The sequence below is a fragment of the Enterococcus sp. DIV0712 genome, assembly GCF_050554855.1.
Taxonomy (GTDB): Bacteria; Bacillota; Bacilli; order Lactobacillales; family Enterococcaceae; genus Enterococcus; species Enterococcus faecalis.
The window spans coordinates 1749810-1807480 of the sequence record NZ_CP187333.1; the positions used below are offsets into that span (position 1 = coordinate 1749810).

The window sequence follows — 57671 nt, forward strand, 5'->3', positions numbered from 1 at the left end:
TCTTCGCTTATCAAGCAGCACCTGACGTATTCGGCCCTTATTTGGATAAAGGACGCGCCATTACCTTAGAAGAGGCAGCTGAAGTTGCGGCGCTAGTCAATGACTATCATGGCGTTACAGAAGCACAAGCTTTTGCTAAAAAAGTAACCAACAAAGCAATCACTGATATTCAACAATTGCCTGATGGCACAGCAAAAGAAACCTTACTTTCCTTAACTGAGCTCTTATTACATCGTTCATTTTAAACGTTTTATGGAAGAATTGCCATTAATTGAAATAGAAAAACGACTGATTGTTTGCTTTAATCAACAACCAGTCGTTTTTTTATTCCTCGAAAGAACTAATGCCACGATCAATTCGGTAAAGTTTTTGATAATGCGCATTGGTTGCAAGTAATTCTTCTGGCGTACCACTCATCTCTAATTGGCCATCTTCAATAAAGATCACTTGATCCATCAAAGTTACGCCTTGCAAATGGTGGGTAATCCAGATGACGGTTTTATCTTTTAATGCCTCAAAAAAGGTTTCCAGCAATTGCTGTTCTGTAATTGGATCTAAACCAGTAGTTGGTTCGTCTAATAACACAATCGGTGTATCTTGCAAAAGAATCCGCGCTAGCGCCAAGCGATGTCGTTCGCCACCAGAAAAACGCAAACCTGCTTCATCCACCATTGTTTGTAAACCTTCTGGTAATTGGGCAACCATTTCTTTTAAGCCAACTTTTTCTAAAACCGCCCAAACTTCTGCTTCGCTTGCTTCTTCTCTACCAATCCGAATATTATTTAAAATGGTTGTTCGAAATAGGTACGGTGCTTGATGCATAACCCCAATATATTCAGTCATCGTCTCACCAAATGCCTCAGTTGGGATATTTCCTAAAAGGATTTCTCCCGAAGTAGGCCGTAAATCACCACGAATGAGCGAAGCCAACGTACTCTTTCCGGAACCACTGCGCCCTAAAATCGCTAATTTTTGTTTTTCAGGAATTGTTAACGATAAGTCATTTAATACCTTTTTCGCTTGATTTTCATATGCAAAAGACAAATGTTCTATCGATAAACTGGTGCCATTTGGCTGAACAGGCGCTTCTGTTGAGTCATCTTCCCCTTCAGGAAGCTCATTAAAACGACGAATGGAATCCTTATAAATCGTTGTTTCCTGTGCTGCAGCAGGTAGCGGAGCAAAAGCATCAATTAACGGAAAAACGGTTAAAACAAAGGCACCAATCCAATTGGCTGCGCCCCCATGATTACCTGGAAACCGCACACTAGTCCAAGCTAAGACAGCAATCGCAATCACGCCAAACAGAAGTTGTAAAACAAAGTCTCGGCCACGGTTAAATTGCTTCATTTTTTCATCTAATGCACGAACGTTTGCTTCATCTGTTTCATAACGAGCAACGAATTCAGAGCCACGTTGACTAAATACCCAATCAGACACACCTAGAATATTGTCGGTTAGTGTTTGATATAACTCATTTTTGGCATATTTATGTTTTTCTTGACGCGCACCATTCACTAGAACTGAAACAAGTGGTAATAGAAAAACAACCACTCCTAACATCAGTAACATGCATAAAGCAAACCACCAAGAAAAGAAACCTAACGCAATCACTAAAAAGATATACAAAATCCAAGCAATAACGGTTGGGAAAATCGTTCGTAAATACAAGTTTTGGATATGATTAATATCCTCTGAAAGCAAACCTAAGATATCCCCAGTGCGATATTTTGTCTTAAAGAAAATCGCATCTTTTTCTAGTACATTATAAAGTTTCAAGCGCAGATCAGAGGTCATTTTTAACACCCAGTTATGACTCGTTAGACGCTCCACATAACGAAAAACAGGACGGCCAATCCCGAATGCTCTTGTTAAAACAATGGGAATATAAATTAATAAAATATTCTCTGGTAAGGAAGCCGCACGACTGATTAAGTAACCAGACGTAAACATTAATGCCCCTGCGCTAAAGAACGTCAAGAAGCCTAAAAGTAAGGCAAAATACAAGGTTTTTTTATAGCGTTTTAAGAAAGGACGAACCCATTGATCGTTTTTCCAAACGTCTTTCGTTGTCGGCTGTTTTTCCATCATTGGCGTCCTCCTCTCATTTGCTTCATTAATTGAACATAGTAGCCATCTTTTTCAATCAACTCTGCTAGCGTTCCTTGTTCCACTAATTGACCTTTTTCCATCACTAAAATGTAATCCATTTCTTCCATCCAATGCAGACGATGTGTCGCAAAAAAGACAAGATGATTGTTCATTAATGGCAACATGCGCTCTTTCATTTCAACTTCTGTTTCAATATCCAAATGCGCTGTCGGCTCATCAAACAGCAAGACGTGGCGTTTTTGATCGACAAAGGCGCGGGCCAACGCTACTCGTTGCGCTTGTCCCCCACTTAACATTCGACCACTTTCCCCAATCAAGGTATGAATTCCTTCGGGAAGGTCTTTAACCAGCTCGTCTAAGCCAACTAACTGAATCGCTTGCTGAATCGCCTCATCTGTTGCTTCAGGTGTATAAAAGCGAATATTGTTTGCCAAAGTATCTTGGAAAATATATGGTGCTTGCGGAATATAAAGGATTTGTTTTTGCCAGTCTTTTTGTAAAAAATGTGGAATCGTTTGGCCATTTATCGCCAATTGACTCGTTTCTTCTGTTGGTAATAAAAAGCCGCTTAATAAATTAATTAACGTTGACTTACCAGAACCACTCGCCCCGATAATTCCAATCTTTTTGCGACCATCAACAGAGAATTGCAACGATTGAATCGCTTCTTGCGTTGCATCTTCATAGGAAAAATTTAACGCTGTGACTGACAACTGACTTTCTTGATGCCAATCATCTAACGTGAGCACACCGGTCTGTTCTGCTTCTGGCAATGCTAATACCGCTTGGATCGCTTGAAAAGAGTTTTTTCCATCTAAGGTTGCGTGATAATCACTTGAAAAATCACGAATCGGTAAAAAGAACTCAGGTGCTAAAATTAAAGTAACCAAGGCAGGAAATAATAAAATCGTGCCGTTTAATAAACTTAATCCAAGGAAAACTGCCACAACAGCTACCGATAATGTCGTAAAAAAGTCTAACGCAAAGGTTGATAAAATAGCAATTTTCAATGTACTCATGGTCGCTTTTCTGAATCGTTCACTTGTATGGTAAATACTTCCAGCATATTTTTTGCTCAACCCAAACAGTTTCAGCGTGTCAATTCCTCGCAAGGAATCAATAAAATGATTGGAAAGCATTTGAAACGCCGCATATTGCTTGTCCGCTTTACTTTGTGCTGCATAACCTAACACAATCATAAAAATAATAATAATCGGAAAAACAATCAGCAATGTTACGCCTGAACGAATATCTTGTGTAAAAACAAAGGCCAAAATAATCCAAGGAATAATCATCATATTCATCATTTTTGTCAAAATCAATTGTAAATAATTTTCGGTTTGACTGATGCCTTCTAAAGCCATGGTAACCATATTTCCAGTCCCATTTTTTTGAACAACATTTGGCCCCAAACGGAAAATTTTGGTTAATAATTGTTCGCGTAATTCTTTCGAGCGTTCATAACTAAATGTATCGAGCATTCTCTCACGAAAATACGTAATAACATGTCGACCAAGATAAAAAATAAAAAAGAGTAAAATACTCTGTAGTTGTTGGTTAAGATGCCCGCCACTCCAAAGGCCGACAATGGCTTTTGAAAGAAAAAAAGCTTGCCCAATTATAAAGACTGCTTGCAGGAAAGAAAAACCTGCAAGCAAGACAAGAATTTTTTTGATTTTAGGCATCTGTAAGATGTCTTTATCAATCATAGATTTAATACCCCTCTGGTACGGCTGTCTGTGAAATACGTTTTCTGAAAATATAATAGGACCAAGCAGTATAAGCTAACACGAATGGTAAAATGCTTAAAGAAATCCACGTCATAATTTTTAGTGTATATGGTGTGCTTGTTGCATCTTTAATCAACAAATCAAAACCTTCACTACCAATCATAACACGTGGGAACAAGCCACTGAACAAGAGAGCAACTAGTACAACTAATGTTAAACCACTCGCTAGAAAAGCTAACATCTCTTTGCGTTTAAACACCCCAACATTAGCAATGACCGTTAAGACCACAATTGCTAACGTTAAAATTAAAGTGACCGCAAAGTTCTTTTCATAAAAGTCCGTTTTGAAGTACATCAACACTGCAAAAACAACTAAACCGACATATAAAACGCCGTATAAGATTTCTGCATAATTTCGAGCACGTTCACGAATTGGGCCTTCTGTTTTTAAAGCAATATAGTTCATGCCGTGTAAGTAGCAAAGTAATGTTAAGGCTACTCCACCAACAATTGAAAACAGATTAAAATAATCCGTAAATTGCGCATGCATATTGCCGTTTGCATCTAAAGGCATCCCTTGGACTAAGCTGATAAACAAAATACCAAAGAAGAACGGTACAAGGAAACTACCAATTGATAGTGTCCAGTTCCACATCCGACGACGTTTACCTTCCGGCATGTTATGGCGGAATTCAAAGGAAACTCCGCGAATAATTAAGCCAAATAAAATCGTAAATAGAATTAAATAGTAGCCACTAAATAATGAAGCATACCAATATGGGAAAGAGGCAAACATTGCGCCGCCCGCTGTTAATAGCCAAACTTCGTTTCCGTCCCAGACAGGTCCAATTGTTGCAACGACTTGATCTTTTTCGTCGTCATTGTGTGCCAACGTTTGAACGGCCATTCCAACACCAAAGTCAAATCCTTCTAAGAAGAAGAAACCTGAGAACAAGACGCCGATAAGGACAAACCATAATAATTGTAGTGTACTCATTCGCCAAATACCCCCTTATCAAATGGATCCAACGCTGGTTCATTTTCTTTCGCTAATTTTTTCGCTTCATAGTCTGGTCCTTTACGTAATTCTAAAATAACCAAGTAAACCATGACACTACCTAAACCAGCAAATAATAAGAAATAAATGACATTTGACGTAATTAATGAAGCAACCGATACATTTGGTGAAACACTTTGTTCAATCGTAAATAATCCATAGACAGTCCACGGATAACGACCTAATTCAGTGACTAACCAACCTGTTGTATTGGCAAGGAATGGTGCGAATGTACATAAAGCAACAACCCACAGCATCCATTTCTTCTCGTACAGAGATGGTTTTTTCTTCCTTGTAAAGAATAGTCCTAAGGCAGCAACCAATAACATTAAGGCACCAAAACCAGCCATGATACGGAAGCTCCAGAATAAAGTGTTAACTGGTGGATAATAATTTTTATCATCCCCATATTTTTCTACCAAGCGCTTGTTGACTGTATCCATCCCATCAACCGAACCTGATAATTTGTTATACGATAAAATACTTAGCATATACGGAATATCGATACCAAAAACTTGTTTATGTTCCCGTTCATCTGCCCAAGCAATCAATGTCCAAGCAGCAGGATCATCAGAGTCTTCATAGGCCCCCTCCATCGCCGCAAATTTCATTGGTTGTCCTTCAATTAGAGCTTTCATTTGCAAGTCGCCAGCTAATAAAACGCCGATTGAACCGAACAAAGTAACCCATAAGCCAATGCGCATAGATGCTTTGTGGAATGAAATATCCCGTTTTTTCAACAATTGGAAAGCAGCCATACCAGCTACTGCCATGCCGCCCAATGTAAAGGCGCCCATGATAACGTGTGAAAATTCATACCAAACTTTTGGATTGCTGATGACAGCTACAAAGTCCACCATTTCAGCACGGCCATTATTGATGACATAACCTACTGGATGTTGCATAAAACTATTGGCAACTAAAATCCAGAAAGCAGACATCATTGAACCGAATACGACTAACCAGATAAAGGTTACGTGAACTTTTGGATTCATTTTATCCCAAGTAAAGATCCACAAACCTAAGAATGTTGACTCTAAGAAGAAAGCTAAGAGCGCTTCTACCGCCAACGGTGCCCCAAAAATATCTCCGACGAATCGAGAATAGTCAGACCAGTTCATCCCAAACTGAAATTCTTGAATAATCCCGGTTACAACCCCAACAGCGAAGCTTAATAGGAATATATTTCCCCAAAACTTGGCCATTTTACGATAACGTTCCTCTTTTTTCACAACGTACATTGTTTCCATAATTGCTACAACAAGTGCTAATCCTATTGAAAACGGTACGAAGAAAAAGTGGAAAACTGTTGTCATCGCAAATTGGATTCTCGCCAATGTTACAATATCAAACATATTATTTCCTCCCTGATTTGCCTCCACACAAAGAAACAAGCTTACCTGAATTGTTCATTTCCATTAGCGATGACTCCTTTTATCTACGAAACTAAAAGAAAATTCAAGTGAACTTTTCCAAAAAGTGTGAAAATGCATGTAATATAGAATAATTCCAATCTAAGTATACAACTTTCTGAGGCAGAAACCAAACAATACAGAAGCATTTCTCACAATTTTTTTAGGTGCTACCAAGATTTCTTCCCGTTCTTCTATCAATAAAAAAAGCCCTTCCTAAAAAAAGGAAGAACTAATCTCAATCTATCAACATTTTGACTTATCACTTGATTAGTTTTCGAAAATTGAAGCAGCTCGTCTTTGATGATAAAAATTCTAATCTTGTGATGAAAATTACGGATTGCTTGAGGTGATAGTTTGTTTTTTAACAACATGGCTCTAAAACAGGGGAGAAAAAGCCAAATCAAAAAAGTTTGTTTTGGTACCATTCTAAACAACATGACTCTAAAACTATAACGTAAATCACAGTCTTTTGTAAGTCGTTTTGGTACCATTCTAAACAACATGACTCTAAAACGAAACCTTTTTTTGCGTTTGATATTTCTGTGTTTTGGTACCATTCTAAACAACATGACTCTAAAACATTGAATCTGGCCAGCTGGCGCTAATTGTTGTTTTGGTACCATTCTAAACAACATGACTCTAAAACCTCGGAGAATTATTTTTTCTCCATGATTCCGTAGTCGCATCACTTATCCATAGCTAGATTTCAGTTTAGAAGGTCTAATTTTTTTCTTCACGTTTATTATACCAAACTTTTTCCTTCTTGGCGGAAAAACCCACCATTTTTCAATGGTGGGTTTTCTTTATTTAGTAGCTGTAACAGCGAGCCAGATTTCACTATACTTAGCTTCTGCTGGTCCTTGATATTGCGTAAACGAAATTTCTGGTGCTGCAACGACTTGGTAACCAGATGAAGGCAACCATTCAGAGAATATCCTTGCCCAGGTTTCTTGTAAAGTTTGTGGGAAAGGACCTTCATTTGGAAAAACCGCCCATGTATGAGCAGGTACGCTTAGTTGCTCCAAATCTTCATAGGTATTTTCTTGCAAAGTGGCAAAGCCAATCATGTGTGTCATTTCTCCACCCTCTGTTGTTCGTCCCTCTTGAAAGTCAAAAGAAGCATTTACTACTTGATGAGGATATACATCATCAAATGTATGCATTTCCGCTCGTTGTTGTGGTGTAATGCGCTGTGCTAATTCCATGATTGCTTGATTTTCCCCTTGATACTGCAAGGGAACCTTCTGACTAACTCCGACTATTTGAAACGCTGGTTTTTCAATCAATTTAACATCCATTGATTGTCCTCCTTTAATATCAATATAGAAAGAGAATTTAGGGAACGTTTTTTGGATTTGTGTTTTCATTACTTCAGAAGGGGCTTGTCCTGTCCAATCGCGAAAAGCTCTTGAGAATCCTTCAATACTTTGATAACCATATTTAAAAGCTACATCTGTCACTTTTTCACCAGCAAGTAATGCTAAATTTGCTTCCGCCAAACGTCTCTTTTTAATATATTCAGCCAGACTCATCCCCGCAATAAACGAAAAAGTTCGTTTAAAATGGTAAACAGAAATCCCTGTCTTTTTTGCCAATTCATCGAAGGATACTTCTTCCGTTAAATGTTCTTCAATATAATCCATTGCTTGATTTAAATTTGCGAGCATCCGTGTCCCTCTCTTTCTATTTGAAAGTTTACTAAAGACCAACAAGGATGACTTGATTATTTAGAACCAACATTCGTCAAGTCGCTACTCTTGATTCATAGCGGCTTTTAAGGCCTGCGCTAAAGCACTTTCTTCTGGTTCGTCTGGTTGTGAATATTTTTTCATCAAACGACGTTCTTCATGTTTAGTCATTTTTTGTTTTCGTTCTTTTTTATCGGGAATTTTTTCAGTAATCGAACAGAATTTACATTTGAAAGAACGACCATTTTTTCCTTCTATGATGACCATTTTTTTATGGCATTGTGGGCAACGGTGATTGGATACTTTAGGATCTTTTCGCCGACGATAAGAACATTCTTGGTTTGTACAAACGTAAATCTTCCCATCTTTCGTATTTTTTTCCCGTAAGTTTGAGCCACAATCTGGACATTTTTTTTGCGTAATGGAAAAATCTTGATATTTTTTCTCGCTTTGTTTAATTTCACGGACTAATTTTTTCGTATCCTCTTCAATATCCTTTAAGAAAAGTTGACTCTTTTGTTGACCCGAAGCGATTGCTTCGAGCGACTTTTCCCATTTTTCCGTTAGTTCAGGTGTCACAAGTGATGGATTCACCAAGTCTAATAGTTGCTTTCCTTTGGCAGAGACACTTAAACCGCTATTGGTTCGTTCCATCAATTCTGATTTAATCAGTTTTTCAATGATTTCAGCTCGCGTTGCCGGTGTGCCTAAACTGTGTTTCTCCATTTTTCCTAACAACGTTCCTTCGGTTAATGGTTTTGGCGGCGACGTTAATTCTTTGTTAATGGTAAAGTTTGGCGCAACGGTCATGCCTTTTTGCCATTGGACAGTGGATAGCGGCTGTTCGGCTGTTGTTTTCCAGCCAGCAACAACTACTTTATTTTGATGAAAGACAAATGTTTCTTTTCCAAAAGCGACTGTAACTTTTGTTTGTTTGGTTTGATTTGGCTCAGCAAACAAACCTAAGAATCGTTGAACAATCATTTGATAGATTTTTTGTTCATCATTACTTAGCTTTTCATAACGAGGACGTTGTTCAGTTGGAATCAACCCATGGTGATCCGTGACTTTTGCATTTTGGAAAACTTTTTGTTGTTTAACAACGGCCCCATTTTTAAGGTAGCCTTTCACTTCTGGTGAAAAATCAGCAATGGCTTGAAGTCGTTCTTTCATCGTTCCTTTCATATCCGTTGTTAGATATTTGCTGTCAGTTCGAGGATAGGAAACAATTTTATGGGTTTCGTATAAACTTTGTACAAGAGACAACGTTTTCTTTGCAGAAAATTGGAATCGCTGGTTGGCTTCACGCTGGATTTCGGTTAAATCATATGGTAACGGCGCATTTTCTGTTTTAACTTTTTCTTGGATATCGGTAACTAAGCCCTTTTGTTTTGAGAGTTCTTTGACTAATTGTTCTGCTTCCTGCCGTTCTTTTAAAGCGTATGGATTTTTTTGGGTCATCTTTGCTTTTTCTGATTCAACAGTTAACGAGATAGTAAAATAAGTTTGAGGCTTAAATTGTTCAATCGTTTTTTCTTGTTGGCGTACCATTGCTAAAGTGGGTGTTTGAACACGACCTGCGGATAAGTTATCTTGATATTTCACTGTCAAGGCCCGTGTGACGTTTAGCCCAACTAACCAGTCAGCTTTTGCGCGCGCCAAGGCAGAGTAATACAAATTATCGTAGTCTTTCGCTGGGCCAATTTTCTTAAACCCGTCTTTAATGGCTTTGTCTGTTTGAGATGAAATCCATAAGCGTTTGACTGGTTTGTTAAAACGGACATATTCTAAAATCCAGCGGGCCACTAATTCACCTTCACGACCAGCATCGGTGGCAATCACGGCTTCAGAAACATCTTTACGATTGGCTAATTGTTTAATCGCTTTTAATTGATGTCCCGTTTTCGGTAACGGTTTAATCCCTAAATTCTTAGGAATCATCGGTAAAGTTTCCATTTGCCACGTTTGCCATTCTTTGTTTAAATCTTCTGGCATTTTTAGTCCTAAGAGATGGCCTAAAGCCCAGGTGACAATCACGTTGGGTCCTTCATAATAATTCTTATTTTTTTGATTTGCTCCTAAAACGCGGCTTAAATCTTTTGCTACGCTAGGTTTTTCAGCAATAATTAATTGTTTTGCAACCACTAGTTTCGCTCCTTTTTGAGTGCTATCTTTTCGTATTATACCAAATATTAGCTCGATTTTCTCTAAATTCCGAGAATAGAAAAAGAGTTTAAAGAAAATTCCCTGAGGTTTTTCTTTAAACTCATGCGTTTCAAATAACTTTCCGTTTGCAGAATTTTGTTTTGCCAAAATGATTGGATATTGTGGTAAACTCAGCTTTATTTTCAAAAGTAACCGCATGATGATTTTCTAGTAATGCTAAACCGAAGTATTGTTGTAAATCTTCATCGCATTCTTCACACCAGCGTTCTTCCCCATCATTCCAGAAAGCCGTTAAATAGTTAGGCTTTGTGTTGACGTATGTATAATTCTGAGAAAGTTTTTGCCAAACTTCCACATAATATGTCTCTGCATCGGTCAAGTTATCGAAGGTTTTTTCTTGAACAATGTCCTCTTGCCAATCATCAAAAAACCACCAAGGTTCATTGTCGCCATACATTGTAATTACTTGATACATTGAACCGCTCCTTTTTTTGCTACTGTAGGTATCATAGTCACTTTCTGAAAAAGTTGCAAGGATTTGGTTTCGGACTGAGAAATTTTTGAAATTTATTTTATCCTGCCACTTCTAAAGAAACAATAAAATCTTCAATCATGCGACGATAACTTTCTTCCGGCGTGGCTTCTTCGCGTTGAAAATAACCTAAAAAACGTAAGGTAATATAACCATGGATTAAGCTACGTAATTCTCGACTTTTGTGCAGTCGTTCTTCATTATTAAATGGATAAAAAGCTAAAAGTTGTAAGATAATTTGATTGGTTTCATGGATGCCTTCAATTAATTGTTGGTTTTGCGTTTTCGGCACACTGATAAGTAATTCATAGACTGCAGAATTTTCAAAAGCAAATTGTTGGTACGTTTCAGCATATATCCGAATTGCTTCTGCGCCACTCTTACCCACTAAGGCTCTTCGCAATGCATCATTTAATTCTTGAATTAACAAGTCCACTAGAGCATTTTTTACTTCAGCAATATTTTTAAAGTGATTATAGAGTGAAGGATACTTGATGCCTAAATCAACGGCTAAATTTTGAAAGGTTAATTGTTGAACGCCCAATTCTTCCGCTAGGTTGCGGGCACTTTCAAGGATTTTGGCTTTCGTTAAATTCCGTTTTTTTGCCATCTTTCTGACGCCTCCAATTCTTAAATTTTGGACAATTATTAGTTTATCATATCTATTGACTCTTTTTAAACTATAAATTATAGTTTATAATAATAATTTGTAAACATCATTTTTGAAAGAAGGCTGTTTGGCATGCATATTACCAACCGTTCTCATTTGGCCGATCGTTATGGCAAACGAACCAGTGCAGAATTTTTATTACACGAACGTCCTATTTTATCTTTTCCTATTTCTTTAGCGGCCATTCCTAAAGAAGCCCGTTATTTATCCTGGGAATTAATTGATTATGACACGATTCCTCTAATCGGTTTCCCTTTTATTCATTGGTTAGCTGCCAATGTTCCTGTAACCAATGAGATTCCTGAAGACTTTAGTCGAACAGCACTCAAGCCAACCATTCAAGGAAAAAATAGTCTTGCTTCTCCTTTGGGGAAACAGATGATTCCTGCGCTTGCTACTGAAACGTTACCTGAGTTAACCGAACGTTATCTGGGGTTAAGCCCTCGCTCTGGTGTGCACACCTATACGTTATATGTGTACGCTACAAAAAATCCACTAAATTTAAAAGAAGGCTTTTTTGCGAATGAATTGCATCAAGCATTGAATGATCAACTACTCGCCAAAGCCAAATTTGAATTTCTTTACTAGAAAGTGAGGAAATAGAATGTATGAATTAATTAAAAGTAAAATTTTCCGTCCAAGACAACCTTGGGAAAAAAATCTGCTTGTTTTATGGTTTGGCACATTTATGGCTGGTATTGGCTTTAGCTTAGTGATGCCATTCATGCCTCTTTATATCAACACATTAGGTACTTTTACCCACCAACAATTGAATTTTTGGAGCGGAATCACGTTCTCCTCCACTTTTTTAGTCACGACCATTGTTTCACCTTGGTGGGGCCGTTTAGCCGACCGAAAAGGACGCAAGTTAATGTTATTACGCGCTTCATTAGGGATGGCTATCGCCATTAGTTTAATGGGCGCAGTCACAAGTGTTTATCAATTGATTGGCTTACGCTTATTACAAGGTGTTTTTTCTGGTTATATCAGTAATGCGACTGCGTTAGTTGCTACAGGCACACCTAAGGAAAAAAGCGGTCAAGTGCTTGGTACTTTAGCCACTGGTTCTGTTACCGGCACGTTGCTTGGTCCTCTTTTGGGCGGTGTCACTGCTTCTATTTTCGGTTATCGGCCAACCTTTTTCATTACTGGTACGATTTTATTACTCGTTTTTGTTTTGAGTCTCGTCTTTGTCCATGAAGAGTTTGTGCCAATTGAAAAAAATCAAGCCGCATCTGGGAAACAAATTTTAAAAAAACTAGAACATCCCCACGTGATTCTTGGAATGTTTATTACGACATTAATCATTCAAGCTTCCAATAATTCAATTAGTCCCATCATCAGTTTATATATTCAACAATTGTTGGGTGGTCACGGAAATGTCACCTTAATTAGCGGAGTCATTGCTTCTATTCCAGGGATTGCAACGTTAATAGCCGCCCCTCGTTTCGGCCGGTTAGGCGATCGTATTGGCAGTGAACGCATCTTGACAATTGGCTTAATTTTAGCCATTTTCGTTTACCTACCAATGGCCTTTGTTCAAAATGTCTGGCAGCTTGCCATGCTTCGTTTCTTAGTTGGGATTTCCGATGCCTGTTTACTACCAGCTGTTCAAACGTTGATCACTCGTTATTCCCCAAGTGACGCTGCAGGTCGTATTTTCAGTTACAATCAATCTTTCCAAGCGACAGGAAATGTGATTGGTCCTATGATTGGTTCAAGCGTATCTGCCGCTTTCGGTTATCGTGGGGTCTTTATTTCCACTTCTTGTCTGGTTCTCATTAACCTTCTATGGGTTCGTCGAAGCACCGCCGAATTAAAAAAAGAGAAAAATGATGACTAAGTTATACACAGAAAAGTTATCCACAATTTGAATTTTTAATTTTTCTCTTTTTCTTATTTTAAAAAAAATAGGCATATAAAACAAAAAAGAAAAGCGGATATTTACTGGTTTTATAACCAGCATATCCGCTTTTCTTTTGGTTAACTCCATCCTTTTTGTTTCACAACTCGTGAAACTTTTTAGACGTATTGTAGCTCTTTTTCATCTTGGTAGGCGCGATCAATTAAGCCGCCCCCTAAGCATTCCATCCCATCATAAAAAACAACAGCTTGACCTGGAGTGACTGCGCGCGCTGGTTCCTTAAACGTAACGGTTGCTTTTGTGCCATCTTCAGATAAGGAAACATGCACTGGAATATCTGCTTGACGATAACGGAATTTAGCCGTACAGTCAAACTCTTTTGGCATTGGTGTATCAACAGTAAAATGAACCTCACTAGCTTCTAAATGTGTTGCATATAGTTTTTCATGGTGAAATCCTTGTCCCACATATAATGTATTGGTAGTTAAATCTTTCCCAATCACAAACCATGGTTCTTGTGTTTTACCGCCGCCACCAATTCCTAAGCCTTGGCGTTGACCGATAGTATAATACATCAGACCATCATGTTGTCCTTTGATTTCGCCATCTTCTGTCACCATGTTGCCTTTTTTAGCTGGTAAATAATTACTCAAAAATTCTTTGAAATTCTTTTCACCAATAAAACAAACGCCCGTTGAGTCTTTTTTCTTGGCTGTGGCTAATCCAGCACGTTCAGCAATTGCACGAACTTCTGACTTTTCCATGCCACCCAACGGAAACATTGTTTTTGCCAATTGGGCTTGTGATAATTGGCTTAAAAAATAGGTTTGGTCTTTATTATTGTCAATTCCACGTAACATATGCACTACGCCATTTTCATCCGTTTCTACTTGCGCATAGTGGCCAGTTGCAACATAGTCAGCGCCTAGTTGCATAGCATAATCTAGGAATGCTTTAAATTTAATTTCTTTATTACACATGACATCTGGATTTGGTGTCCGTCCTAACCGATATTCTGCTAAAAAATATTCAAACACACGGTCCCAATATTCTTTTTCAAAATTGACCGAATAATACGGAATCCCAATTTGATCCGCTACTTTTGCGACATCTTTATAGTCCTCAGTTGCGGTACAGACACCATTTTCGTCTGTATCGTCCCAATTTTTCATAAAGATCCCAATTACATCATAGCCTTGCTCTTTTAAAAGCAACGCTGTGACAGATGAATCGACACCGCCACTCATGCCTACCACGACACGCGTTTTGCTGTTATCTGCCATTTTATCACCATCATTTCAATTAGATTCTGAAATCATCCACGATTTGAAGGTCGTAACTTTTCAGTGCTTTTCATTATACTATTTTTTTGAAATAAGTAAAGCAAGCCGGGCGTATAATGAGAAAATACTTGGAACAAAGACACAGCCAACAAGCTGTTGCTTTCAAATAAACAGAAAACCTGAAGGAACAAGCTACTTTCACTTGTTTCTTCAGGTTTCTCTAAATTATTCTACTTTCTCTAATACACCACGGCTAATTAAGCCATCCATTAAGAAAAAGTATTTTTCTTTACTCATTTCATGTTGTTCATTCTTGAAAATATTCATTGGTTTTAAACCATTTGCCGTTGTAATGGACATTTTCAACTCTTTTAGATCAGCAGTGATCGTAATTTTCAATTTGAAGCCTTCATTTCTCTGAGGCGTTGGATCTAAGGAACGAATCAATTGAAAGTTCCCTGATTTTGTTTCAGTAAAGCCGTTATCTTTTAATGTATAGCGTTTTGCACTAGGATGTACTTTGTAAAAAACTGTTGAGCCTTCAACAGCAGCCGTTGTTGTAAATGCCATGGGTTCCACCTCGTTATTTTCATTGTTATCTTCATTATAGCGAAAACCTGTAGCTGCCGCAATCAGATTATTTTTTCAATTGTTGAATCACTGCAACTAGTACTTCAGAAAAAGTCGCAATTTCTTCTGGTGTGTTCCCGTAGCCAAAACTAATCCGGATTGATTCTTTAATAGCTGAGGAATTTTCTCCATACATCGCTGTCAACACGTGCGAAGGATCCACAGTTCCCGCTGTACAAGCCGAGCCTGTTGAAATCGCAATACCTCTTAAGTCCAAATGCATTAAGAGCAAATCACTGGGAATTCCTTTTAAATGAAGATTTAAGACATGCGCTAAACGATTCGTTGGTTCACCATTAATTGAAAAATCAATATTGGCTTCTTCTAACGCTTTTAAAATAATCGTTTGAAAACTTTGATAGGCTGTTTTTCTTGCTTGCTTTTCTGCAGAAGTTAGTAATGAAACGGCAGTACCCATGCCAATAATTCCAGCTAAGTTTTCCGTGCCCGCACGTCGTTTTTCTTCTTGTTCCCCACCATGTAAAAGAGGTGGTAATTGGATTGCATCGCTTTTAAATAAAAAACCTACGCCTTTTGGACCATTGATTTTATGAGCGGAAATACTTAATAAGTCGATCCCTAATTCATGAGGTAAAATGACTTCACTTCCATAAGCTTGGACGGCATCTGTATGAAAAATCGCCGAATGATTTTTAAGAATTGCACCAACTTCAGCAATCGGTAATCGATTTCCAATTTCATTATTGCCATACATAATTGAAACCAAGATCGTTTCTTCGCGTAAAGACTTTTTGAATTGATCCATTGAAATCTGACCATTTTCATTCACAGGCAAGTAAGTCACTTCAAAGTCTAACGTTTCTAAGTATTCCATCGTTCGTAACACAGCGGGATGTTCAATTGCCGTAGTAATAATATGTTTTCCTTCCTTTTGACGAGAAAAAGCAACTGCCAAGATGGCTGTGTTATCCCCTTCTGTGCCACCACTATTAAAAATAATTTCGTGGGGTTTGGCTTGTAAGCTCTCGGCAATCGTTTGACGCACTTCTTCCAGAAGACCGTGTGCCTTTCGTCCAAACTGATGAATACTTGATGGATTGCCAAAAGTCGTTTGCATATTTTCAGTCATCGCTTGAATGACCGTTGGATGAAGCGGTGTTGTTGCCGCATGATCTAAATAAATGGGTTCCAAATGACTCGTCCCTTTCCTTATGTTCTGGCGTTATTCTAGCATAAAAAGCTTAAAACACAAAATCAGAATACTTTCTCTTCTATTTATAAAAGAGATAAGAAAAATAGGCCCAACACTATTAAAGTTGTTAGACCTATTTCTAGTTTAAGGAATCACTTATTCTCCTTTTGGTTCTAAACGGAATAATGGACTCATTGGTTTATTTTCATGAATACGAAGTAACGCTTCCCCCATTAACTCAGCGCAAGAAATAATATTCAAGGTTGCTGGTTGGCGGTCTGCTGTCGTATAAACAGAGTCAGTAATACTAATTTCCTTAATTGGCGCATTTTCTAAGGTTGCTTTTGCGCCTTCTGATAACAAACCATGCGAGGCGCAAGCATACACTTCTTGCGCACCATTTTTCATTAAAACTTCCGCCGCTGTGGCTAACGTTTGACCAGTATTCAAAATGTCATCAACAAGAATACATTTTTTCCCAGCGACATTCCCAATAACGTAACCTTCTTGGCGCACCCCATCAATCTCTTCATGGTCTACAATTGCTAAGGTCGCATCTAAGTACTCCGATAAACTACGTGCGCGTTGAACGCCACTGTTTTTAGGCGAAACAATCACAATTTCTTCCCCTACTAATGCTTGTTGACGATAATAATGAGCGAACAAAGGCATTGTAAATAAATTATCTACTGGGATATCAAAAAATCCTTGGACTTGAACAGTATGCAAGTCTAATGTTAACAAACGTGTTGCGCCTGCCTCTACTAACATATTAGCAACTAATTTCGCAGTAATGGGTTCTCTTGGTTTCGCCGTGCGGTCTTGGCGAGCATAACCATAGTAAGGCAAAATAACATTAATTGTTTTTGCGCTAGCACGTTTTAATGCATCAATTAAAATAAGCAATTCCATCAAATGATCATTTACAGGGGCATTCGTTGCTTGGATGATGTAGACATGATCGCCACGAATACTTTCTTCAATATTAATTTGAATTTCGCCATCACTAAATTGGCGCACGGTGCTTTTTCCTAATTCTGTTCCTACTGATGCTGCGATTTTTTCAGCAAGTGGTCGATTTGCATTTAAACTGAAGATGCGTAAGGTGTCATCTTGATAGTTTTCGGTCATGATATCCTCCGTCAATATAAAATAATAGTCGTTTTCATTCATATTCTACCATTTTTTGTCATAAAAATCATGGGATCCTCCTTAATTTATTGAAAGAAACGGTTTTCTTTGTGAAAAAAGCGCTTGTATTTAGGCGTGCCTAAAAATTATTTGCATTTTCTTAAACTATCCCTTATACTGATTTTAAGGCAAACCTAAAAAGGAGGAATTTCATGAGAAAAAGCTTTAACTTAGCTGTTCAAGCGTTAACCGTTCAATATCAAGGACGGACCGCTTTAAATAATATCCACGTTACTATTCCCTCCGGTAAAATTACTGGAATTATCGGACCAAATGGTGCTGGAAAGTCAACATTTATTAAAGGGTTATTAGGCTTGATTAAAACAAAGGAACGTGATGTTTTGTTAAATAATCAAGCGATTGACCAACAAAAAACAATCATTGCCTATGTAGAACAACGTAGCGCCTTGGATCTTAGTTTCCCAATTAGCGTTTTTGAAACGGTCTTGCTAGGAACCTATCCAAACTTGGGACTATTAAAACGCCCAGGAAAGAAAGAAAAGCAAGCAGCCATGGCTGCATTAAAAATGGTGCAATTAGAAGACTATGCGCAACGCCAGATTGGCGAACTTTCTGGTGGCCAATTACAACGTGTGTTTATCGCCCGTGTTTTGGCCCAAGGTGCTGAGGTGATTTTTTTAGATGAACCTTTCGTCGGCATTGATATGTCTAGTGAAAAAGTGATTATGGATATTCTTAAATCATTAAAAAATCAAGGTAAAATGATTATCATTGTTCACCATGATTTGCACAAAGTGTCCCACTATTTTGATGAATTAATCGTTTTGAAAAACCGGCTAATTGCTGCGGGTCCTGTTGAACAAACATTTACTGCAGAAACGCTCCAAGAAGCATACGGTGATTTGTTAGGTGATTTATTAATACAGGGGGTTGCAAAATGATTGCTGCATTTATTGATGGTTTATTCCGTTATCAATTTTTACAAAATGCCCTTTTGACGTCTATAATTGTCGGACTCATTTCAGGGGTAATTGGTTCATTCATTATTTTACGTGGGATGTCTTTGATGGGTGATGCGATTTCACATGCTGTTTTACCAGGGGTCGCTGTTTCTTATATGTTTGGTTTCAATTATATTTTTGGCGCTTCTATTTTTGGCTTATTAGCTGCATTATCGATCGGCTTTATTACCCAAAAAAGTCCACTAAAAAATGATACTGCCATTGGTGTTGTCTTTAGTTCTTTTTTTGCTTTAGGGATTATTTTTATCTCTTTTGCAAAAAGTTCCACCGATTTATATCATATTCTGTTTGGAAATGTATTAGCGGTCGCAGATACCGATATTTTAATTACTTGTGTCGTCGGTGTGATTGTTTTGATTTTTGTGGCATTGTTTTATAAAGAGTTGCAACTCACTTCTTTTGATCCCACAATGGCTCAGGCCTATGGTTTAAATATTCAATTTTTCCACTATGCATTGATGTTTTTACTAACATTAGTCGCTGTTTCTTCTTTGCAAACCGTCGGAACTATTTTAGTCATTGCCATGCTGATTACGCCAGCGGCAACAGCTTATCTATTAACAAATCACTTACCGACAATGATTGGCTTAGCCTCTACTTTTGGGATTTTAAGTTCAGTGATTGGCCTATTCTTTAGTTATTCTTATAACTTAGCTTCTGGTGCGACGATTGTTTTAACCGCCGCCTTATTCTTTTTATTGGCTTTCTTTTTCTCACCAAAGAAAGGCCTAGTATTTGTAAACCGTGAGAAAGAAATGGAGGAATCAACGAATGAAAAAATTTAGTTTATTTTTTTTAACACTTTTAGCAGGGTTAACGTTAGCTGCTTGCGGGAATCAAGCCGCTGAAAAGAAAGAAAAATTAGCAATTGTGACAACGAACTCGATCTTATCCGATTTAGTGAAAAATGTTGGGGAAGACAAAATTGAGCTGCATAGTATTGTGCCAATTGGGACAGACCCTCACGAATATGAACCGTTACCAGAAGACATTGCGAAAGCTTCTGAAGCGGACATTTTATTCTTTAACGGCTTGAACTTAGAAACAGGCGGAAATGGCTGGTTTAACAAATTAATGAAAACGGCCAAAAAAGTTGAGAATAAAGATTACTTTTCTACAAGCAAAAATGTTACGCCACAATATTTAACAAGTGCCGGTCAAGAACAAACAGAAGATCCACATGCTTGGTTAGACATTGAAAATGGCATTAAATATGTAGAAAACATTCGTGACGTGTTAGTAGAAAAAGATCCAAAAAATAAAGATTTCTATACAGAAAACGCGAAAAATTATACCGAAAAACTTAGCAAACTACATGAGGAAGCCAAAGCTAAATTTGCTGATATTCCTGATGATAAAAAATTATTAGTTACAAGTGAAGGTGCCTTTAAATATTTCTCCAAAGCTTATGATTTAAATGCCGCTTATATTTGGGAAATTAACACAGAAAGTCAAGGAACACCTGAACAAATGACCACGATTATTGATACCATTAAGAAATCAAAAGCACCTGTGTTATTTGTTGAAACCAGTGTCGATAAACGTAGTATGGAACGGGTCTCAAAAGAAGTGAAACGACCAATTTACGATACACTTTTCACAGACTCTCTTGCCAAAGAAGGAACAGAAGGCGATACGTACTACAGCATGATGAACTGGAATTTAACAAAAATCCATGATGGCTTAATGAGTAAATAAATAATAAAGAAGAAAGAACCAAGTTGACTCCCCCTCAACTTGGTTCTTTCTTCTTTATTTAACTAATTCCTCAATATCAATTACTCGATCCACAATTTCCTCATAAAAATCTGCTTCATGGGAAACCAGAAAAACCGTTCCTGGGTAAACGTGAATTGCTTCTTGTAAACTTTTTTTGGCCGCTTCATCAATATGATTGGTTGGCTCATCTAAAAATAACAAATTACTAGTTTGCATCATTAGTTCCGCTAGTTTTACTTTTGTTTGCTCACCACCACTTAACAGGGCTAACGACTGCATTGCTAACTTATCTGGTAAACCTGCTCTAGCCAAATGACTTCTTCGCTCTTTAATCGTTGTATCTGGAAAACGATCTGATAAATAGTCTAGCGGCGTTAACTGCTCATTAGGCCACGCTAAGTCTTGGGTAAAATAAGCAATTTTTGTATTCAGCGGATAATGAAATTCTCCATCTAATGAAGGAATCACTTTCGTCAACGTTTTAATTAATGTTGATTTGCCAATCCCATTGAAACCTTTCAATGCGACTTTTTCACCGACATGAACCATTAAATCTAACGGTTCTAACAAAGGTTCCCGATAGCCGACAACTAACTTCTGGGTCGTTAGTGCTTGCGTTGCAACTAACCCTTGATAAGGAAATTCAATCGCTGGCTTAGTCAAGGAACCTGGCGGAGTCAATCGTTCTAACCGGTCCAATTGTTTTTGTCGACTTTTAGCCATCGTTGCTCGATTTCCAGCTTTGTATTTACGAATATAGGCTTCCATTTTTTCAATTTTTTCTTGTTGGGCCTGATACTGTTTCAAATAGGTTTGTTTATTCTGCTCTTTTTGTGCAAAAGATTTTTCTACATTTCCAGTATATTTGGTTAACTTGCCAAACTCAATGTCTGCGATGCAATTCGTCACTTCATTTAAAAATTGATAATCATGGGAGACTAATAGAAAGCTTCCTTCAAAATTATTCAGATAGCGAACAAGCCATTGAATATGTGTATCATCTAAATAGTTGGTGGGTTCATCTAAAAGTAACACATCAGGGGCCTCTAACAATAATTTTGCTAAAATCACTTTTGAACGTTGACCACCGCTTAGCTCCCCTAACTTTTTATCCAAACCAATTGCTTGTAGTCCTAACCCATTGGCTAAATCCTGAATAATCGTGTCGATTTGGTAAAAATTACTTTCATCTAAGTCTGTTTGTAACTTGCCTGCTTGTTCTAAAAGTTTTTCCGAAGCCGTTTGACTGTATTCTTCATAAAGTTTTGTCAGTTTCGCTTCTTTATCAAAAAGTTCTTGAAAGGCTTGTTTCAAAAAATCAACCATCGTTAGTGATTGTTCTACAGAAACATGCTGATCCAAGTACCCAATCTTGCAATTTTTTTGCCACTGAATCGTTCCTTCGTCTGGCAATACTTCCCCCGTTAAAATTTTAATTAAGGTGGATTTGCCGACACCATTTTGGCCAGTTAAGCCTAAATGATCCCCTTTATTCACTTGCAATGAAGCCTCTTCATACAAGACCTTTTCGCCAAACCGATGCGTTAAATGTTCAATAGTTAAAATACTCATTTTCGTCACTTCTTTCTTGTTAACTGATTATTTTGGGACAACAAAAAAAGAACCACGTCTGCACGTCGTCCATCCTGACAGAAATCCCGACAACCGCTTGTACGTACACTCAAATAAGACTAGCTTTTCTAGTCAAAAAATGTGCTATCAAGCGATGAAGAAATTAATTGCTCGGCTCCACAACAGTGCTTCATCTGTTCTTAAACTATCGGGAGCTACTTTTCTTGTTAATTTATCAGTTAAAACAAAAAACATGTGAATCACCTTTCTTATGCTTGTATTCTACCATAGAATGACAAGAAAGCAAGCCACGTTGGTTTATAACGAAAGGAGCCCACAAACCATCATTTTGTCGGCTCCCTATCCCTGTTATTCTGATAAATAATTTAATGCATAGCGTATGTGGTACTCTGCTGCTAAAAGTAAGGCACGTTCATCAATATCAAATTGTTCATGATGGTGTCCAAAATGAGTAGCAGGATTTTCAGGGTTTCGTGAACCGACCCGTCCATAGATACCAGGAATTACCGCTAAGTAATCAGCAAAATCATCCGCCCCTAAACTTTTAGGATGATCGGTCACAACATTTTCAAAACCAACAATTTCACTGGCTACCTGCTGTGCACGGTTGGTTGCTTGTTCTTCATTAATTAATGGATTCGCTGCCGCATAAACAGAAAAATCAGCAATTTCTGTGCGATGAGACTGGGCAATTTCATGGGCAATTTCTTCGACTCGTTGTAAAACAAATTGGCGCGTTTCCTGACTAAATGTTCGAACAGTACCTTCAATGGTTGCCTGGTTTGCTACAATATTATAGCGTGTTCCTGCTTGTAAAACGCCAATTCCTACTACGACAGAATCTAAAGGATCAATCTCGCGCGCTACAATTTTTTGTAATTCCACAACGATACTGGCCGCTGCTAAAACAGCATCTCGGCCATTCTGTGGTTGGGCGACGTGACTACTTTGACCACTGACTTCAATTTTAAAAATATCACAAGAGGCGTTGGTGGCGCCTTTGGTAGCGACTAATTTTCCGACCGGCACACTGGAATCTAAATGAATCCCAAACACTTGGTCGATTGCTTCTAAATAATTTCCTTCCACAAATTGTCGAGCGCCTGCACCAATTTCTTCAGCTGGCTGGAAGGCCAGTTTAACCGTTCCTGAAAAGGTATTCTGATGTTTTTTGAGCACTTTAGCTGCACCTAGCAATGCTGCAGCATGACCATCGTGTCCACAAGCATGATTGAGTCCTGGATTTTTAGAAGCATAGGCAGCGCCTGTTGCATCTGGTAATTCCAACGCATCAATATCTGCACGTAACAAAATCGTTTTGCCAGCGCCAAGACCTCCTTCAATGGTTGCTAAAACACCCGTTTCCCCTACTTCTACAAAAGGAATAGCTAAGGCTAGTAGTTCTTCTTTAATTCGCTTAATCGTTTCATATTCTTTTAAACTTGCTTCAGGGTATTGATGAAAATGACGTCTTAAATGGATTATCCATTCCTTTTCTGTAGCAATAGCTTCTTGGATTGTTTGAATCGTTGTTGTACTCATTATAAATGCCTCCTTTATTTTTTACCAAATGTTTCCCAGGCTGGAACATTGGCGCCTTTTGATGTTTCTGCAATGACCTTTTTCGTTTCTTCTTGTTGATATTCTTCTACAACTTTTTGATAAAGTTTATTCTCTTGATCTTCTTCTCGGGCCACGACAATGTTCACATAAGGTTTCGCTTTTTCGTTTACAGGTTCTAAGAAAATAGCATCTTTATCTGGTGTATACCCAGCATCGACAGCCATGCCGCTATTAATCACTGAAGCATCGACATCTTGTAAAGCGCGCGCTGTTTGCGTAGCATCTAATTCAGTTATTTTCAATTGGCGTTTATTTTCAGTAATATCACTGACAGTCGGTAGTTGCTGTTTCGCAGGATCTACTTTTATCAGTCCTGCAGTTTGTAATAAAATTAACGCCCGCCCGCCATTCGTTGGGTCATTAGGAATAGCAATTTCTCCGCCGTCTTTAATTTTCGTGATATCTTTCAATTTATTAGCGTAAATCCCCAATGGTGCATTGACTGTATTGCCAATTGATACTAATTTCGTCCCATGTTCTTTATTGTAATTGTCTAAAAAGATTTGATGCTGAAAGGCATTTAAATCAATTTCTTTTTCTGCTAATGCTGCATTTGGTTGCGTATAGTCTGTAAATTCTACCAATTGTAGATCAATATTTTTCTTTTTCAAACGGTCTTTGACCGATTCCCATTCATCATTTTTTGTTCCTACAACCCCTAGTTTAACGGTTTCTGTCTTAGTATCCTTCGCAGACCCCGATGCACAACCTGCAATCGTAAAAGCTAATACCCCAATAAGTCCAATTAATTTACTAAATTTTTTCATTTGTTATTTCTCCTTTTTTCTAATGTGATGTTTTTTTGATTAATTGATTACTAATGGCTTGACTGATAAATACCATAATTAAAATAATTAACGTGGCCATAAATGTCACATCGGTTTGAAACCGATTGTATCCTCGAGTAATCGCTAAGTTGCCCAGACCACCGGCTCCAATCGCTCCTGCCATGGCTGTTAATCCAATCAAATTAATAATTGTCACTGCTGAAACACGAATAATACTTGGTAACCCTTCAATTAAATAAACCCGAAAAATAATCCCTAAGGGACTCGTCCCCATTGCTTCTGCCGCTTCAATAACGCCAGGATCCACTTCTAATAACGCATTTTCAATTTGGCGCGCGAAGAACGGAATTACGCCAATAACTAATGGGACTAACGCTGCGGTTGTACCAATTGTCGTTCCTGCCAAAATTCGTGTTAATGGTTGAATCAGTGCGAGCATAATAATGAAAGGAATAGAGCGGCAAACATTAATAATTTTTTCTAAGACACTATACAGGGGTGGATTTTTCAAAACACCACTGGGGCCAGTACTGACAAGCACGACACCCAACAAGACTCCTAACACACCAGCAATCAATGCTGTCCAAAAAACCATGTATAATGTTTCCCATGTACTTTGAAGAAACTCTTGTTTTAATTGGACAACATTCGGAAAATATTTCTCAAATAATTGATACATTCTCAGTTCACTCCTTTTTTAAATCACCTGTAAATTCTGCTTTTGCTTCGTTTGCTGATAGGTTTTCAAAACATTGGTTCGCACGCCTTGTTTCGCTAAATAAGTAAGGGCTTGTTGACGCTGGGCCTCATCACCAGAAAGCACCACAATTAAATGGCCAATAGGAACATTTTGAACAATTTCGACATTGCCGTAAAGGATATTCGTATACACCTGATATTGGCTATACAATTGTGCAATTAATGGCTCATTCGTTTGATCCCCCACATAAGAAAATTCAATTAATTCTTGATTTTTATCTAAATCAGCTAATTTAGGATGTTCAAGAATTGTTGTTAATGCTTGGTCAATATGAGTTGCTGTCCGAATAAAATCTTTGGTTAAAGGTTGTTGGGGTTGACTAAAAATCGAAACAATATCGTTTGATTCGACAACGCAGCCATTTTCCATCACCGCGACTTTATTACAAATTTCTTTAACCACTTGCATTTCATGGGTGATTAAGACAATCGTCAAGTTCAGTTCTTGATTTAACTTTTTTAACAAAGCTAAAATCTGTCCCGTTGTTTTTGGATCTAACGCACTCGTCGCTTCATCACAAAGTAAAATTTCAGGATCATTTGCTAAAGCGCGGGCAATCGCAACCCGCTGTTTTTGCCCTCCTGATAGTTGACTGGGGTAAGCGTCCCGTTTTTCACTTAGTCCAACTAGCTCTAATAAATGGCTGATTTTTTGACGCCGTTCACTTTTACTTAGCCCAGAATATTTTAATGAAAAATCGATATTACTAAATATAGTCCGCTCTTTCATCAAATTAAAATGTTGAAAAATCATTCCAATCTTTTTTCGTTGTTGTCGTAATTCCTTTTTAGAAAAAGTTAAAATATTTTCTTTGTTAATAATAACGGTGCCCGCTGTTGGTCGTTGCAATAAATTAATTACCCGTACTAGCGTACTTTTTCCAGCACCGGAATAACCAACGATTCCGTAGATATCCCCTTTATCAATTGTCAAAGAAACATCTTGGACAGCCTGAATTTCTTGTTTTTTTTGTTGAAATGTCACACTGATATTTTTTAGTTCAATCATTCTTTATCCCCCTTCATTCTTACCAACCTGCATTTTTTCATAAAAAAGAAAAAAGCATCCTCAACGACACAACTCGAGTTGTATCGTTGAGGACGCTTTTTTGCGTGTTACCACCTCATGTTCAGAATTTGCTCACACAAATTCCCTTTTCAAGTACGGAACAATATGTTCGATACCCTAGCTCGATAACGGGAGCCCCCGTCGCCGCCTTGTGTTTAACACTCGGAGCGCTTGCTCAATAGCCATTTTCCAAAACGTCTTTGTCACCTATTCTCAGCTACCTAGGCTCTCTGTTAGACAAATCAAGTCTTGTACTTACTATATCACTGCTTTTTTATTTCTATTCATTTTAAACTGATTTTCGTTTATTTTCAAAATCAAACAGACTAGAGTTACTACCCCTTCAAGCATCGAGTAATCGCAGATAATAGCTACTCTCTCTCTTTGCATCAGTCGTAGTGCTCAACAGGATTTGACTGTGACGAGAATCGTAGGAACACTTTCGTGCAAATGACACAACTTGCCCTTCGGTCACCTTGTACTGTTCATCATCTACTCTGTCGCTTCGCGCCAGTCGTAGTGATTCACAGCAAAAAGCCCTTCACTAGCGTTTTGCTAGTAAAGGGCGAATGATTCGCGGTACCACCTTTTTTCGAAATATAACTGATTCTTTATATCTCATCTCTTATCCAAGTCTTTATTAACTTGGTGCACATGGTAACGGGTGCTTAGCCGAAATTGCTTACTTATCAGCAATTTATTCTCAGAGGCCATCTTCAACTTTTCTGAACCTTGTCCCTTTTCACCAATCAGGACTCTCTTTTGAAGGTCATCAAAATTTACTCTTCTCTTCAACGAATGAATAGTTATCTGTGATGTTGATTTACACTTTACTAGAGAAAAAAGAGATTGTCAACAGTTTTTCTTAGAAAAAAATCATTTTTCTTTTTTTACGAAAGAGCAATTGACAAACTTTCGTCTATACGTTATTCTATTTCTTGTGCACGAGATTTGTACGATTTTTCAAAAGGAACTTTGGCGATTACTCGTCGCAGTGTAGCCTTTGAAAGTGAACTCTATGGGTTTCACTTCGTTGCAATCCTCGAGTTAGTTTAGCCTTTGAAAGTGCCGCCTTAGCTCAGTTGGTAGAGCACCACCATGGTAAGGTGGGGGTCGCCGGTTCAAGCCCGGCAGGTGGCTTTTTGGTAAAATCCCAACTCTTTATTAAAGAGTTGGGATTTTTTTGTTTTGCCTATCCTTAGTGTTCTGTCAAGATGAGAAAATAACAAAAGCAATTTCTTCATTCCACTCGTTATGGTATATTTTAATTGTTAAATAATTATTGGAGTGGAGTACAATGATGAAACAATTACCTACAGAATCAAAAAAAATTGATTTAAAGAATTGGTGTATTGAAAATAAAGCCTATCTTCTATTGATCATTTTAATTTATCAAGTGGCAGTTTTATCCATCGGCATTATCAATTTCCCTTACTTAGATGATAATGCTCGCCAAGTCGCTGGAATGACAGATTTTGGTACGACTTACGCACGTTGGGGCAGTGAATTTCTCTCATGGTTTGTTCAAGGAAGTCGTCATTTGACAGATCTGGGCTTGACCACACCGATTCTAACAGGTCTTATCTTATCTCTCACAAGCATACTGGCTATTTATATCATCAATGACCAAAAAATTAGCTGGGGTTCCTCTTTAGTAGCTACTTTAATTGGCCTCAATCCTTGGTTCCTTCAATGTCTTAGTTTCAGGTTTGATAGTCCCTATATGGCATTGAGTATTTTTTGTTCGTTTCTTCCTTTTTATTGGTGGCAGCGTAATTCTTTTACGTTTTTCTTGGTTTCTGTTTTTTCACTGTTTGTTATGTTTAATACTTACCAAGCCTCGTCAGGAATTTATATAGTTATCGTCTTATTCCTTACTTTCAAGCAGTTACTTGCTGGAGAAAATTTCATTGCTCTTTGTAAAAAAGTCGCACTTGCTGCTATCGCTTATCTACTTTCTATAGTCAGCTACCTTATCGAGTTAAAATTTGTACCTTCCGCAACAAACAACATTGGGGGCAGTCAGGCCTTACCAAGTTTGCACGATATTCCCAGTGTGGCTTATCAAAATAGTTACCATTATTTTTCAGAGCTATTGAACCAGAGTAATCGTTTATGGCTTTTATTACTGCTCCTACTGCTTGTTTTATTTTTTATTAGTCATCTATCAAATAGCAAAATCAACTTAGGCTTAAGTTTCCTTTATTGTATCTTGTATTTAGGACTTGCTTCTCTCTTAAGTTTTGGCATTTTTATTGTCTATTCAAGAAATATCGCTGGTGATGCGCCTCGCTATATTTACGGATTTGCTGTTTTTGTTACAATCAGCATGTTAAGTTTATTTAACAATCGACAAGTGAAAGCAATTTATCTAACTTCGTTACTTGTGGCCAGCTTGTTATCTTATTATATTTTATCGTTTGTTTTGGTGTATTCTTCCACATTAAACTATCAAAAAGAAGCATTCAATCGCCAAGCAGCTGTTTTAACAGATGATTTAAAAAATGTTGTAACAAACGAACGAAAAAAAGTTTATTTAAATACGTTTTTCAAAAATTCAACTGTTTATGCTAATACAAGTCGAAACTACCCAATTCTTTCAAAAATTGTGCCACCAAATGACGGTCTATACTTCCCTAATTACGTTTGGTTCAATACTTCATCGAATTTAGGAGTAGAGATGGCACCACTGACCGATACGGATATGTCTAAAAATCAAAAAGTAGTAAGTAATCACTTTTATGACATTTATACAAACAACAAAGAAATATTTGTGTTTATGAAATAATTTGTTCCATCCAAAAACACTTCTTTTGCAATAAACGTGACTGTATGGTTTGATTAAGATGGATTAAGTATTCTTTTCGTGTACATTTATTACTTCCTGAAACTTGTTTATTTCCCATTTTTCTTATGAAGTAACAAAATTTTTGAGAAAAAACAGCTCGTTTTCTATGTTATGATAGAGAAGTGAAAATCACCAGAAAGGTTGTTGCGGACTATGAGAACTCGTCAGAAAAAATTATTTTTATTTTCAATGATTTTATGGTTAGTTGAATTTTTAATTACACGGATTTCTGATTCTTTTCCAGGAGCAACGCCATTGTTCGTTGTGATTTGCTTGATTCAAGGAATTCTTTTTACTTATTTCTGTCTTGCTTTTTTCTATTATCCGCAATAATCAGTCAAGAAAAGCAATTAGAGCAGATTCAGCAAATTTCTGAAACCGAAAAAATGGCACGTCCTCGCTTTTAGGACGTGCCATTTTTTAAAGCATTATTTGTGTAAATGCCGTTCGTATCGCCTGTTGAACATTTTGAACAGCAGCGATTTGATGACCTTTTGCTTCAGTCAATTCTTTTTCAATATATTCAGGATAGTAGGTTGCCAAATAACCCAAGACCCAGATAGTTGGATCTGAAATAACCTTCTCTGCTAATGGATACAAATAGGCAAGATGCAACCGAATTTCTTCTTCCAAATGCTGCAGCATAATTGGATCATCATTTTCTAAACGATTCCTAAGTTCAGTATAAATTTCGGAATAGATCGGCGTATTTAACGGTCCAGTTTTTCCTTCTAGTAAGACTGTCTGAGGCTGATTGTCATACCAAAGAAAAGTCAGTGGTTCTGAAAATTGCAACAGTGCTAATTCTTCAATGAACCATTCCCGAGCAAAATAACTAAGTGCTTGGTTCATAACTAAATCTTTTGCGACTTCCACAAATACTGGTTTAGGCAAATATAAACTGGTTTTAATGTTCGCTAATTGTTGATAAACGGGCAATTGATCGCTTACTAACAAGTTCCTTTTAATTGCTTGAATTTGCTGCGTTTCTAATTGTCGATACGCCTCTTCCACTTGCATTAATTGCTGTTCTAACGTTTTTTGTTGTGCTAGCGTTATTTTATTAGTTTGAAGTAGTTGCTTCAATAAAATATATCCTTCAATAAAGCGACGGCTCTGACTATAAATTTGCATATAAATTGCCGCTGTTTCGAGGTTCTCAAAATAAGAATCTTGGAACGCTTCTGCCAATGCTAGTGCTTCGTCAGCTTCATCCATTTCCAACAATAATTGGACAATTTTTTGGTTTACTGGCGGCGTTTGTTGTAGCTGATAGGCTTGTTGAAAATTTTCTAAAGCGGCGATCTGATTATGTTCTACAAGTGCTTCTTCTCCTTGTGCAATAAAACGTTCATAGTTTTTTGGAAATTCATGAATGGTACTCATATCTAACCTCCTTTATTTCTTATTTAAAGCAGATGAGCCTGGGACAAAAATCACTTTGGATTTTTGCTCCAGGCTCAAAACCTGATAACCGGCGGGAACAGAACCAACACTACGCGTTGCTCGGAGCTATACACTTCTGTCCCGACCTCGATTTTAACTATTCAAACGGACTTTTTTAGTAAAGATTACGAATAATAATTGCCGTTTCTAGGTCGCCTTCAGCGTTCATCTTCTCCGCCTTTTCTTCTAAACTATACCCAGCAAAACTTTCGTTTGTTAAAACATCTGCTACTGTAAATTTAGCAACTTTTTCAATACTGACTGCATCTGGTGCTACTTCTTGCACGCTATCCCAGCCTGTATCAATAAAGACTTTTGTATCTTCTGTAATCGCTTCGTTTGCTTCTAACACCTGCATAATTTCTTTTAACTGTGCATACGTCATAACCTCGACTTGATTTTCCATTTAAACGCCTCACTTTGCCATTCCTTTTTTAGGATTGGGTTTTAATTTTAGACTTTTTCTTTAATTGTTTTTAATGCGTGATATAAGGCATATTTCATTGGTTTGGCTTTCCATTGGAAATTGCCCATTAATTCTTCGACATGACCACCAAAGGATTGTTTGAATTTAAGAACCCCATCACTTCCATCAAAGACACCGTCAACGCCATAAAAATTATATTTGGGAATGTTATTTTCTACTGTGTAAGTTAACATTTTATGTTGAATTAAATACGGTGCATAGTATTGTTTATATTTTTCATACGTACCACTAAACAAGTAAACAACTTCTTGTGGATGAACAATGAATAAGGCGCCTGCTAAAATTTCAGGTTCATCTGATGTTTTCATTTCTTTAGCTTCGTCAATCCGTTTGCGCACGGTACGAACTTCATCTTCAAATTCACGTTTCTGGTTATTTTTTTTACGGCTTTTAGGATTGGCAATTAACGCTTCATTGACTTCGTTGAGCGTCTCTTGTAATTTGCGTAATTTCTCATGAAGATTTTCTAAATAAGTAGCAAAGTTTAGTTCCGCCACCATAAATTTCGCTCGTTCGCCAAACTCTTCATAAACAGCTTGGTAATAAGCTAAATCCTTATCTTCAAAATTACGTCGTGCACTTGTTTCTTCCGTTAATTTCTTAAAGAGAGGTAACTCTTCGTAACGAAGTTCTCGGGTTGTCACTCCATATTCCCATGTTTTCTTGATGTCATATTTAGCATCTTTTCCATAAGATTTCCAAAGATCTTCTTCTGTTAATCCAGCCATATCTTTGACAAACAGCCAACGTGGCGCGCCATCAAAATTGTGCACATCAAACCCTTGGTGTTCAAAACCAATTGATGTGAAATAGTCAAATGTTTCTTGATTGACCTTTTCAACTTCACCGCCATTAAAATCACGTAAACAAATTTGTTTATTTGGAGTAAAGGTTAAATAAAGGCCATCATTTTTTTTCACATATTTTTTTAAGCCTGTGAAAAAGGCTTCTACACATTTTTTATCTGTATAATCCATCAAAATTCCGCCGTCAATGTCGAAAGCATAACCAATTTTGACTTTTTTCTTGCTTAGGATACACGCAGCAATTAGTTGGCCTTCTCGTTTGACGCCAACGTATTCACAATTCCAGCCACGTCGTTCCAATAAATGTTTCATTTCGGGTGTTTCTAAAAAGTTACCTGCAGGATGTGTCATTGCAAAGGTAGTAAATTCTTGTTCAGTTAATGTACTAAACTGATCCATATCAAACAACTCACAATCTTTTTTTGTTAAATAAATTAGCACTTTTCAGCTTAACCTACTTTTTGCTTTCTTTCAAACAAAGTTACCTCACTGGCTAATTCTTATTTTTCGGTTCTTATTAATTATATCTAATTTTGCTAAAATGCAAACAGTTTTCAACGGAAAAAAAGAATTTCTTTGGAATCTTTCATTTTTGACTGAATATCTTTCTTTTATAAAAAATATCTGAGACAAAAATCTAAAGTGATTTTTGTCTCAGATATTAAAACTCATGAAAACCCGTTGAACATCTTTCTCTCAGGTTCTTGATTTATTCAACAGTTACACTTTTAGCTAAGTTCCTTGGTTTATCAACATCGTAGCCTCTTTGTAAGGTTGCATAGTACGCTAATAATTGACCTGGAACAATGCTAACTAAGGCAGAAAGTAACGGATGAACATCTGGAATAATCAGTTGGTCCTGTGGTTTTGCCAAGGATTCCAAAGCAATCACAATATTTCTTGCTCCACGACTTTCGACTTCCTTTAAATTGCCTCTTGTATGGGCTGCGACTTTGGCATCTGTCACAATCCCAATCACAGGTGTTCCTTCTTCAATTAAGGCAATCGTTCCATGCTTCAATTCACCTGCCGCAAAGCCTTCTGCTTGAATGTAGGAAATTTCTTTCAACTTCAAGGCCGCTTCCATGGACACATAATAGTCGACTCCTCGCCCGATATAGAAGGCATTTCGAGTATACGTCAGATAATCTTCCACCAAGGCTTTCATTTGTTGTTTTTCATCAATCAAGGTTTCCATGACAGCTGCTACCACGCTCAATTCGTGAGCCACATCAAATGAGACGGCTGCTAATGTTTGGCGTTCTTCACCAATTGCTTTTGCTAAAATAGCTAAGACAGCGATTTGAGCAGTATAAGCTTTGGTGGAAGCGACAGCAATTTCTGGTCCTGCGTGTAATAACAAGGTATCGTCCGCTTCACGTGATAATGTTGAGCCAGCAACATTTGTTAATGTAAGTGATGGATGCCCTAATTCATTAACCTGTACCAGTACTTGGCGACTATCTGCCGTTTCACCACTTTGACTTAAGAAAATGAAGAACGGTTTTTCAGATAAAATAGGCATGTTGTAGCCAAATTCGCTTGATAAATGAACTTCCACAGGAATACTGGCAATTGTTTCAATTAAAGATTTTCCGACCCAACCTGCATTATAACTTGTTCCACAAGCAATAATGTAAATTCGGTCACATTGATTAATTTTTTCAAGTAACGCCTCATCTAAAGTCACTTTTTCACCTTGAGTATACGCTTGAACAATTTTGCGCATCACTGCAGGTTGTTCATCAATTTCTTTGAGCATATAAAACGGATATGTTCCTTTTTCAATGTCATTTAAATCTAATTGCGCTTCAAAAGGTTCTCGGTTGATTACTTGTCCTTCTGGCGTTTCGATTACTACTTTGTCCGCTGTAACAGTTACAATTTCACCATCAACAATCTCAACAAATTGATTGGTTTCTTTAATCATCGCCATCGCATCACTGCAAATAACATTAAAGCCTTCACCTAGACCGATAAGTAACGGGCTTTTATTTTTCGCTACATAGATAGTATTGGGGTCCATTTTATCCATTAATGCAAAAGCGTATGAACCTTTAATTTCGGCTAAAGCCGCTTTAAAAGCATCTTTTGTTGAAAAACCATTTTCAGCAAAATGAGCAATTAATTGAACGACGATTTCAGTATCTGTATCACCAATTAAGTGAGCACCACTTAAAAATTGTTCTTTTAATTCTTCAAAGTTTTCAATGACACCATTATGCACTAATGCAAAGCGTTGATCGCTTGAAACATGGGGATGTGCATTGGCGACAGTTGGTTCGCCATGAGTGGCCCAACGAGTATGACCAATACCAACTGTTCCATCGATTTCTGGCGTTAATTTTGCTGCTAAATCGGCAATGCCCCCAACTGCCTTAACTACATGGGGCTGTTGGCTTTGATCATTCACACAAATCCCAGCAGAATCATAACCTCTATATTCCAATTTTGTTAATCCTTGAATCAAACTTTCCGTGACATTTTCTTTTCCAATCATTCCGACAATTCCACACATAATGCTAATTCCTACTTTCCAATTGAAATTCTGTATTTACTAGGTCCTGTTTAACTAGCAAATCCCATTATATGTTTCTACCTGCGTGATAACCGCTTTGTTCTAACTTCACAATTAGTTTTTCTTTGTTATCTGTAGAGTGCAGTCCCTAGAGCCACCCGCCGAATCTTCGATAAGCTCTCTCCTCGTCACCTGAACGTTCAGGTCTGGCGCTATCCGATATTGGTCTATATACCTCCTTTGTAAATATATTCCGTAGAAACATAAACAATCATACAATTAAAAGTAGGTACTTGTCAACAAAAATCTAAAAACCGGAAATTGGTCTAGTTCTTTAAAGTTGTAAAAAAAGAATCTAGTACACTCATAGTAAGCGAAAGTACTAGATTCTTAATAATAAAAAAATATCCGTTCTATTTATAGAACCTTATCAATTTGTTATTTATTGGAATGGATTATAAAACCGGCCACCATTCACATGGAACAACCAGAAACTGATTCCTAATAAGCATAAGGCAAGTATCATTACCGAAAAATCACGCAGATGAAAAGGTTGTTGCGCATACCACGTTCGATTTTTCTTTTGACCAAAACGCCTTAATTCCATAGCGGTACTCACAGTTTCAATTCGATCTAAACTAGATAGGATTAAGGGTAAAACGATTTGTGCTACGCCTTTGATTCGTTGGCCTAACCGTCCCTTTTTAGACATCTCATAACCTCGCGCTTGTTGTGCTAAAGAAATATTAAAAAAATCTTCTTGGATATCGGGAATATAACGAATAGCCAGCGCTACTGCATAACTAATCCGATAACTCACACCAATTCGATTCAAGCTGGAGGCAAATTCACTAGGATTTGTTGTTAATAAAAAGATTAATGCCAACGGAATCGTACAGAAATATTTTAAAACTAAATTAAATTCATAAAATAATTCTTCTTGTGTCAAAGTAAACCGTCCGATTCCTTCCCAAATCACGGTACGTGATTGATATAAATCAACCCCATATTCAGGTGCAAAAAGGTAAACCGTTAAGATATTTAACAAAGAAAAAATAGCAATAAATTTAATAACAAAAGATATTTGATGCCATTTAATATTTGATAATTTTAACAAAACAAGCGAAACCACAGACATTCCTAACAGATAACGAGTATCATACGTGGTCATACAAGCCACAGAGACAACGATTAAAAAGACTAATTTGCTTGTGCCGTTTAAGCGATGAATCCAGGTTGAATCAGGATGATAGCCTAACATTTGTCGTTCACTCATCCAAAACGCACCTCACGATCGTAAGCAACAAATTTTTCCGTAAATAGCAAGGGATTTTCCAAGCCTAACGCTTTAGCAAAGGTAAACAAGCTCGTTTCTTTTAAAGAAGCTGCTTGAATTAATTTTTCATCTGTTAAAACAGCAACTGGAGTCGCATCTGCTAGTAAACGTCCATCACAAACTACTAACGCACGTGTTGTATATTCCAACATTAAGTGCATATCGTGAGTGATCATTAAAATAGTCACACCTAAGCGGTTCAATTCTTCTAAAAATGTCATCATTTCTGTATAATGTTTAAAATCTTGTCCAGCTGTTGGTTCATCTAAAATTAATAATTCAGGTTCTAAAACTAAGATTGATGCAATAGTTACCCGTTTTTTCTGCCCAAAACTCAACGCAGAAATCGGCCAGTTCCGGAAGGGATACAGCCCACAAATATGTAAAATATTCGTCACACGTTCCTCAATTTCTGCTTGTGGCACATCTCGTAAAACTAATCCTAAAGCTACTTCTTCAAAAATCATTTTTTTAGAAATCATTTGATTGGGATTTTGCATCACATAACCAATTTTATCTGCACGTTCTTTGATTGAATAATTGGAAAAATCCTGTCCTTCCCATAAAATCTTGCCCGATTGAGGCGTGATGAACCCGCAAATTATTTTAGAAAGTGTAGACTTCCCGGCACCATTTTTTCCTACAATGCTGATCATTTCTCCATGATGAATAGTTACTGAGAAGTCATCTAACACTTTTTCACCGTGACGATCATATTGATAGGACACTTGTTCCAAACGTAATAGTTCAGCTCCTTTGACTGCACTAACTGAACTAGGTTGGACAGACCACTGTGTCATTTTAGGAAAAACCGTTTCGCCTGATACTTCGGCTAATTTGTCTAAATGACTAACTTGTGTTAAATCAATCCCAGCATATTTCATGGCTGTAACGTACAAAGGTTCACGAATCCCTTGCTGGGTCAACGTATCTTGACGTAACAATTCATCTGGCGTTGTATCAGAAATAATTGCGCCCTCATTCATGACAATAATTCGATCAACTGATTCGCAAAGAACGTCCTCTAAGCGATGTTCTATTATTAAAACAGTTGCTTTTGTTTCTTGTTGAATGGTGTCAATCAAAGTCATTGTTTCTTGTCCCGCTCGTGGGTCAAGATTAGCCAAAGGTTCATCGAAAAGTAAAATTTTTGATTGGTTAATTAGAACGCCCGCCATAGATACACGTTGTTTTTGACCACCTGACAAATCTTGTGGACGGTGTTGCAATAACTGATTCAGCTCAACAATCTCGGACCATTTCTGAACCGCTTTTTTCATTTCTGCTTGTTCAACTGCATCGTTTTCTAAAGCAAAAGCAATATCCTCAGCAACCGTTAAACCGATAAACTGCCCATCGGTATCTTGCAAAACAGTTCCTACATCAAAAGACAAATCAAATAGACTTGTTTCTTGGATATTTTCACCAGCAACCGTAGCTGTTCCTTGAATCTCACCTTCATAAATATTGGGAATTAACCCGTTGATACATTGCGCCAATGTTGATTTGCCACTACCACTAGGCCCAACGATTAAAACCTTTTCTCCTTCATAGATGGTTAATTGAATCCCCTTTAATGTCGGTTCAGATTGGCTATGATATTGAAAGGAAAAATTATTAAAAGTAATGATTGGTTTTTTCATTCGGCCTCACCTCAGTTTCTCCATAAAAGAAAGGGTCTGAGCATTAGCAAAGTAATTACTAGGGCAGACCCTTAACCATTTAAATTATTTCGACAGTTTCTTAATCTTTTGATAAACTGCCTTTCTTTGTTCTTGTTGATGCATAAGCTTTCATCAACAATGTTCCAATAATACCCACAGCGACAATATTTGAAACAGTCGCGAATACTCCTTGTGTAAATACTTTACTTGCGGGTTCACTATAAATCAAAATATCCAAACTAGGCGCGATTAAGCCCCAAACGACGATATTACCAAACGCTTGGAAAATATTGAAACGCACCATGTCATTTGTTGTAAATTCACCATGTTGAAGATCCATTTTACGACCAGCGAAGCCAAAAATAATACCAATAATTCCTGAACAAATAATCCAGCTCCACCAAGCGCTACCATACGTGGTAAAATCTTTTAATGTGTGACCAATCAAACCAATTAGCCCTCCAGCTACTGGTCCAAAAACAACTGACATTAAAGCAAGAAATGGATACGACGTTTCTAAGTTCGTATTAGGAATCCCAGTTGGAATCACAACGAATCGACCTAAAATAACAAAAACTGCAGAGCCAATTCCAATTGCTACAATTGTCTTGACGGACATTTTTTCTTTCATTTCGCTCCTCCATTCTATAACTCCATTGATTTACAGCCGCTCCCTTCTTGATTTTATCGAATAAAAAAAGAAGATACGCGGTGCATCTTACTTCTAAAATAGTACCCTTTTAACCGCTCTATGTCAATGATAGACGGAGCTTATTAGCTATTTTCTTTTTTTGATTTCCAACAAAGAAACCAGACACTTAACGCAAGCTAGCATTAAGTGTCTGGTTTCTAATTGGTTCTTATTCAACGCCGATTTCTGCACGTACTACTTCAGCAATTTTATCAACGTAATAATCAACTTTTTCTTGTGTTGGCGCTTCGGCCATCACACGTAACAATGGTTCTGTTCCAGAAGGACGAACTAAAATACGACCTTCGCCATTCATTTCTGCTTCTGCTTGTTCGACAACTGCTTTGATTGCCGGAACTTCCATTGCACCATTTTTATCTGTGACACGAATATTGACTAATTTTTGTGGATAAATCGTCACTTCATCCGCTAATTCAGATAATTTTTTGCCCGTTTGCTTCATAACATTCAACAATTGAATCCCTGAAAGCATACCATCACCTGTTGTGTTGTAATCTAAAAAGATCATGTGACCAGATTGTTCGCCACCAAAATTGTAATCATTTTTACGCATTTCTTCTACAACATAGCGATCACCCACTTGCGTTACCACATCTTTTAAGCCAATTTCTTCTACAGCTTTATGGAAACCTAGATTACTCATCACCGTTGTAACGATTGTATCTTTTTTCAAACGTTTTTTCTCAGCTAAATATTTGGCACAAATATACATGATTTTATCACCATCGATAATTCGTCCTAATTCATCGACTGCAATAATTCTATCGCCGTCGCCATCGAAAGCCAACCCAGCATCTGCACCTTTTTCAACAACCATTTCTGCCAAAGCTTCAGGATGAGTGGAACCCACACCATCATTGATATTCAAGCCATTAGGACTTGTTCCCATTGTATAGAAATCTGTCTCTAAATCCGCGAAGACACGATTGACTGCTGTTGCGGTTGCTCCGTTGGCAGCATCTAAACAAACAGTCATATCCGCTAAATCGCCAGGAATACTTTGAACTAAAAATTGCGAATATTTTAGTAAGCCTTCTGGAAATTCATCTAACGAGCCTAAGCCTTCTGCAGAAGGTCTTGGCAAGGTGTCTTCTTCTGCGTCTAACAATGCTTCAATTTCTGCTTCTTGATCGTCTACTAATTTGAAGCCATCTGCCCCAAAGAACTTAATCCCATTGTCTTCCGCAGGATTATGTGAAGCTGAAATCATTACGCCAGCGGATGCTTTTTGTAAACGAGTAAGATATGCTACACCAGGTGTTGAAATCACCCCTAATTGGAAAACTTCAATTCCGACTGATAATAATCCAGCAATCAATGCTTGTTCCAACATCTCACCCGAAATACGTGTATCGCGGCCTACGAGAACACGAGGTTTTCTTGAACTATCTTCATGTTGACTCAACACATAACCACCGTAACGCCCTAATTTAAAAGCTAATTCAGGTGTTAACTCCTTATTTGCAATTCCTCTTACACCATCTGTTCCAAAATATTTACCCATTTTGATTCTCCTTAGTCACTTGATTCTCTGTATTTTCAGTTGAACCAGCAGTTGTACTTTCTACTGTTGATCCCTCACTTGTTGTTTCAGAAGTATTTGATTCTACTTGACTGGATGTACTTGGTTGTACTGCTTGGCTACCTGAGCCAGCCGTTGTTGAACTTGCAGGTTCCCCTGAAGTTTCATTTGTATTTGATGACTGTTGTTGATTGTACACGGGGCTCAAAGAAACGTCAACCTCATCTGGTGTAACTACGTATTCTCCATTAACGGGAATAGTCACTGATTGTTTTGTTTCTTTGCGAATATCAGAAATATCTACCGGTACCTCAATTGATTCTAGCGTATCTAAAATTGATTGCGGGCCACTGACCCTAACTTGGTACGTTGATAAACTATAATTGTAATGAGCGATCCCAGCTGGTGGCGTACCTGTCATACTAACATTCAGTGGTACATCTTTTGTTGGCGCAGTTAAGCCTACTGTTACTTTGACTTGTGGTGCTGGATTTTCGATACTTAGGACTTGACCTTTGGCATCTAGCGCTTGGACATTTACCGTTTGTTTAATCGTATCAATTGTTTGTTTGGCACTTGAGACTGGCGCAATCACTTTGTCAATTGCTTTCGCTGTTTCTTCTCCAGTTGTTACTTCTACAGTTTTTGGATCTACAGAAATATTTTTTACTTTGTAGCCTTCTTTTTCAATGTTATCAGAAAGTTGTGCTTCTACATCGAATTTTTTTGTTACTCTCTTTTCAATCGTTACAGTCACTGTTTTTGGTTCAATTTCAGCTGTAACAGCTGAACTTAGTCCCCGCACTGTCAAAGGCACTTCCGAAGTCCCTAATGGCAATTTGGTTAAGTCTGCGACCACTTGGAAATTTCGTGTGTCAGCATTTGATTCCATGTTTAATTGAATGCGGTTCGCACTACGTAAATGAACATTCACACTCTCTTCAAATCCAGAGACATAATATTTGTCTTTATCGTATTGGACTTGGACAGGAATATTATTCAGTGTCTCACTATACGTTTGGCTTGAACCTGAATTGGAGGGATTATTGCCTGTTGCATTGGCATTAAAAAATAACAACAATGCAAACAGCAATGAAAGCAAACCATTAAACCAGCTTTTTTGGGAGGCTTTTCTCATTTGCGTTTAACCCCCTTTGTTACATCATCGATAAAATGCTGCAAAGCACTTTTTTTATCTTCCGATGATTCCGAAATTAACTCCTTACGCAAAATTGTTAAATACTCTTCTTGCGTTAGACCAGGAATTAATTCATTGTTCAACGTCAAACTAACGTCACCAGTTTCTTCAGAAACAACAATCGTAATGGCGTCACTGACTTCACTGATACCGACTGCGGCTCTATGGCGCGTTCCAAATTCTTTTGGAATTAAATTGCTCTCTGATAGCGGTAAATACGCACTAGCAACAGCAATTTTTTCATTTTTGATAATCACTGCACCATCATGTAGTGGTGTATTTGGAATGAAAATATTAATCAGTAATTCACCAGTAATATCAGCATCCAAATCAATACCTGTCTCAATGTATTCATCTAAACCAGTATTGCGTTCAATGGTTATCAAAGCACCAATTTTCCGTTTTGACATGTACTGAATGGCTTTGTCAAAGGCCTGAATAATACGCTCATCTTCTTGTTGCGCACCTTTATTCGGGCGGAAAAACGAACTTCTCCCTAGATGTTCCAGCCCTCTTCGCACTTCTGGTTGAAAAATAACAACCGCGGCGATTACACCATACATGATGACTTGATTCATTAACCAAGATAATGTATGTAGACCAATTATCTCACTTAGAATGCGGATAATGATAAAAACAGCGACACCTTTTAATAGTTGGACTGCTTTTGTTCCACGAACAAGCATGATTAATTTGTAAACGAGGTACCATACGACTAGGATATCTATGATATTGATAACAAAATCCTTAGATAAGAAATCCGTTGAGATGACTTGCTGCCAATAATTCAAATCTAATAATTGATTCAATTGAAACGACATCATACCCCTCACTTCTCTCTCAAGATTTCCTAACAAGTATACCACATTATTTTCTTTCATCACAGAACGCAAGCGGAAACATCAAAAAAATTTAGGAACTTTTTCAAATAACTTGAAATTTTTCATCAAAAAATCGCATTTCTAACTAAAAAACGTGTCCAAGCAAAAAGCTCAGACACGTTTTTTTGATTTCTATTTAATCTTGCTCACGTTGTTTTCTCTTGGCTGCTCGTTCTGCGCGGCGGGCAGCCCTTCTTGCTTCCGCTTCCGGATCAACTACGCGTTCTTTTTTCACTCGTGGCTTCTCGTTCTCTGGCGCAGTTATTTCTGGTTCACTTTGTTTTTCAAGTTTTGCTCGAATTTTTTCTTCTTGACCAGCTAAACGAGCATAATTATAGAACCGTCTCTTAGCATCATTAATTGTTTTATTAAATAACAATTCCGCTGTATCTGGTTGACTAGATTCTAAGGACGCAAAGCGAACTTGTTGGCGCATAAACTCTTTCATTAATGAAAAATCTGGTTTTTTGAAATCCAGTGTCATTGGTTCTTTGCCTTTTTCTCGCAATAATGGATTATAGCGATATAAAGACCAGTAACCTGAATGAACTGCGTCTTTCGCTTCTTTCAACGTTTGACTCATCCCACCTGCTAAACCATGTGTAATACATGGTGTATAGGCAATAATAATCGATGGTCCAGGGAATTTTTCTGCTTCTTCAAAAGCTTTAATCGTCTGCATTTGGTTTGCACCTGAGGCAATTTGGGCGACATAGACATTTTCATAAGTCATTGCCATCATCCCTAAATCCTTTTTAGAGGCATATTTCCCACTGGCAGCAAATTTCGCAATCGCTGATGCCGGAGTTGCTTTGGAAGTTTGGCCACCTGTATTGGAATAGACTTCATTATCTAGAACTAACATATTCACATCAGCGCCACTAGCTAACACATGGTCAATACCGCCGTAGCCAATATCGTAAGCCCAGCCGTCTCCACCAATCATCCACTGACTTGGTTTAACAAAAAGATCTTGATCGTCATAAATTGCTTCCAATAAAGGTTGATTCGTTTTTTCTTCAAGCAAAGCTGCACATAATTTAGCTGCACGTTGTTGCGTACCTTCACTTTCGGACAGATGTGCTATCCAATCTTCCATCAATAAACGTAAAGAATCACTGACTACAGAAAAAGCTTTGGTCATTTTACTAGCTAAACGTTCGCGACGCGCTTGCGTTGCTAACAACATGCCGTAACCAAACTCGGCATTATCCTCTAAAAGAGAATTTGACCAAGCTGGACCTTGTCCTTGTTCATTCGTAGTGTAAGGTGTCACACCCGCTGCAGCACCCCAAATCGATGAGCAACCTGTTGCATTAGCAATCAGCATTCGGTCACCAAACATTTGCGTCAATAATTTAACATAAGGCGTTTCGCCGCAACCAGAACAAGCACCAGAAAACTCTAATAAAGGTTTATTAAATTGCGAACCTAAAACAGTATTCGGTTTTGCTGGGTTTTCCTTTTGACGTAACGTCATAGCAAACGCCCAGTTCATAGCCTGCTCTTTTTCTTCTTCATAAGGTTTCATTACTAAAGCTTTGCCTTTAGCTGGACAGGCTTCAACACAAAGTCCACAGCCAGTACAATCTTTGACTGAGACTTGGATACGATATTTCAAGCCGTCGGCACCACGTAGATCACGTACAATGAATCCTTCTGGCGCTTCAGTCATTTCTTCTTCATCGGCTAAGAATGGTCGTATCGCCGCATGGGGGCATACAAAGGCGCATTCATTACACATGGTACACCGATCGCTAATCCATTCAGGTACTTCTAATGCAACTCCACGTTTTTCAACTGCCGCAGTTCCCAAAGGCATTCGCCCATCTGTCATCCCATTTTTCGCTAGTGTCGCAACAGATAACGCATTGCCTTCTTGACGATTAATCGGTTCAACAATTTCATGAACAAAATCACTAACATTTTCTGAACGTTTTCGCGGTTGAACTTCAAGCGTTCTCCACTCTGCTGGAACAGGTACCTGATGCAACAATTCAACGGTCTTATCGATTGCTTGAATATTTTTTTCGACAACTTTCATGGACTTATGACCATAACTTTTCAGTGCTTCTTCTTTTAAAATTGGCAACACTTGCTCAAAAGGCATAATTTGCGCTAATTTGAAGAAAGCTGTTTCCATCGCGGTATTAATTCGCCCGCCTAGTCCGACTTCACTAGCTAATTTCACTGCATTGATTGTATAAAACTGAATCTCATTTTCAGCTAGATACCGTTTTAATTGATTGGGTAAAAATCGTGCTAGTTGTTCATCATTCCAAATGGTATTTAAGAGGAAAGTACCGCCTTTTTTTAACCCTTTTACTAAATCATAAGTATGCAAATAAGCGGCTGTATGACAAGCCACAAAATCAGAATGTTCAATGAGGTACGTTGAACGAATAGGCGTCTCGCCAAAACGTAAATGAGAAACGGTCAACCCGCCTGATTTTTTTGAATCATAATAGAAAAATCCTTGTGCATACTTGTCTGTATGATCACCGATAATCTTAATTGCTGACTTGTTCGCCCCTACTGTCCCATCAGAACCAAAGCCCCAAAATTTAGCTTGATAGGTTTTCGGATTCGTCAAATCAAGTGGTTTGCCAACTTCTAATGAAGTATAAGTTAAATCATCATCAATCCCAATTGTAAAACGCTTCTTCATGGCAGAACGTTCTTTCATTAATTCATCAAAAACCGCAACAATTTGATTTGGCAGCACATCTTTAGAACCTAAACCATAGCGCCCACCAATAATTGTTGGGCGAATGTCCGCTTCATACATCGCACTTTGGACATCCAATAATAACGGTTCGCCACCAGAACCGGGCTCTTTCGTCCGATCCAAAACAGCAATTGCTTTAACTGATTGTGGTATTTTTTCAAGAAATGTTTCAACTGGAAATGGTCGATAAAGATGGACATTAAGGAAGCCAACTTTTCTTCCTTGTTCTTGTAAATAATCAACCGTCTGTTCAATTGTTTGCGCAACTGAACCCATTGTAACAATCACTTCTTCTGCATCTTCTGCGCCATAATACGTCACTAAATCATAATTGGTTCCCCGTAACCGGTTAATTTCTGTCATATATTTTTGAACAATACCAGGTAATTTTTCATAATAAGGATTTATTGTTTCTCGTTGTTGAAAGTGAATATCTGGATTTTGGTTCATTCCACTAACGGAAGGGTGATTCGGGTTCATGCTCCGACGACGAAATTCGGCTAATTTCTCTTGATTTACTAAGGGTGCTAATTCTTCATAGTCAAGAACTGCCACTTTTTGAATTTCATGACTTGTTCTAAAGCCATCAAAAAAGTTCATAAATGGAACACTCGCTTCAATCGAAGCCAAGTGAGCCACTGGTGCCAAATCCATTACTTCTTGCACACTGCTTTCTGACAACATAGCAAAGCCTGTTTGGCGCGCGGCCATTACGTCTCCTTGATCACCAAAAATATTTAAAGCATTTGTGGTTAAAGCTCGGCTCGCCACATGAAAAACAGATGGTAATAGTTCTCCAGCTATTTTGTACATATTAGGAATCATTAAAAGTAACCCTTGTGAAGCCGTATAGGTCGTGGTAAGCGCGCCTGTTTTTAAAGAGCCATGGACCACGCCGGCAGCACCAGCTTCCGATTGCATTTCGACTACTTTCACAGGTTGACCAAAGATATTTTTCTTACCTTCGGCCGACCACTGATCAACAAGCTCAGCCATTGTTGAACTTGGTGTTATTGGATAAATGGCTGCTAATTCTGTAAAGGCGTAGGAAATATAAGCTGCTGCAGCATTCCCATCCATTGTTTTCATTTTCCGCATGTTTTTCTCATCCTTTATATCTAAAAAATAGAATAGTTGCACGCATATTCTTGTTTATTATAGCGTAAAAACCAAACATTTGAAACATTTTTCACAAACATTCTTTTGAGTTTCCTTTTCCAGTTACAAATTATCTCTATGTTTTTATATATAATTAGTTTATAATAACAACTGAAAATAACGATCTACAGAAAGGGAGAATATGTTGAAAACTCTTCAAAAAAATAAATTTATTATCCTTGCTTTTTTACTACTAACCATCATTTTTTATTTTATCCCTTACGCTCACGATGAATGGATGTGGGGAAGTCAAGAAGGGCTTGATTTATTAAAAAACGGCTTTCAAGGATACAATGGACGCTACTTTGGAAATATCTTCGCTTTAATTATTACTCGTAGTGTTTTAATTAAAAGCTTGTTTATGAGCGGCACGATTCTATTATTACTTACAGTACTAACAAAATTCACTAACCTAAGTTTAGATAGAAAAACAACTGCAAATAAAAAATTTCTTTTGATTTTTAGCCTAGCTCTGCTTATATTAATTCCCACAAAACTTTTTCAACAAACTTATGGATGGCCGGCAGCTTTTGTGAACTTCGTTCCTCCTGTCATTAGTTTAGTGGTTTTTTTCATAATAGTGAATTACTTATTTACTAATGAAACAGCTAATTTAAAACACCCTGTTCTAACAGGTATTGTTTTAAGTCTCGGGACTCAATTTTTTTCTGAAAACATCAGCGTTTATATCACATTCCTTGCAATTGCTTTATGTATTTATTCATGGAAAACCAGAAAGATGATTGATTCGTTCTTACTTGCTTTTCTAGTTACAAGTTTCCTTAGTTTGATTATTATGCTAATTAATCCAGCTTACTTAAATGCTGCCAATAATACTGATGGCTATAAAAAAATTAATTTATCGCTTTCATATTTTTACTATAAAACAATAGGACCGATGGCAGAAAATATTTTTCATCAAAATCGTTTCATTAATCTTTGTATAGCAACGTTAACTTTATTAATCTCTAAAAAACAAGATAAAGATATTTTACAATCAAAGGCAACGCAGCTGATAAATAAAGGAGCTCTATTTTTTATAAGTACTTATACGGTTTTCTCTGTCTTTATTTATCCTTATTTCACAATATCCTATAATCGCAGTCAAGATTTCACTGCACTATTAGCTTTACTATACTACCTTTCAATATTTATATTTATACTCATTCAATTTAAAGGTAATTTAAAAGCAAAACTACTTTTCTTGTTCTTATCTATCGTATGTACAGCTGGGCCTCTTTTCATTGCTGAGCCCATCGGTCCCCGGTCATTTTATATTACGTATGTTTTTTGGATTATACTTATTTTGCAATTTATCGCTTATTATTTTAATTTACAAAGTGAAAAAGAAAACAACCATGAAATACTGTTTATAACGAAAATTCTTAAACAAGGAATTCTTGTCTTATTAATCTTTTATACCTTGATGTTTGCATACACCTACAGGGTAGAACAACAAAGAAAAGAAATTATTGACGAGGCAATCGCTAATAAAGAAACTTCCGTAAAATTACCTTTATTACCAAATGGAGAATACTTTTGGGAAAAAGGAACAACCGCAGAAAATTGGATGCGACGTTACAAAACATTTTATAACATTCCACAAGACATAACGATTACATTCGTACCGATGGAAACAAAATAAAAAAAAAGAGCCCTAGGGCTCTTTTTTAGTACAACTCCAAATATTGTTCTCTTTCCCATTCAGAAACGGTTTGACGGAAGGCTGCCCATTCCATTCGTTTCGCTTCTACAAAATTGGCAAAAATATGACGACCTAATGCATCAATCATTACTTGATCTTTACGTAATTCTTTGATGGCATTGTGTAAGGTTGATGGCAAATCTTCAATTTGTGCATGTTGACGTTCTTCCTCATTCATCACATAAATGTTACGATCAACTGCTGGCGGTGGTGTAAGTTCATTACGAATACCATCCAAACCTGCTTGTAATAAGACAGCCATTGTTAAATACGGATTCGCTGAAGGATCGACAGAACGTAACTCTAAACGAGTCGATAAACCACGAGATTCAGGAACTCGAATGAGTGGTGAACGATTTCTGCCGCTCCAAGCTACATAAACAGGTGCTTCATAACCTGGGACCAAGCGTTTATAAGAGTTCACTGTTGGGTTACATACCGCAGTATAGGCACGGGCATGTTTTAATAAACCACCTAAGAAATGATACGCAGTTTGGCTTAAGCCCATCTCTCCTGACTCGTCATAAAAAACATTACCTTCTTCATTAAATAATGACATATTGCAGTGCATGCCAGAACCATTAATTCCAAACAAAGGTTTTGGCATAAATGTTGCATGCAAGCCATGTTTGCGCGCAATAGTTTTCACAACTAATTTGAATGTTTGAATATTGTCACAAGCATCAACTACATCAGCATATTTAAAGTCAATTTCATGTTGACCAGGTGCTACTTCATGATGCGAAGCTTCCACTTCAAAGCCTAAACTTTCTAACTCTAAAACAATATCACGGCGACAATTTTCACCTAAATCGGTTGGTGCAAAATCAAAATAGCCACCTTTATCATTCAAATCAGTGGTAATTTCACCATTCTCATCTAATTTAAATAGGAAAAATTCTGGTTCTGGTCCTAAGTTAAAAGAAGTAAAGCCTAATTCTTTCATATCTGCTAAGGCGCGTTTTAAATTACCGCGGGGATCTCCGGCAAAAGGGGTACCATCAGGATTGTAAATATCACAAATTAAGCGCGCAACTTTTCCATGGTCGCTTTCCCACGGAAAAATCATCCATGTAGATAGATCAGGGTATAAATACATGTCACTTTCTTCGATACGAACGAATCCTTCAATGGATGACCCATCAAACATCATTTTATTATCTAATACTTTATCTAGCTGACTCACAGGAACTTCAACATTTTTAATTGTTCCCATAATGTCGGTAAACATTAGTCGTAAAAAACGTACGTTTTCCTCTTCTGCAATATGTTTAATCTCTTCTGCCGTTTTGGCTTTTCTTGTCATCGGTCTGATCCCCATCCTTCATTTTTATTGGCTGCTGAAACGTTAAAGCCTTGGTACATTCGATTGGAACGGATTTTGCTGAGTAAGTCCTCCTTGCGAAAGGATTTCGTCGTATAAAATCTGACGAACATCTGCATCGGTTAACGGACGAGTTGCCTCGGCGGTGTTTTTTTGTTCTTCTAATTTCATTTCATACACACGCTTAATCCCTGCCATGTTCAATCCATCAGATAAATAATCTTTAATTTCTAACAAAACATCAATATCATTTAAAGAATACATGCGTCGGTTGCCCTCACTACGTTCTGGATGAATCAATCCCTGTTCTTCATAGTAGCGAATTTGTCGAGCGGTTAAATCCGTTAGTTTCATAACTGTACCAATTGGAAAAACTGACATGGAACGGCGTAACTCTTTTTCTCTCATCTCCATCCTCCTCTCTTAGTTATTTCTTAGAATAACAATAGAATGACAAATTGTCAAGAACTTATGTTAGATTTTCTAACATAAAACAAAAAACCTGATAAATATGGACTTTTCCATCTTTTCACGGCTGATTTTCTCCTACTAATCAAAAAAATAGAAATGATTTGTTTTTACAAATCATTTCTAATCAACTTACCATTTTTTATTCTTTTTCGGATTCAGCCAACCATTTAGACTTTTTTTTCGCAAAGCCTTTCACGATATACCGATTTTCATTTTCAGCATATTCTTCTGAAATCATTAGTGTCATCCGGCGAAGTTCACTTAATAGTTGTCCGTCAGTTGGGCTAATTTCTAATTGATAAGGCTCGAGTAATTCCATCATTTGGGCACGGATAGCTTGAACCAGTCGTTCTTTATCTTCAGAAATTTTAGTTGAGATCAATACATTGGGAAATAAGGTTGGGACAAATTCTTTACTGTCCACTTGATCTCTTTTATTATAAACCGTCAAGCACGGAATATTTTCCAACGCTAATTCTTTCATCAATGTTTGAACTGTGCGTTCATGTTGTAAACGATCTGGCGCACTTGCATCCACCACATGGAGCAGTAAATCCATCGTCCGACTTTCTTCCAATGTCGACTGAAAGGCTTCAATCAGCTGTGTTGGTAAATCTTGAATGAAGCCAACCGTATCGGTCAGCGTAACTTCCATGCCTTGAGGCAATTGCCATTTTTTGGTTAAAGGATCTAACGTTGCAAACAATTGATCCTCTGAATAAGTTCCTGCTGTTGTCAACATGTTGAGAATGGTTGATTTGCCAGCATTGGTATAACCAATCAAGCCAATTTGAAATAGTTCTGAATTTTGTCTTTTCTGGCGGCTTCGTTCACGATGAGCAGTGACTTCTTTTAACTCACGACGGATGCCTAAGATTTTATTCCGAATGTGTCGGCGGTCCGACTCTAATTTCGTTTCACCAGGCCCGCGTGTCCCAATACCTCCTCCAAGTCGGGACAACTGTTTTCCTTGACCAGCCAAGCGAGGCAATAAATAATCCAATTGCGCTAATTCAACTTGTAACTTTCCTTCTTTGGAGCGCGCACGCAAAGCAAAGATATCCAAAATTAATTGTACACGATCAATTACTCGCACAGCTAACGCTTCAGATAACAGTTGATTTTGGCGCGGTGTGAGCTCATGATTAAAAATAACAAGATCCGCTTCATAGGCATCTGTTAATTGAATTAATTCTTCCAATTTCCCCTTACCGATTACGGTTTGTCGATCAACTTGTGGTCGTTTTTGTGTTAAAACAAACACCACTTCTCCATTAGCGGTTTCCGTTAAATTCGCCAGTTCCTCCATTGATGCAGAAAATGTCTGATAATTTTTTTCCGTCTCAACTCCTACTAGAATAACTTTTTCATGAGTGGTCATCGCCTACTCACTCTCCTTCTGTTGTAGCCATTCCGCTACTTCTTTTTCCAACTTAGGCAAATCTGTTGGCTGCTGAACCAAATTCCACCAATGCGCAGCCATTCGATTTCTAAACCAAGTCAATTGACGTTTGGCATATCGCCGCGATTGCTGTTTGACTGTTTCAACCGCCATCTCTAATGATTGTTCACCGGAAAAATACGGAAAAAATTCTTTATAGCCAATACCTTGAGCTGCTTGTGCATGTGGTTGCTGAAACATCTGTTTTGCTTCTTCCAACAGTCCTTCTGTCATCATTTGATCCACCCGCTGATTAATACGCTCATACAATAAAGCGCGATCTGTTTCCAAACCTAACAAATAATAATCATAGAGACGAGCTGGTTTTTCCTTCGGGGTCAAAATACTATAACCGGTTTTATCAAAGACCTCTAACGCACGAATGACTTTTTTGCGATTATTAAAATGAATGCTGTCAGCCGCTAGAGGATCCTTTTGTTGTAATAACTGCCATAAGGCTTGATTCCCTTTTTCTTCCGCAAATAAATTATACGTTTCTCTAATTTCAGGCGAGTCATCTATCTCACGACTTCCTAGTTGAAAATCATAAAGGAGTGATTGAATATACAAACCTGTTCCTCCAACGATAATTGGTAGTTTCCCTTTTTCAGTAATTTCTTTGATTTTTTGACGACCCTCTTTCTGAAAATCAGCGGCAGAATATGTTTCGCTGACTTCACGGCAATCAATTAAATAGTGAGGAATTCCTTCTTTTTCTGTTTCTGTGACTTTAGCGGTGCCAATGTCTAACGAGCGATAAACTTGCATGGAGTCACCGCTAATAATTTCACCATTAAATTTTTTTGCTAAAGCAATACTTAATGCTGTTTTCCCCACCGCAGTGGGTCCTACAATAACTAATACTTTCTCCAATTATGTTTCTCCTTCTTCTTGCCAATTTTGACGAGCAAATTTTGCTTCCTCAGGAAAATCTGTATGAACGCCTGCCAATTTTAGCTGAAAACAATTTTCCATTTCTTCCATCCGATTAACAGTCCACGGCCGCAGCGGTTTGCCAATTGCGATAAGTTCTTTTTCATGAGCCAACACCCAAGACATTTTTGGATGTAAACTATCGACAAGCGCGAATGCCGGTCCCGCTTGACTTAAATCCTCTGCAGATTCATAAATAAAGGCAATTTCTGTCTTAGGATCAGCTTTTTTTAATTTAACTAAACTCGGAAAATAAAAACTGGAATATAAATAACGAAACGGCCAGTTTTTTTGCTTCATTTGTTGGACGACTTTTTTCTCAATTCCTTCATAATGGATAATATCCGTTTTAAGTTCAATATTCAAAAAACCATTGAATTGTTCTTCTACAAGACAATTTAAAACATCTTCCAATGTTGGAACACATTGAACAGAAGGATTTTTCTGAAATCAGCTTCCAGCATCTAGTTGTTTTAATTCGTTTAATGTTAACTGTTGGATTTCACCATGACCATCTGTCGTACGATCCACCGTTTCATCGTGCATAACGATTAAATAACCATCTTTAGAAAGGTGAACATCTAATTCAATTCCTTCAGCACCAACACGAACAGCCTCTCTGAAAGCAATACACGTATTTTCAGGATGGGTGCCTTTACTTCCTCGATGTGCAATAATATCTGTCATGCTCTCACTCCAATCTTGTTTATTGTACCATTGGAGTGAGGTGGGTTCAAATATAGGAAAAACGAGATACAGTCATTCGACTACTACCTCGTTTTTTATAAGTAAAATGAATATATTCATTAATCAATCTCTTTTAACTCTGATTCTTTAGTCTCATTTTTCTTTGGCAAACTGTATATATTTTCTACAAAATACAAGGGACGTTTCTTAGTCTCTAAAAATACACGGCCAACATACTCCCCTAAAATCCCTACAGAAATCAATTGGCAGCCACCTAAAAATAATATCATAATCATTAATGAAGGGAAGCCTGAAGTATCCGCACCAAATATCAATGTTTTAATTAATACATATATCATATAAATAAACGCAACAAAAGAAACTAAAAAGCCAAAATACATTGAAATTTTTAAAGGAGCCGTTGTATAAGAAGTAATTCCTTCAATTGCCAATTTCAATAATGCGCCAAAACTCCATTTTGTTTCACCATGTAATCTCTCATCCGCATCAAATTCAATTGCAACCTTTTTGAAGCCTACCCAATTATATAACCCCTTCGTATAACGTTGAGATTCTCTCATTTGCTTCAGCGCCTCTACTACCTTGCGATCAAGTAACCGGTAATCTCCTGCATCTGGTAAAACAGGCGTATTGGCTAGTTTTCCTAATACTTTATAAAACCATTTAGAGGATGTTTTTTTGAACCATGACTCCCCTTTGCGTTGATTTCTTTTAGCATAGACATCTTCATAACCTTGCTGCCAAAGATCAATCATATCAATAATTGTAGCTGGCGGATGTTGTAAATCAGCGTCCATTGTAATAACAGCATCATGTGTAGAATAATCAAAGCCCGCACTCATTGCTATCTCTTTTCCATAATTTCTGGACAAATCAATTAAAGAAACATTATCCGTTTGTTCAATTAATGATAAAACTTCACTCACAGTGTTATCTTTGCTTCCATCATTAATAAATAATATTTCAAAATCAACTTCGTTTCTTTTTTTTTCTAAAGTTTCATTTAATTTTTTATATAGAGGACGTATATTATTTGCTTCATTATACGCGGGTATTGAAATTAAAATTTTCTTTTTCACAGGTTAAATCCCCCAAATTTAATACTTGCATACAAATTTTAGCATACCATATTAAACTTTTTTTATCTATGACTACTTCGTACAAATTACTTGAAAACTTCTTGATAACTATCAGCTCTCAATAAGTTTTATTTATTCTTTTAATTCATACTTAACATATTTATCCAAACCGGATTGAATACTATATTTCGGTTCATAACCAATGGCACGTAATTTAGATATATCCGCTAAGGAATCTTTGATGTCCCCAGCTCGCGCTTCTTTGTATTCAACTGGTAAAGTGACTTTCATAATATCATTTAAAGAAGAAATCAACTCATTCAAGTCGGTTGCTTTCCCTGTTCCGACATTATACACTTCCCCAAGTGATTGGTCAGAATGAGCGACAAGATTCAACGCTTGAACCACGTCCTCAACAAAGACAAAATCACGGGATTGTTTTCCATCGCCAAAGATATTGAATGTCACTTCTTGATTGGCTAATAAGCGTTTGTAAGAGTCCATCACAATCGAAATAACGCCAGAATAAGGCGAATTAGGATTTTGGTTTGGCCCATAAACGTTAAAGAAGCGAACAGCGCTTGTTGGAACATCATATAAATGACAATAGTTTAAAACATATTTTTCAGAAGCAAATTTATCCACAGCATAAGGCGTTAACGGACGAATTACTGATTCTTCCTGTTTTGGTAAAGTTGGCTCATCGCCGTAAACCGCTGCAGAAGAAGCAAACACCAAACGTTTTAAATCTTTCTGGTATTTCCGAATTAATTCCAGTAATTGTAACACACTCTCAAAATTCACTTGGTGTGTTTCCACTGGACGTGCTACTGAGTCTGCTACACTAGCAATCGCGGCTAAGTGAAAAATGTAATCGAACTGATACTCTTGTAATACTTTTTCCATTAATTGTTGATCAGTCACGCTACCTTCAATGAACGTGATGTTTTCAGATGCGTTTAAATTTTCAGTTTGGCCCATTGATAAATCATCAATGACCACAACTTGATTGTCTTTACTATAATAATTTGCTAAGGTTGAGCCGATAAAGCCGGCGCCGCCTGTGATTAAAAAGTTCCTCAAGTTTCCCACTCCATTTAAAATAATACATTAATTTTACCATTTTTAGGTGTCAAAGACTACAGTTTGTTTTTTCAATAAAAAAGGAGAGAAAATAACTTTCTCAACCTTTTACTAAATATTTTAAATTCTTTGCGTTATTTACAAAGCTCTTATGAATGAATAAGAAATAGATAATATACACAATTCCATAAGAAATGAAACTATAAATACTACCGCCAAACCAAAGATTACTAAAGATAAACAATAATGTAACCAACGTTTCCAATACCGTGCTATTACCTATTTTAACGTTCATATCTTTGCATAGAAAAATTTCTGCTAAATTACAACGAAATGCTAAACTTACTAATATCAACCCAACAGTTAAATTCAAGTTCCCAACAACGAAAATCACAAACAGCGATAGGATTAACGACAAGGCAAGTGTCAATACGTTAACAAATAAAATTGTTTTTTCTTTTCTCAACGTTTTTAAATACGTATTAATTAGTAAAGACATCCGACCTTCATAAATAACTATAGGAAATAGAATTCCCATAAATTTCAAACTCTCGCTATATTCGGGTAACCACATACCTAAAACAAATTTGACGGGTACATATAACAGCAGAATTGCATACGTTAACGGAACAAAAACACCTCTTAATGTGACAAATAAAGACGGCAATCGCTCTTTATTTGTCCGTCTTAACAACGGAAACATTACAATTCCAACAGCATTAATAAAAGTTAAAAACATATTTGATAAACTTAAAGTAAAGGACAATTTACCAAAGGTTTCGATAGTCCAACGCTGTTGAACAAAAAAGCGAATGGTTCCCATTATTAGCATACTTGCTATACTACTGAGCATTAGTTTACTACCTATGTTAATATTATCAACTATTTCAGGAGTAACTTCCTTCAAACTCATCATGTTCACACGCAACATGTCTTTAACTCTAAACATTCCCCAAACCGTAATAATCAGTTTAGAAAGTATATCCATAATGATTAGCCAATAAAAATCTCGTCCTCCTAATGCAAAGTAAATTGCAATGAACAAGACATATAAATAGCGATCATTTCTGGATAATTGAGCATATTCCTTAATACGATTTGTTGACTGAAAAACATACAGAATAAACGTTTTTGCAATTGTAATTACTGAAACAATGGCCGTCAATATCAAAATAATCCCTTGATATTCTTTCGGCATGAAAAAGTAAGCCCAAAGAATGACAAAAGCAGAAATACAACATTCAAAAATCGCTAAATACCAGAATTGAGAACCGAGATTTCTTTTATCTAAATTTTCGTATTCTTCTCCCCCAATTTTTAAATAGATACCATCAATCCAGCCTAAGTGAAAAAAACCAACATAGGAAGCATAGAAAACATATAATTGCCAATAGCTATATTCTCTAACCCCCAGCAATTTTGGAACAAATAAGTTTAATAAAACAGATATCCCAAGGGTAGCAAAATTAGCAGCGACTGTATAGTATAGATTTTTTACAACTGATTTAGCTTTCTCATTCATGTAGTGTACCTCTTATTCTTTTATAAGTTTAAATCTAAAATATTCATCAAAGATTTTCATTTTTCGTACTTTAGATAAAAAAGTTATTTAACCAGCCTTTGAATGAATACTTCTCTTTAACAGTTTCAGCAACTGGTTTCATAGGCACCTTTAAAAAGGTTAATATCTCAGACATATTTTGTTTACTTAGTAAAAATATATTTTCTTTTTCATAGAAATCCATGTTTAAAACTGTATGATTATTCGTAATTAACTTTTTATTAAGAAATAATGCCTCTAAAGGTCTTAATGATATTCCATGTTGATTTTCCTGTACAACATCTAGAATAGCCGATGTATTTGCTTCATACTTAATGAGTTCACTATAAGGGATAGGCTTCTTATAATCATAGTTTGAATAAGAATTTTTCGAAGAATCTACTACATAGATAAAAGGATTCAAATTACACTCTACAAAGTACGCTTCTAACTCTAATAAATAAGAGAGACGCTGTTTATCTACACCAATAAAACAAACATCAGATTGATACTTTGGATCTGCCTGACTAGCAACAACCTTTGTCTCGTCTATAAATTGGTTATTAAAATGCATTTGGTATTTTTCACAATCACCTATATCAAAGGACCAAAGCTCACAGTTTAAATCAGCGTAATAAGAAATCGGTGTATCTTTTTCAACAGGATTACTATACCATATAGCAATCCTGATATGCGGATATTTACGATTTAAATATTTAATTAACGGTCGTGAAAAGTAATGAGAGTTCAACAAAATAAAGTCTATTTCAGAAAGATTCTTTTTCCACTCTCCATAAAAAAATCTTGCAAATGTAGTGTCTATTCTTTTATCTAATTGATTTAATAATTTAACAACAAAAGGACGTTTAGAAAAATATTTTTCTACATGTACACCTAATTTTTGCGCATCAGTTGAAAACAGAACTGATTTTTCATCTAAAGTAATAATCATCATGCGAGTATAATCCATTATTTTTCCTGCCTTTTTTACTTTATTTCCAATAAAAAGTATACGGATGGTGCGTCACTTGTTCAGACATAGGTGGTAATTCCATATAATTTCCATAACGTAATGATAAAAATAGTTTTCTGTCTTTGATTGCTCGAACTTTATTGCCAGCAAATAACACATCTTCATAATGATCAAACCATTCTTTTGGGAAAACACCCCATTCTTCATTGATAAATTCAATATAACCACATTCAATAGCTGAATCAATCGGATAAGTAGTTACTTTATCCATAAATTTACGTTTCCAAAAATCATAATCTCCCTGTTTAAGTAATTTTCGGTACCTTGGATATAGAAGTACTCGTTTTAAATATGCTTTCCATCGAGATTTAGAAATGGCATAAGAATTATTTAAGGTAGCTAACATATTTTCTCTATACGACTCGCATTGACGACCAAAATCTAAACGTTCAGAAGATGCGGCTGGAAAACCATCAATCGGAAAAATATCGACAAACACACCTAATTCTGGGTCCTCACTATTATAAAATTGCTTCGATTTAACACATGTTCTAGTATCAACTAATTTTGCAAACGTATACCGATAGTTCTTTCTTGTTTCCAAGCTCAATAATAGATAATTTTTATCTTTAGATAATATATTAATTAGACGATCATAATTAGGTCTCGTTAAGACAATATCCAAGTCATCATCCCAAGGGATGTATCCTTGGTGCCTTTCAACACCAATTAAACTACCGTAGTAAATAGAATATTCAATATTATTTTGACGACATATATTATCAATATATACTAATATTTCTGTGCTCGTTTCTTGTATTTCTTTAATCGTTAATGGTTTCATTTTTATCTCCAAAATAAGAATTTATTATTGTTTTTTACTAATTGACTAGATACAGAACCTAAATATAGCCAAAATAAAAAGGTACCAATTTTATTAACTAAAATTAATTCTGTTAGAAACATTGCCGAAACTAAAATAGTCAGTACAATTAAGACATTTCGCAAAAAATTATCATTAAAAATATTGATTCTTTTTGAAAATAAAACTTGCAATGTTGTTAGGATTTTATTAATTAAAAACA

Annotated in this window: 47 protein-coding genes, 1 tRNA gene, 1 pseudogene and 2 other annotated features (2 of these 51 cut by a window edge); of the genes and pseudogenes, 10 read left to right on the forward strand and 39 right to left on the reverse strand. The window is 37.0% G+C overall.

Translation table 11 applies throughout. From position 1 onward, the window contains the following. On the forward strand, positions 1-245 hold the end of the coding sequence (locus tag IGL42_RS08520; protein ID WP_002378476.1) for a polyprenyl synthetase family protein. 736 nt of this gene lie to the left of the window's left edge; the window shows 245 of its 981 coding nt (coding positions 737-981); the start codon falls outside the window, past its left edge; the stop codon is at positions 243-245. Between the two features lie 79 nt (positions 246-324). Here the strand turns inward: IGL42_RS08520 and cydC are convergent, their stop codons facing one another. The 8 genes from cydC to IGL42_RS08560 all read right to left on the reverse strand — a co-directional run bounded on the left by cydC (position 325) and on the right by IGL42_RS08560 (position 11310). After that, complete coding sequence (gene cydC / locus IGL42_RS08525; protein WP_002379581.1) at positions 325-2091, reverse strand: thiol reductant ABC exporter subunit CydC; 1767 nt, start codon at positions 2089-2091, stop codon at positions 325-327. Further along, positions 2088-3821: a thiol reductant ABC exporter subunit CydD gene (gene cydD / locus IGL42_RS08530; RefSeq protein WP_010710573.1), complete on the reverse strand. Its 1734-nt coding sequence runs from the start codon at positions 3819-3821 to the stop codon at positions 2088-2090. The genes cydC and cydD overlap by 4 nt, the downstream gene beginning before the upstream one ends. Positions 3822-3825: 4 nt before the next feature. After that, positions 3826-4839, reverse strand: a complete 1014-nt coding sequence (cydB, locus tag IGL42_RS08535; protein ID WP_002356976.1) for a cytochrome d ubiquinol oxidase subunit II — start codon at positions 4837-4839, stop codon at positions 3826-3828. Further along, positions 4836-6254, reverse strand: a complete 1419-nt coding sequence (locus tag IGL42_RS08540) for a cytochrome ubiquinol oxidase subunit I (protein ID WP_010707351.1) — start codon at positions 6252-6254, stop codon at positions 4836-4838. Before IGL42_RS08540 ends, cydB begins: the two co-directional genes overlap by 4 nt. An 863-nt stretch (positions 6255-7117) precedes the next feature. Then, a complete protein-coding gene (locus tag IGL42_RS08545) occupies positions 7118-7981 on the reverse strand; it encodes an AraC family transcriptional regulator (protein WP_010710574.1) in 864 nt (287 codons plus the stop codon). 84 nt (positions 7982-8065) lie between these two features. Then, positions 8066-10147, reverse strand: coding sequence for a DNA topoisomerase III (locus IGL42_RS08550; RefSeq protein ID WP_010710575.1), 2082 nt, complete (start codon positions 10145-10147; stop codon positions 8066-8068). Between the two features lie 130 nt (positions 10148-10277). Beyond that, the gene (locus tag IGL42_RS08555; protein ID WP_002356966.1) at positions 10278-10643 is read right to left on the reverse strand and encodes a DUF1033 family protein; all 366 of its coding nucleotides are present in this window, start codon (positions 10641-10643) and stop codon (positions 10278-10280) included. Positions 10644-10740: 97 nt separating this feature from the next. Further along, positions 10741-11310 (reverse strand): TetR/AcrR family transcriptional regulator, encoded by a 570-nt coding sequence (locus IGL42_RS08560; protein WP_002379584.1) that lies wholly within the window; start codon positions 11308-11310, stop codon positions 10741-10743. 132 nt (positions 11311-11442) lie between these two features. On the opposite strand from IGL42_RS08560, the gene IGL42_RS08565 reads away from it, so the two are divergent. Together IGL42_RS08565 and IGL42_RS08570 are read left to right on the forward strand one after the other, a co-directional pair. Next, the gene (locus IGL42_RS08565; protein ID WP_002356963.1) at positions 11443-11958 is read left to right on the forward strand and encodes a YbhB/YbcL family Raf kinase inhibitor-like protein; all 516 of its coding nucleotides are present in this window, start codon (positions 11443-11445) and stop codon (positions 11956-11958) included. 16 nt (positions 11959-11974) lie between these two features. Beyond that, positions 11975-13213 carry a multidrug efflux MFS transporter gene (locus IGL42_RS08570; RefSeq protein ID WP_104842607.1) on the forward strand — a complete coding sequence of 413 codons (1239 nt, stop codon included), beginning with the start codon at positions 11975-11977 and terminating at the stop codon, positions 13211-13213. A gap of 179 nt (positions 13214-13392) precedes the next feature. On the opposite strand, the gene mnmA is transcribed toward IGL42_RS08570, so the two are convergent. The 4 genes from mnmA to IGL42_RS08590 form a co-directional block, all read right to left on the reverse strand. Further along, positions 13393-14517, reverse strand: coding sequence for a tRNA 2-thiouridine(34) synthase MnmA (mnmA, locus tag IGL42_RS08575; RefSeq protein ID WP_002362075.1), 1125 nt, complete (start codon positions 14515-14517; stop codon positions 13393-13395). A gap of 225 nt (positions 14518-14742) precedes the next feature. Continuing rightward, complete coding sequence (locus tag IGL42_RS08580) at positions 14743-15087, reverse strand: DUF1831 domain-containing protein (protein WP_002356959.1); 345 nt, start codon at positions 15085-15087, stop codon at positions 14743-14745. Between the two features lie 67 nt (positions 15088-15154). Next, positions 15155-16300 carry a cysteine desulfurase family protein gene (locus IGL42_RS08585; protein ID WP_010710576.1) on the reverse strand — a complete coding sequence of 382 codons (1146 nt, stop codon included), beginning with the start codon at positions 16298-16300 and terminating at the stop codon, positions 15155-15157. A 156-nt stretch (positions 16301-16456) separates the two neighbouring features. Next, positions 16457-17431 (reverse strand): ribose-phosphate diphosphokinase, encoded by a 975-nt coding sequence (locus IGL42_RS08590; RefSeq protein WP_002362076.1) that lies wholly within the window; start codon positions 17429-17431, stop codon positions 16457-16459. A gap of 212 nt (positions 17432-17643) precedes the next feature. Between IGL42_RS08590 and IGL42_RS08595 the strand changes: the two genes are divergently transcribed. Genes IGL42_RS08595 through IGL42_RS08605 form a run of 3 tightly spaced genes read left to right on the forward strand, consistent with a single transcriptional unit; the run spans position 17644 to position 20172 of the window. Next, positions 17644-18393, forward strand: a complete 750-nt coding sequence (locus IGL42_RS08595) for a metal ABC transporter ATP-binding protein (protein ID WP_010710577.1) — start codon at positions 17644-17646, stop codon at positions 18391-18393. Next, positions 18390-19259 carry a metal ABC transporter permease gene (locus tag IGL42_RS08600; RefSeq protein WP_002364373.1) on the forward strand — a complete coding sequence of 290 codons (870 nt, stop codon included), beginning with the start codon at positions 18390-18392 and terminating at the stop codon, positions 19257-19259. The genes IGL42_RS08595 and IGL42_RS08600 overlap by 4 nt, the downstream gene beginning before the upstream one ends. Further along, a complete protein-coding gene (locus IGL42_RS08605) occupies positions 19246-20172 on the forward strand; it encodes a metal ABC transporter substrate-binding protein (RefSeq protein WP_002360002.1) in 927 nt (308 codons plus the stop codon). Before IGL42_RS08600 ends, IGL42_RS08605 begins: the two co-directional genes overlap by 14 nt. 54 nt (positions 20173-20226) lie before the next feature. Here IGL42_RS08605 and IGL42_RS08610 read toward each other — a convergent pair whose 3' ends face one another. From IGL42_RS08610 to IGL42_RS08630, 5 genes are all read right to left on the reverse strand, one after another. After that, positions 20227-21765 carry an ABC-F family ATP-binding cassette domain-containing protein gene (locus IGL42_RS08610; RefSeq protein ID WP_002362078.1) on the reverse strand — a complete coding sequence of 513 codons (1539 nt, stop codon included), beginning with the start codon at positions 21763-21765 and terminating at the stop codon, positions 20227-20229. Between the two features lie 369 nt (positions 21766-22134). Then, on the reverse strand, positions 22135-23328 hold the full coding sequence (locus IGL42_RS08615; protein WP_002378487.1) for an amidohydrolase: 1194 nt from the start codon (positions 23326-23328) through the stop codon (positions 22135-22137). A 14-nt stretch (positions 23329-23342) separates the two neighbouring features. Then, on the reverse strand, positions 23343-24176 hold the full coding sequence (locus IGL42_RS08620) for a MetQ/NlpA family ABC transporter substrate-binding protein (RefSeq protein WP_002366917.1): 834 nt from the start codon (positions 24174-24176) through the stop codon (positions 23343-23345). A gap of 19 nt (positions 24177-24195) precedes the next feature. Continuing rightward, positions 24196-24876 (reverse strand): methionine ABC transporter permease, encoded by a 681-nt coding sequence (locus tag IGL42_RS08625; protein ID WP_002359998.1) that lies wholly within the window; start codon positions 24874-24876, stop codon positions 24196-24198. 18 nt (positions 24877-24894) lie between these two features. After that, positions 24895-25965 carry a methionine ABC transporter ATP-binding protein gene (locus IGL42_RS08630; protein ID WP_002356948.1) on the reverse strand — a complete coding sequence of 357 codons (1071 nt, stop codon included), beginning with the start codon at positions 25963-25965 and terminating at the stop codon, positions 24895-24897. An 85-nt stretch (positions 25966-26050) separates the two neighbouring features. Beyond that, positions 26051-26301, reverse strand: a binding site (T-box leader). 282 nt (positions 26302-26583) lie between these two features. After that, positions 26584-26829: a binding site (T-box leader), on the reverse strand. Between the two features lie 263 nt (positions 26830-27092). On the opposite strand from IGL42_RS08630, the gene IGL42_RS08635 reads away from it, so the two are divergent. From IGL42_RS08635 to IGL42_RS08645, 3 genes are all read left to right on the forward strand, one after another. Then, positions 27093-27165, forward strand: a tRNA-Thr gene (locus tag IGL42_RS08635). A 157-nt stretch (positions 27166-27322) separates the two neighbouring features. After that, positions 27323-28813, forward strand: a complete 1491-nt coding sequence (locus IGL42_RS08640; protein ID WP_010710578.1) for a glucosyltransferase domain-containing protein — start codon at positions 27323-27325, stop codon at positions 28811-28813. Between the two features lie 213 nt (positions 28814-29026). Then, entirely contained in the window at positions 29027-29206 is a 180-nt protein-coding gene (locus IGL42_RS08645) for a hypothetical protein (RefSeq protein WP_002383739.1), read from the forward strand. An 87-nt stretch (positions 29207-29293) separates the two neighbouring features. Here IGL42_RS08645 and IGL42_RS08650 read toward each other — a convergent pair whose 3' ends face one another. From IGL42_RS08650 to nifJ, 11 genes are all read right to left on the reverse strand, one after another. Beyond that, positions 29294-30259 carry a hypothetical protein gene (locus tag IGL42_RS08650; protein WP_002381700.1) on the reverse strand — a complete coding sequence of 322 codons (966 nt, stop codon included), beginning with the start codon at positions 30257-30259 and terminating at the stop codon, positions 29294-29296. A 175-nt stretch (positions 30260-30434) separates the two neighbouring features. Further along, positions 30435-30725, reverse strand: coding sequence for a hypothetical protein (locus tag IGL42_RS08655; protein WP_002356942.1), 291 nt, complete (start codon positions 30723-30725; stop codon positions 30435-30437). A gap of 47 nt (positions 30726-30772) precedes the next feature. Then, complete coding sequence (locus tag IGL42_RS08660) at positions 30773-32011, reverse strand: aminoacyltransferase (protein ID WP_033591863.1); 1239 nt, start codon at positions 32009-32011, stop codon at positions 30773-30775. A 310-nt stretch (positions 32012-32321) separates the two neighbouring features. Further along, a complete protein-coding gene (glmS, locus tag IGL42_RS08665; protein ID WP_002356940.1) occupies positions 32322-34130 on the reverse strand; it encodes a glutamine--fructose-6-phosphate transaminase (isomerizing) in 1809 nt (602 codons plus the stop codon). A gap of 442 nt (positions 34131-34572) precedes the next feature. Continuing rightward, positions 34573-35406 (reverse strand): energy-coupling factor transporter transmembrane component T family protein, encoded by an 834-nt coding sequence (locus IGL42_RS08670; RefSeq protein ID WP_002356939.1) that lies wholly within the window; start codon positions 35404-35406, stop codon positions 34573-34575. After that, entirely contained in the window at positions 35403-37109 is a 1707-nt protein-coding gene (locus IGL42_RS08675; protein WP_010710580.1) for an ABC transporter ATP-binding protein, read from the reverse strand. Before IGL42_RS08675 ends, IGL42_RS08670 begins: the two co-directional genes overlap by 4 nt. 100 nt (positions 37110-37209) lie before the next feature. Further along, complete coding sequence (locus IGL42_RS08680; protein ID WP_002356937.1) at positions 37210-37761, reverse strand: ECF-type riboflavin transporter substrate-binding protein; 552 nt, start codon at positions 37759-37761, stop codon at positions 37210-37212. A gap of 229 nt (positions 37762-37990) precedes the next feature. After that, the gene (gene glmM / locus IGL42_RS08685; protein WP_002356936.1) at positions 37991-39346 is read right to left on the reverse strand and encodes a phosphoglucosamine mutase; all 1356 of its coding nucleotides are present in this window, start codon (positions 39344-39346) and stop codon (positions 37991-37993) included. Further along, positions 39339-40502 carry a CdaR family protein gene (locus tag IGL42_RS08690; protein ID WP_002362088.1) on the reverse strand — a complete coding sequence of 388 codons (1164 nt, stop codon included), beginning with the start codon at positions 40500-40502 and terminating at the stop codon, positions 39339-39341. Before IGL42_RS08690 ends, glmM begins: the two co-directional genes overlap by 8 nt. Next, complete coding sequence (cdaA, locus tag IGL42_RS08695) at positions 40499-41383, reverse strand: diadenylate cyclase CdaA (protein ID WP_002389035.1); 885 nt, start codon at positions 41381-41383, stop codon at positions 40499-40501. The genes IGL42_RS08690 and cdaA overlap by 4 nt, the downstream gene beginning before the upstream one ends. 196 nt (positions 41384-41579) lie before the next feature. Beyond that, complete coding sequence (nifJ, locus tag IGL42_RS08700) at positions 41580-45311, reverse strand: pyruvate:ferredoxin (flavodoxin) oxidoreductase (protein ID WP_185776359.1); 3732 nt, start codon at positions 45309-45311, stop codon at positions 41580-41582. Between the two features lie 160 nt (positions 45312-45471). Between nifJ and IGL42_RS08705 the strand changes: the two genes are divergently transcribed. Further along, positions 45472-46974, forward strand: coding sequence for a DUF6056 family protein (locus IGL42_RS08705; RefSeq protein ID WP_002396595.1), 1503 nt, complete (start codon positions 45472-45474; stop codon positions 46972-46974). 25 nt (positions 46975-46999) lie between these two features. On the opposite strand, the gene glnA is transcribed toward IGL42_RS08705, so the two are convergent. The 11 genes and pseudogenes from glnA to IGL42_RS08760 all read right to left on the reverse strand — a co-directional run. Beyond that, a complete protein-coding gene (gene glnA / locus IGL42_RS08710; RefSeq protein WP_002356929.1) occupies positions 47000-48340 on the reverse strand; it encodes a type I glutamate--ammonia ligase in 1341 nt (446 codons plus the stop codon). Between the two features lie 42 nt (positions 48341-48382). Next, positions 48383-48766 carry a MerR family transcriptional regulator gene (locus tag IGL42_RS08715; RefSeq protein ID WP_002388239.1) on the reverse strand — a complete coding sequence of 128 codons (384 nt, stop codon included), beginning with the start codon at positions 48764-48766 and terminating at the stop codon, positions 48383-48385. A 202-nt stretch (positions 48767-48968) separates the two neighbouring features. Next, the gene (gene hflX, locus IGL42_RS08720; protein WP_002379600.1) at positions 48969-50210 is read right to left on the reverse strand and encodes a GTPase HflX; all 1242 of its coding nucleotides are present in this window, start codon (positions 50208-50210) and stop codon (positions 48969-48971) included. 3 nt (positions 50211-50213) lie between these two features. After that, positions 50214-51143 (reverse strand): tRNA (adenosine(37)-N6)-dimethylallyltransferase MiaA, encoded by a 930-nt coding sequence (gene miaA, locus IGL42_RS08725; RefSeq protein ID WP_010710582.1) that lies wholly within the window; start codon positions 51141-51143, stop codon positions 50214-50216. After that, positions 51144-51890, reverse strand: a pseudogene (locus IGL42_RS08730) (glycerophosphodiester phosphodiesterase). Positions 51891-52009: 119 nt separating this feature from the next. Next, on the reverse strand, positions 52010-52990 hold the full coding sequence (locus tag IGL42_RS08735; RefSeq protein ID WP_002356923.1) for a glycosyltransferase family 2 protein: 981 nt from the start codon (positions 52988-52990) through the stop codon (positions 52010-52012). A gap of 132 nt (positions 52991-53122) precedes the next feature. After that, the gene (locus IGL42_RS08740) at positions 53123-54082 is read right to left on the reverse strand and encodes a GDP-mannose 4,6-dehydratase (protein ID WP_029656545.1); all 960 of its coding nucleotides are present in this window, start codon (positions 54080-54082) and stop codon (positions 53123-53125) included. 91 nt (positions 54083-54173) lie between these two features. Further along, positions 54174-55595, reverse strand: a complete 1422-nt coding sequence (locus IGL42_RS08745) for a lipopolysaccharide biosynthesis protein (protein WP_002401292.1) — start codon at positions 55593-55595, stop codon at positions 54174-54176. Between the two features lie 70 nt (positions 55596-55665). Continuing rightward, positions 55666-56583: a hypothetical protein gene (locus IGL42_RS08750; RefSeq protein WP_010711239.1), complete on the reverse strand. Its 918-nt coding sequence runs from the start codon at positions 56581-56583 to the stop codon at positions 55666-55668. 22 nt (positions 56584-56605) lie between these two features. Then, positions 56606-57430 (reverse strand): LicD family protein, encoded by an 825-nt coding sequence (locus tag IGL42_RS08755; protein WP_010710587.1) that lies wholly within the window; start codon positions 57428-57430, stop codon positions 56606-56608. A gap of 2 nt (positions 57431-57432) precedes the next feature. Continuing rightward, on the reverse strand, positions 57433-57671 hold the 3' portion of the coding sequence (locus tag IGL42_RS08760; RefSeq protein WP_010710588.1) for an O-antigen ligase family protein. It continues 1156 nt past the right edge of the window; only the last 239 of its 1395 coding nucleotides appear in the window; its start codon lies beyond the right edge, outside the window; the stop codon is at positions 57433-57435.

What these genes read in the sequence shown, in the direction of transcription:
- glnA (WP_002356929.1), bottom strand. Translation starts at nt 48,340, where the DNA reads ATGACAAGAAAAGCCAAAACGGCAGAAGAGATTAAACATATTGCAGAA.
- IGL42_RS08630 (WP_002356948.1), bottom strand. Translation starts at nt 25,965, where the DNA reads ATGATTGAACTAAAAAATATCAGTGTGACATTTCAACAAAAAAAACAA.
- glmM (WP_002356936.1), bottom strand. Translation starts at nt 39,346, where the DNA reads ATGGGTAAATATTTTGGAACAGATGGTGTAAGAGGAATTGCAAATAAG.
- IGL42_RS08570 (WP_104842607.1), top strand. Translation starts at nt 11,975, where the DNA reads ATGTATGAATTAATTAAAAGTAAAATTTTCCGTCCAAGACAACCTTGG.
- IGL42_RS08675 (WP_010710580.1), bottom strand. Translation starts at nt 37,109, where the DNA reads ATGAAAAAACCAATCATTACTTTTAATAATTTTTCCTTTCAATATCAT.
- IGL42_RS08545 (WP_010710574.1), bottom strand. Translation starts at nt 7,981, where the DNA reads ATGCTCGCAAATTTAAATCAAGCAATGGATTATATTGAAGAACATTTA.
- IGL42_RS08705 (WP_002396595.1), top strand. Translation starts at nt 45,472, where the DNA reads ATGTTGAAAACTCTTCAAAAAAATAAATTTATTATCCTTGCTTTTTTA.
- IGL42_RS08655 (WP_002356942.1), bottom strand. Translation starts at nt 30,725, where the DNA reads ATGGAAAATCAAGTCGAGGTTATGACGTATGCACAGTTAAAAGAAATT.
- IGL42_RS08555 (WP_002356966.1), bottom strand. Translation starts at nt 10,643, where the DNA reads ATGTATCAAGTAATTACAATGTATGGCGACAATGAACCTTGGTGGTTT.
- IGL42_RS08715 (WP_002388239.1), bottom strand. Translation starts at nt 48,766, where the DNA reads ATGAGAGAAAAAGAGTTACGCCGTTCCATGTCAGTTTTTCCAATTGGT.
- mnmA (WP_002362075.1), bottom strand. Translation starts at nt 14,517, where the DNA reads ATGGCAGATAACAGCAAAACGCGTGTCGTGGTAGGCATGAGTGGCGGT.
- IGL42_RS08690 (WP_002362088.1), bottom strand. Translation starts at nt 40,502, where the DNA reads ATGAGAAAAGCCTCCCAAAAAAGCTGGTTTAATGGTTTGCTTTCATTG.
- IGL42_RS08540 (WP_010707351.1), bottom strand. Translation starts at nt 6,254, where the DNA reads ATGTTTGATATTGTAACATTGGCGAGAATCCAATTTGCGATGACAACA.
- IGL42_RS08680 (WP_002356937.1), bottom strand. Translation starts at nt 37,761, where the DNA reads ATGAAAGAAAAAATGTCCGTCAAGACAATTGTAGCAATTGGAATTGGC.
- IGL42_RS08605 (WP_002360002.1), top strand. Translation starts at nt 19,246, where the DNA reads ATGAAAAAATTTAGTTTATTTTTTTTAACACTTTTAGCAGGGTTAACG.
- IGL42_RS08640 (WP_010710578.1), top strand. Translation starts at nt 27,323, where the DNA reads ATGATGAAACAATTACCTACAGAATCAAAAAAAATTGATTTAAAGAAT.
- IGL42_RS08595 (WP_010710577.1), top strand. Translation starts at nt 17,644, where the DNA reads ATGAGAAAAAGCTTTAACTTAGCTGTTCAAGCGTTAACCGTTCAATAT.
- IGL42_RS08565 (WP_002356963.1), top strand. Translation starts at nt 11,443, where the DNA reads ATGCATATTACCAACCGTTCTCATTTGGCCGATCGTTATGGCAAACGA.
- IGL42_RS08755 (WP_010710587.1), bottom strand. Translation starts at nt 57,430, where the DNA reads ATGAAACCATTAACGATTAAAGAAATACAAGAAACGAGCACAGAAATA.
- cydD (WP_010710573.1), bottom strand. Translation starts at nt 3,821, where the DNA reads ATGATTGATAAAGACATCTTACAGATGCCTAAAATCAAAAAAATTCTT.
- IGL42_RS08590 (WP_002362076.1), bottom strand. Translation starts at nt 17,431, where the DNA reads ATGACCGAAAACTATCAAGATGACACCTTACGCATCTTCAGTTTAAAT.
- cydC (WP_002379581.1), bottom strand. Translation starts at nt 2,091, where the DNA reads ATGATGGAAAAACAGCCGACAACGAAAGACGTTTGGAAAAACGATCAA.
- IGL42_RS08600 (WP_002364373.1), top strand. Translation starts at nt 18,390, where the DNA reads ATGATTGCTGCATTTATTGATGGTTTATTCCGTTATCAATTTTTACAA.
- IGL42_RS08670 (WP_002356939.1), bottom strand. Translation starts at nt 35,406, where the DNA reads ATGAGTGAACGACAAATGTTAGGCTATCATCCTGATTCAACCTGGATT.
- IGL42_RS08750 (WP_010711239.1), bottom strand. Translation starts at nt 56,583, where the DNA reads ATGGATTATACTCGCATGATGATTATTACTTTAGATGAAAAATCAGTT.
- IGL42_RS08650 (WP_002381700.1), bottom strand. Translation starts at nt 30,259, where the DNA reads ATGAGTACCATTCATGAATTTCCAAAAAACTATGAACGTTTTATTGCA.
- cdaA (WP_002389035.1), bottom strand. Translation starts at nt 41,383, where the DNA reads ATGTCGTTTCAATTGAATCAATTATTAGATTTGAATTATTGGCAGCAA.
- IGL42_RS08745 (WP_002401292.1), bottom strand. Translation starts at nt 55,595, where the DNA reads ATGAATGAGAAAGCTAAATCAGTTGTAAAAAATCTATACTATACAGTC.
- IGL42_RS08625 (WP_002359998.1), bottom strand. Translation starts at nt 24,876, where the DNA reads ATGTATCAATTATTTGAGAAATATTTTCCGAATGTTGTCCAATTAAAA.
- hflX (WP_002379600.1), bottom strand. Translation starts at nt 50,210, where the DNA reads ATGACCACTCATGAAAAAGTTATTCTAGTAGGAGTTGAGACGGAAAAA.
- IGL42_RS08645 (WP_002383739.1), top strand. Translation starts at nt 29,027, where the DNA reads ATGAGAACTCGTCAGAAAAAATTATTTTTATTTTCAATGATTTTATGG.
- IGL42_RS08620 (WP_002366917.1), bottom strand. Translation starts at nt 24,176, where the DNA reads ATGAAAAAATTTAGTAAATTAATTGGACTTATTGGGGTATTAGCTTTT.
- glmS (WP_002356940.1), bottom strand. Translation starts at nt 34,130, where the DNA reads ATGTGTGGAATTGTCGGAATGATTGGAAAAGAAAATGTCACGGAAAGT.
- IGL42_RS08560 (WP_002379584.1), bottom strand. Translation starts at nt 11,310, where the DNA reads ATGGCAAAAAAACGGAATTTAACGAAAGCCAAAATCCTTGAAAGTGCC.
- IGL42_RS08660 (WP_033591863.1), bottom strand. Translation starts at nt 32,011, where the DNA reads ATGGATCAGTTTAGTACATTAACTGAACAAGAATTTACTACCTTTGCA.
- IGL42_RS08610 (WP_002362078.1), bottom strand. Translation starts at nt 21,765, where the DNA reads ATGAGTATTTTAACTATTGAACATTTAACGCATCGGTTTGGCGAAAAG.
- cydB (WP_002356976.1), bottom strand. Translation starts at nt 4,839, where the DNA reads ATGAGTACACTACAATTATTATGGTTTGTCCTTATCGGCGTCTTGTTC.
- IGL42_RS08580 (WP_002356959.1), bottom strand. Translation starts at nt 15,087, where the DNA reads ATGGCATTTACAACAACGGCTGCTGTTGAAGGCTCAACAGTTTTTTAC.
- IGL42_RS08615 (WP_002378487.1), bottom strand. Translation starts at nt 23,328, where the DNA reads ATGAGTACAACAACGATTCAAACAATCCAAGAAGCTATTGCTACAGAA.